The sequence below is a fragment of the Euzebyales bacterium genome, assembly GCA_035461305.1.
Taxonomy (GTDB): domain Bacteria; phylum Actinomycetota; class Nitriliruptoria; order Euzebyales; family JAHELV01; genus JAHELV01.
Genome location: DATHVN010000163.1, coordinates 1 through 57,671, shown reverse-complemented (window position 1 = coordinate 57,671; position 57,671 = coordinate 1). Strand labels below are relative to the sequence as shown.

At 72.5% G+C, this 57,671-nt stretch carries 54 protein-coding genes (1 of these 54 running past the window's edge); 16 read left to right on the top strand and 38 right to left on the bottom strand.

Annotation, left to right across the window (positions count from 1 at the left end):
- A protein-coding gene (locus VK923_15500; GenBank protein ID HSJ46078.1) for a DUF5671 domain-containing protein crosses the window boundary here: on the top strand, window positions 1-1,461 show its 3' portion. 276 nt of this gene lie to the left of the window's left edge; 1,461 of the gene's 1,737 nt are visible here — the last part of the coding sequence; its start codon lies off the left edge, out of view; its stop codon occupies window positions 1,459-1,461.
- A 44-nt stretch (window positions 1,462-1,505) separates the two neighbouring features.
- Here the strand turns inward: VK923_15500 and VK923_15495 are convergent, their stop codons facing one another.
- The 5 genes from VK923_15495 to acsA form a co-directional block, all read right to left on the bottom strand.
- Window positions 1,506-1,757: a phosphopantetheine-binding protein gene (locus VK923_15495; GenBank protein HSJ46077.1), complete on the bottom strand. Its 252-nt coding sequence runs from the start codon at window positions 1,755-1,757 to the stop codon at window positions 1,506-1,508.
- Window positions 1,754-2,755 (bottom strand): 2-oxo acid dehydrogenase subunit E2, encoded by a 1,002-nt coding sequence (locus VK923_15490; GenBank protein HSJ46076.1) that lies wholly within the window; start codon window positions 2,753-2,755, stop codon window positions 1,754-1,756. Before VK923_15490 ends, VK923_15495 begins: the two co-directional genes overlap by 4 nt.
- A 398-nt stretch (window positions 2,756-3,153) precedes the next feature.
- Window positions 3,154-4,131, bottom strand: coding sequence for an alpha-ketoacid dehydrogenase subunit beta (locus tag VK923_15485; GenBank protein ID HSJ46075.1), 978 nt, complete (start codon window positions 4,129-4,131; stop codon window positions 3,154-3,156).
- Complete coding sequence (gene pdhA / locus VK923_15480) at window positions 4,128-5,138, bottom strand: pyruvate dehydrogenase (acetyl-transferring) E1 component subunit alpha (GenBank protein ID HSJ46074.1); 1,011 nt, start codon at window positions 5,136-5,138, stop codon at window positions 4,128-4,130. The genes VK923_15485 and pdhA overlap by 4 nt, the downstream gene beginning before the upstream one ends.
- Window positions 5,138-6,982: an acetate--CoA ligase gene (gene acsA, locus VK923_15475; GenBank protein ID HSJ46073.1), complete on the bottom strand. Its 1,845-nt coding sequence runs from the start codon at window positions 6,980-6,982 to the stop codon at window positions 5,138-5,140. Before acsA ends, pdhA begins: the two co-directional genes overlap by 1 nt.
- A 309-nt stretch (window positions 6,983-7,291) precedes the next feature.
- Between acsA and VK923_15470 the strand changes: the two genes are divergently transcribed.
- Both VK923_15470 and VK923_15465 read left to right on the top strand, forming a co-directional pair.
- Window positions 7,292-7,576, top strand: coding sequence for a DUF1876 domain-containing protein (locus tag VK923_15470; protein HSJ46072.1), 285 nt, complete (start codon window positions 7,292-7,294; stop codon window positions 7,574-7,576).
- Window positions 7,577-7,655: 79 nt separating this feature from the next.
- On the top strand, window positions 7,656-9,359 hold the full coding sequence (locus tag VK923_15465; protein HSJ46071.1) for a hypothetical protein: 1,704 nt from the start codon (window positions 7,656-7,658) through the stop codon (window positions 9,357-9,359).
- Window positions 9,360-9,389: 30 nt separating this feature from the next.
- Here the strand turns inward: VK923_15465 and VK923_15460 are convergent, their stop codons facing one another.
- Window positions 9,390-10,292 carry a universal stress protein gene (locus VK923_15460; GenBank protein HSJ46070.1) on the bottom strand — a complete coding sequence of 301 codons (903 nt, stop codon included), beginning with the start codon at window positions 10,290-10,292 and terminating at the stop codon, window positions 9,390-9,392.
- 391 nt (window positions 10,293-10,683) lie between these two features.
- On the opposite strand from VK923_15460, the gene VK923_15455 reads away from it, so the two are divergent.
- Together VK923_15455 and VK923_15450 are read left to right on the top strand one after the other, a co-directional pair.
- Window positions 10,684-10,884: a hypothetical protein gene (locus tag VK923_15455; GenBank protein HSJ46069.1), complete on the top strand. Its 201-nt coding sequence runs from the start codon at window positions 10,684-10,686 to the stop codon at window positions 10,882-10,884.
- Between the two features lie 124 nt (window positions 10,885-11,008).
- Window positions 11,009-12,712 (top strand): GAF domain-containing protein, encoded by a 1,704-nt coding sequence (locus VK923_15450; protein HSJ46068.1) that lies wholly within the window; start codon window positions 11,009-11,011, stop codon window positions 12,710-12,712.
- A 286-nt stretch (window positions 12,713-12,998) separates the two neighbouring features.
- Here VK923_15450 and VK923_15445 read toward each other — a convergent pair whose 3' ends face one another.
- From VK923_15445 to VK923_15405, 9 genes are all read right to left on the bottom strand, one after another.
- A complete protein-coding gene (locus VK923_15445; GenBank protein ID HSJ46067.1) occupies window positions 12,999-13,445 on the bottom strand; it encodes a hypothetical protein in 447 nt (148 codons plus the stop codon).
- A gap of 13 nt (window positions 13,446-13,458) precedes the next feature.
- Window positions 13,459-13,947 (bottom strand): hypothetical protein, encoded by a 489-nt coding sequence (locus VK923_15440; protein HSJ46066.1) that lies wholly within the window; start codon window positions 13,945-13,947, stop codon window positions 13,459-13,461.
- A gap of 17 nt (window positions 13,948-13,964) precedes the next feature.
- Window positions 13,965-14,360, bottom strand: a complete 396-nt coding sequence (locus VK923_15435; protein HSJ46065.1) for a hypothetical protein — start codon at window positions 14,358-14,360, stop codon at window positions 13,965-13,967.
- A 74-nt stretch (window positions 14,361-14,434) separates the two neighbouring features.
- Window positions 14,435-14,638: a hypothetical protein gene (locus VK923_15430; protein ID HSJ46064.1), complete on the bottom strand. Its 204-nt coding sequence runs from the start codon at window positions 14,636-14,638 to the stop codon at window positions 14,435-14,437.
- 355 nt (window positions 14,639-14,993) lie between these two features.
- A complete protein-coding gene (locus VK923_15425) occupies window positions 14,994-15,203 on the bottom strand; it encodes a hypothetical protein (GenBank protein ID HSJ46063.1) in 210 nt (69 codons plus the stop codon).
- 715 nt (window positions 15,204-15,918) lie between these two features.
- The gene (locus VK923_15420) at window positions 15,919-16,224 is read right to left on the bottom strand and encodes a hypothetical protein (GenBank protein ID HSJ46062.1); all 306 of its coding nucleotides are present in this window, start codon (window positions 16,222-16,224) and stop codon (window positions 15,919-15,921) included.
- Between the two features lie 40 nt (window positions 16,225-16,264).
- Complete coding sequence (locus VK923_15415; GenBank protein ID HSJ46061.1) at window positions 16,265-16,591, bottom strand: hypothetical protein; 327 nt, start codon at window positions 16,589-16,591, stop codon at window positions 16,265-16,267.
- Between the two features lie 55 nt (window positions 16,592-16,646).
- Window positions 16,647-17,978 (bottom strand): cyclic 2,3-diphosphoglycerate synthase, encoded by a 1,332-nt coding sequence (locus VK923_15410; GenBank protein HSJ46060.1) that lies wholly within the window; start codon window positions 17,976-17,978, stop codon window positions 16,647-16,649.
- Between the two features lie 61 nt (window positions 17,979-18,039).
- A complete protein-coding gene (locus VK923_15405) occupies window positions 18,040-18,195 on the bottom strand; it encodes a hypothetical protein (GenBank protein ID HSJ46059.1) in 156 nt (51 codons plus the stop codon).
- Between the two features lie 312 nt (window positions 18,196-18,507).
- On the opposite strand from VK923_15405, the gene VK923_15400 reads away from it, so the two are divergent.
- The 3 genes from VK923_15400 (at window position 18,508) to VK923_15390 (ending at window position 22,114) form a co-directional block, all read left to right on the top strand.
- Window positions 18,508-18,717 (top strand): DUF1918 domain-containing protein, encoded by a 210-nt coding sequence (locus VK923_15400; GenBank protein HSJ46058.1) that lies wholly within the window; start codon window positions 18,508-18,510, stop codon window positions 18,715-18,717.
- Between the two features lie 110 nt (window positions 18,718-18,827).
- Complete coding sequence (locus tag VK923_15395; protein ID HSJ46057.1) at window positions 18,828-21,359, top strand: glycosyl hydrolase family 65 protein; 2,532 nt, start codon at window positions 18,828-18,830, stop codon at window positions 21,357-21,359.
- Window positions 21,356-22,114, top strand: a complete 759-nt coding sequence (locus VK923_15390) for a universal stress protein (GenBank protein HSJ46056.1) — start codon at window positions 21,356-21,358, stop codon at window positions 22,112-22,114. Before VK923_15395 ends, VK923_15390 begins: the two co-directional genes overlap by 4 nt.
- Window positions 22,115-22,136: 22 nt before the next feature.
- Here VK923_15390 and VK923_15385 read toward each other — a convergent pair whose 3' ends face one another.
- The gene (locus VK923_15385; GenBank protein HSJ46055.1) at window positions 22,137-22,304 is read right to left on the bottom strand and encodes a universal stress protein; all 168 of its coding nucleotides are present in this window, start codon (window positions 22,302-22,304) and stop codon (window positions 22,137-22,139) included.
- 264 nt (window positions 22,305-22,568) lie between these two features.
- Here VK923_15385 and VK923_15380 point away from each other — a divergent pair, with 264 nt between their 5' ends.
- The gene (locus VK923_15380) at window positions 22,569-23,663 is read left to right on the top strand and encodes a site-2 protease family protein (GenBank protein ID HSJ46054.1); all 1,095 of its coding nucleotides are present in this window, start codon (window positions 22,569-22,571) and stop codon (window positions 23,661-23,663) included.
- A 149-nt stretch (window positions 23,664-23,812) separates the two neighbouring features.
- A complete protein-coding gene (locus VK923_15375) occupies window positions 23,813-24,955 on the top strand; it encodes an acyltransferase (protein HSJ46053.1) in 1,143 nt (380 codons plus the stop codon).
- Between the two features lie 119 nt (window positions 24,956-25,074).
- Here VK923_15375 and VK923_15370 read toward each other — a convergent pair whose 3' ends face one another.
- From VK923_15370 to VK923_15360, 3 genes are all read right to left on the bottom strand, one after another.
- A complete protein-coding gene (locus VK923_15370; GenBank protein ID HSJ46052.1) occupies window positions 25,075-26,163 on the bottom strand; it encodes a glycosyltransferase family 4 protein in 1,089 nt (362 codons plus the stop codon).
- Between the two features lie 114 nt (window positions 26,164-26,277).
- The gene (locus VK923_15365; protein ID HSJ46051.1) at window positions 26,278-28,392 is read right to left on the bottom strand and encodes a glycogen debranching N-terminal domain-containing protein; all 2,115 of its coding nucleotides are present in this window, start codon (window positions 28,390-28,392) and stop codon (window positions 26,278-26,280) included.
- A complete protein-coding gene (locus VK923_15360; GenBank protein ID HSJ46050.1) occupies window positions 28,392-29,294 on the bottom strand; it encodes a DUF6544 family protein in 903 nt (300 codons plus the stop codon). The genes VK923_15365 and VK923_15360 overlap by 1 nt, the downstream gene beginning before the upstream one ends.
- A gap of 446 nt (window positions 29,295-29,740) precedes the next feature.
- On the opposite strand from VK923_15360, the gene VK923_15355 reads away from it, so the two are divergent.
- The gene (locus VK923_15355; protein HSJ46049.1) at window positions 29,741-30,643 is read left to right on the top strand and encodes a hypothetical protein; all 903 of its coding nucleotides are present in this window, start codon (window positions 29,741-29,743) and stop codon (window positions 30,641-30,643) included.
- A 367-nt stretch (window positions 30,644-31,010) separates the two neighbouring features.
- Here the strand turns inward: VK923_15355 and VK923_15350 are convergent, their stop codons facing one another.
- Window positions 31,011-31,316 carry a DUF333 domain-containing protein gene (locus VK923_15350; GenBank protein HSJ46048.1) on the bottom strand — a complete coding sequence of 102 codons (306 nt, stop codon included), beginning with the start codon at window positions 31,314-31,316 and terminating at the stop codon, window positions 31,011-31,013.
- Between the two features lie 224 nt (window positions 31,317-31,540).
- On the opposite strand from VK923_15350, the gene VK923_15345 reads away from it, so the two are divergent.
- The gene (locus VK923_15345; GenBank protein HSJ46047.1) at window positions 31,541-32,011 is read left to right on the top strand and encodes a proteasome activator; all 471 of its coding nucleotides are present in this window, start codon (window positions 31,541-31,543) and stop codon (window positions 32,009-32,011) included.
- 11 nt (window positions 32,012-32,022) lie between these two features.
- On the opposite strand, the gene VK923_15340 is transcribed toward VK923_15345, so the two are convergent.
- The 5 genes from VK923_15340 to VK923_15320 form a co-directional block, all read right to left on the bottom strand.
- A complete protein-coding gene (locus VK923_15340) occupies window positions 32,023-32,370 on the bottom strand; it encodes a hypothetical protein (GenBank protein ID HSJ46046.1) in 348 nt (115 codons plus the stop codon).
- Between the two features lie 179 nt (window positions 32,371-32,549).
- Complete coding sequence (locus VK923_15335) at window positions 32,550-33,518, bottom strand: CorA family divalent cation transporter (protein HSJ46045.1); 969 nt, start codon at window positions 33,516-33,518, stop codon at window positions 32,550-32,552.
- Between the two features lie 681 nt (window positions 33,519-34,199).
- Window positions 34,200-35,150 carry a flotillin-like protein FloA gene (gene floA / locus VK923_15330; GenBank protein HSJ46044.1) on the bottom strand — a complete coding sequence of 317 codons (951 nt, stop codon included), beginning with the start codon at window positions 35,148-35,150 and terminating at the stop codon, window positions 34,200-34,202.
- An 89-nt stretch (window positions 35,151-35,239) separates the two neighbouring features.
- On the bottom strand, window positions 35,240-36,700 hold the full coding sequence (locus VK923_15325) for an NfeD family protein (GenBank protein HSJ46043.1): 1,461 nt from the start codon (window positions 36,698-36,700) through the stop codon (window positions 35,240-35,242).
- A gap of 138 nt (window positions 36,701-36,838) precedes the next feature.
- Window positions 36,839-39,178 carry a heavy metal translocating P-type ATPase gene (locus VK923_15320; GenBank protein ID HSJ46042.1) on the bottom strand — a complete coding sequence of 780 codons (2,340 nt, stop codon included), beginning with the start codon at window positions 39,176-39,178 and terminating at the stop codon, window positions 36,839-36,841.
- Between the two features lie 350 nt (window positions 39,179-39,528).
- Here VK923_15320 and VK923_15315 point away from each other — a divergent pair, with 350 nt between their 5' ends.
- Complete coding sequence (locus tag VK923_15315) at window positions 39,529-40,923, top strand: phosphoribosyltransferase family protein (GenBank protein HSJ46041.1); 1,395 nt, start codon at window positions 39,529-39,531, stop codon at window positions 40,921-40,923.
- 89 nt (window positions 40,924-41,012) lie between these two features.
- The gene (locus VK923_15310) at window positions 41,013-41,231 is read left to right on the top strand and encodes a hypothetical protein (GenBank protein HSJ46040.1); all 219 of its coding nucleotides are present in this window, start codon (window positions 41,013-41,015) and stop codon (window positions 41,229-41,231) included.
- A gap of 13 nt (window positions 41,232-41,244) precedes the next feature.
- Here the strand turns inward: VK923_15310 and VK923_15305 are convergent, their stop codons facing one another.
- Genes VK923_15305 through VK923_15280 form a run of 6 tightly spaced genes read right to left on the bottom strand, consistent with a single transcriptional unit; the run spans window position 41,245 to window position 46,236 of the window.
- On the bottom strand, window positions 41,245-41,703 hold the full coding sequence (locus VK923_15305) for a hydrogenase maturation protease (GenBank protein HSJ46039.1): 459 nt from the start codon (window positions 41,701-41,703) through the stop codon (window positions 41,245-41,247).
- Window positions 41,700-43,004 (bottom strand): nickel-dependent hydrogenase large subunit, encoded by a 1,305-nt coding sequence (locus VK923_15300; GenBank protein HSJ46038.1) that lies wholly within the window; start codon window positions 43,002-43,004, stop codon window positions 41,700-41,702. Before VK923_15300 ends, VK923_15305 begins: the two co-directional genes overlap by 4 nt.
- Window positions 43,001-43,792 (bottom strand): hypothetical protein, encoded by a 792-nt coding sequence (locus tag VK923_15295; GenBank protein ID HSJ46037.1) that lies wholly within the window; start codon window positions 43,790-43,792, stop codon window positions 43,001-43,003. Before VK923_15295 ends, VK923_15300 begins: the two co-directional genes overlap by 4 nt.
- Window positions 43,789-44,655, bottom strand: a complete 867-nt coding sequence (locus VK923_15290; protein ID HSJ46036.1) for an FAD/NAD(P)-binding protein — start codon at window positions 44,653-44,655, stop codon at window positions 43,789-43,791. The genes VK923_15295 and VK923_15290 overlap by 4 nt, the downstream gene beginning before the upstream one ends.
- On the bottom strand, window positions 44,639-45,106 hold the full coding sequence (locus VK923_15285; protein HSJ46035.1) for a cyclic nucleotide-binding domain-containing protein: 468 nt from the start codon (window positions 45,104-45,106) through the stop codon (window positions 44,639-44,641). Before VK923_15285 ends, VK923_15290 begins: the two co-directional genes overlap by 17 nt.
- A complete protein-coding gene (locus VK923_15280) occupies window positions 45,103-46,236 on the bottom strand; it encodes a 4Fe-4S dicluster domain-containing protein (protein ID HSJ46034.1) in 1,134 nt (377 codons plus the stop codon). Before VK923_15280 ends, VK923_15285 begins: the two co-directional genes overlap by 4 nt.
- Window positions 46,237-46,398: 162 nt before the next feature.
- Here VK923_15280 and VK923_15275 point away from each other — a divergent pair, with 162 nt between their 5' ends.
- Window positions 46,399-48,963 carry a cation-transporting P-type ATPase gene (locus VK923_15275; GenBank protein HSJ46033.1) on the top strand — a complete coding sequence of 855 codons (2,565 nt, stop codon included), beginning with the start codon at window positions 46,399-46,401 and terminating at the stop codon, window positions 48,961-48,963.
- Window positions 48,964-48,995: 32 nt separating this feature from the next.
- Here the strand turns inward: VK923_15275 and VK923_15270 are convergent, their stop codons facing one another.
- A complete protein-coding gene (locus VK923_15270; GenBank protein HSJ46032.1) occupies window positions 48,996-50,141 on the bottom strand; it encodes a CBS domain-containing protein in 1,146 nt (381 codons plus the stop codon).
- A gap of 221 nt (window positions 50,142-50,362) precedes the next feature.
- Between VK923_15270 and VK923_15265 the strand changes: the two genes are divergently transcribed.
- The gene (locus tag VK923_15265; protein HSJ46031.1) at window positions 50,363-51,265 is read left to right on the top strand and encodes a universal stress protein; all 903 of its coding nucleotides are present in this window, start codon (window positions 50,363-50,365) and stop codon (window positions 51,263-51,265) included.
- Window positions 51,266-51,275: 10 nt separating this feature from the next.
- On the opposite strand, the gene VK923_15260 is transcribed toward VK923_15265, so the two are convergent.
- The 6 genes from VK923_15260 to VK923_15235 form a co-directional block, all read right to left on the bottom strand.
- A complete protein-coding gene (locus tag VK923_15260) occupies window positions 51,276-52,142 on the bottom strand; it encodes a universal stress protein (GenBank protein ID HSJ46030.1) in 867 nt (288 codons plus the stop codon).
- Between the two features lie 13 nt (window positions 52,143-52,155).
- Window positions 52,156-53,637, bottom strand: coding sequence for an AAA family ATPase (locus VK923_15255; protein ID HSJ46029.1), 1,482 nt, complete (start codon window positions 53,635-53,637; stop codon window positions 52,156-52,158).
- A 147-nt stretch (window positions 53,638-53,784) separates the two neighbouring features.
- Entirely contained in the window at window positions 53,785-54,984 is a 1,200-nt protein-coding gene (gene fahA / locus VK923_15250; GenBank protein ID HSJ46028.1) for a fumarylacetoacetase, read from the bottom strand.
- Complete coding sequence (locus VK923_15245) at window positions 54,981-55,826, bottom strand: hypothetical protein (protein HSJ46027.1); 846 nt, start codon at window positions 55,824-55,826, stop codon at window positions 54,981-54,983. The genes fahA and VK923_15245 overlap by 4 nt, the downstream gene beginning before the upstream one ends.
- Window positions 55,827-55,922: 96 nt before the next feature.
- Window positions 55,923-57,026, bottom strand: a complete 1,104-nt coding sequence (locus VK923_15240; protein HSJ46026.1) for a hypothetical protein — start codon at window positions 57,024-57,026, stop codon at window positions 55,923-55,925.
- Between the two features lie 64 nt (window positions 57,027-57,090).
- Window positions 57,091-57,671 (bottom strand): substrate-binding domain-containing protein (locus tag VK923_15235; GenBank protein ID HSJ46025.1); only part of this gene is annotated, 581 nt, incomplete at its 5' end.

The following is a 57,671-nucleotide window of genomic DNA, read 5'->3' as shown; positions in this document are numbered from 1 at the left end:
GTCGCCGTGCCGCTGTGGCTGGTCCTGTGGCGCGCCGTGCGCCGTCGCCTGGCCCGCGACGTCGACGAACGATCGTCCACGGCCTGGGCGGTGTACGTCACAATCGCGGCGACGGTCACGCTGGTCGTCGCCCTCGTCAACGTGATCCGCGTCGGGACCGGCCTGGTGACGACGGACGCCGTGGTTCCGCAGGCGGTGGGGGCGGCGGTGGTGTGGGGTCCTGTCTGGGGGTTGCACGCGTGGTTCCTGGAGCGGTCGCCGCTGGCTCCCGCCGGCCCACGCCGGCACCTTGTGGCGCTCGTCGGATCGGCGGTCGGCCTCGTCACGCTGGCCGCCGGCGCGGTCGGCGTGCTGTCGTTCGGGACGGGGCAGGCCTACCGGGCGATCGCCGGCGCCGCGCTGATCGAGGGTTGGTCCACGGAGGCACTGCGTCGCAGCCTGGTGAGCGCAACCCTCGGGGCGCTGGTCTGGTGGTTCCACTGGCTGCACCACGCGATCTCCGCACGACGGGACACGCTCTGGCACCTCTACGTGCTCGTCGTCGGCGTGCTGGGCGGCCTGCTGACGACCACCGTGTCCGCCGGCGTGACGCTGTACGCGCTGCTCGCATGGGCCATCGGCAGCCCCGGGACGGGGGCGGCGGTCCACTTCGCGGCCACGCCGCGCGCGGTGGCGGTCACCGCGGTCGGCCTCTGGGTGTGGCGGTACCACGCGGCCGTGCTCCGCATCGCGGGTCGTGAGCGGTCGGAGCCGGACCGTGCCTACGAGCACCTCGTGGCAGCGGTGGGGCTCGTCGCCGCGACGTGCGGGCTGACGATGGCGCTCGCGGCGCTGATCGAGGCCGTGGCGCCGGTGCCGCTCGCCGGGTCCGGGGTACGTGGCGGCGACACGGTGGCCCTCGCGCTGACGCTGCTGATCGTCGGCACGCCGCTGTGGGCGCTGTTCTGGCGCAGGCTGCAGGGCCGGGTGCGGACCGGTCCCCCGGTCGAACGGCGGTCGCCGTCACGCCGGACGTACGTGCTGGTGATCTTCGGCGTGAGCGGCCTGACGGCTGCGATCAGCGCGGTCGCCACCCTGTTCGTCGTCTTCCGCGACCTGCTCGAGGGTCGGCTCGCAGCGACCGTCCTGTACGACATGCGTGTCGCCATCGCCCTGGTCGTCGCCGCCGGTGCGGTGTCCGCGTACCACTGGGCGGTGCTCCAGGAGGACCGGGCGGCGGCGCCGTCGCAGCCACCGCGCCGTCACGTGCTGCTCGTCAGCGCCGACGGCGAGGAGATGGCGGCGGCGCTGGCGCGACGCACCGGTGCGAGCGTACGGAGGCTGCACCGGCTCGACGTGGACGCGGCGGACGTCGACACCGACGCCGTGGCGGCGGCGATCATGGCCTCGCCGCACACGCGCCTGCTCGTGACGATCGATGCCGACGGCACGATCCACGCCATCCCGTACGACCGTACCTAGAAGGACGCGGATCGTTCAGCGCCGTCGCGTCCGACCAGGTGTCGTCAGGCCGCCGTGCGCGCCTCGATGTACGCGATGCAGTCGTCGAGCGTCGACACCTTGGCGTAGTCGCCCTCGGGGATGTCGACGCCGGTGCGCGCGGAGAGCTCGACGAGCACGTTGAGGAAGTCGAACGAGTCGAGATCGAGGTGGTCCCGCATGTCGGTGTGCGGGCCGAGGCCCTCGACGTCGGCGTCGGGCGCGATGGTGCGCACGACGTCCAGGATCGTGTCGCGCAGGTCGTCGGTCGTGGTCATAGCTGTGCTGGCTCCTGCAGGAGGCGGTCCACGGTGGCCAGGTAGCGGCCGCCGCGGTGGCCGTCGCTGACCCGGTGGTCGCCGGCGAGCGTTCCGATGACGCCGGTACGCGCCGTGACGGTGCCGTCCACCACCCACGGGCGAGCGGCGATGCGGCCGAAGCCGACCAGTGCGACCTGCGGCGGGTAGATCACGCCGTGGACGACGTCCGCGCCCCGGTCGCCGAGGTTGGTGACGGTGATCGTCGGCTCGACCATGTGCGAGCTGCGCAGCGTGCCGGCACGCGCGCCGGCGATCAGCTCCCGCAGGGCCGCCATGAGGTCGTCGACGGACAGCGCATCGGCACCAGGGATGGCGGGTGCGATCAGCCCTCCACCGCGCTGCGAGATCGCGACGCCCAGCCGTACCTCGTCGGCGGGCCGGAAGGCACCGTCGACCCAGTGCCCGTTCATGTCCGGCGCCTGCGCCGCGGCGACGGCGGCGGCCTTGAGCAGCAAGGCGGACGGTAGCACGCGCTCGGTGATCAGCTGGCCCTCGTTGCGGTCCGCCAGCCACGTCGTCGCGCGCGTCAGGTCGATGTCGGTGCGCAGGTAGTAGTGCGGGATCTGCTGCTTCGACCTGGCCATCAGCGCTGCGGTCACGCGCTGCTGCGCCGACCGCCGGTCGGCTCTGCCCGGCGCCTCCGGGCCGGCGGGCGCCGGCGCCGCCGGACCGGACAGCGCGACGACGTCGCGCGCGACGATCATGCCATGCGGTCCGGTGCCACGGATCCGGGTCGCGTCGACCCCGGTGCCGGCGAGCAGCCGGCGCGCATACGGCGAGATGCGCGGTCGTCCGGCACGCGCGACCGCCTGCTCGACGTCGGCTCGCGTGACCTCCCCGGCGGGCCCGGTGCCGATCACCGTGGCGAGGTCGATCCCGTGCATCCGCGCCAGGCGGCGCACCAGCGGGGAGTGGGCGGGTGCGGCCGCACCTTCCTCGGAGGGGGCTGGTCCCACCCGGGCCTGGACTGGCGCAGGTTCCACATGGGCCGACACCGGGGCAGGTGGCTCCAACGGGGCCGGTGGCACCGGCGCGGGTGCTTTCAGCGGAGACCGTCGGCCGCGTCACGCCCGCAGGCTCGGCCGCGGTCGAGGGTGCCGCGACCTCGGCTGCGGGCACGCCGTCGACCGGCGCGCGGATGCGGGCGAGCGGCGTGCCGACCGGCACGTGCGCGCCCTCGTCGACGAGCAACTCGTCGACGACGCCGCTGTCAAACACCTCGACCTCGATCGCCGACTTGTCGGTGTCGACGACGGCCACGATGTCCCCGCGATGGACGACATCGCCGGGGCCCACGCGCCACTCGACCAGGGTGCCGGCATCCATGTCGGCACCGAGCGAGGGCATGCGGAATTCAGGCATCGCCCGTCACCGCAGTGTGTGCGGCCGCGACGATGGCTGCCGGCTGCGGCAGTGCGGCCTGCTCCAGGTGTGCGGGATACGGCATCGGCACCTCCGCGGCGCAGACCCGCAGGATCGGCGCGTCGAGCTCGTGCAGGGCGTGCTCGGCGATGGTCGCGCTGATCTCAGCGGAGATGCTGCCGCTGCGCCAACCCTCGTCGACGATGACGACGCGGTGGGTCCGCGCCACCGACACCAGGAACGCGTCGGCGTCGAGGGGTCGCAGCGACCTGAGGTCGATGACCTCGGCACTGATGCCCTCACCGGAGAGCTGCTCGGCGGCGGCGAGCGTCTTCGGCAGGCTGCCACCGTAGGTGACCATCGTCACATGCCGGCCGGAGCGGCGGATCACCGCACGGTCGATGTCGACCGGGCCGGACTCCGTCGCGTCGCCCTCCACCCCGTAGAGGCTGCCGTGCTCGAAGATGAGGACCGGATCGGGGTCCTCCAGCGCGGTCCACAGCATCCAGCGCGCGTCCGCGACCGTCGCCGGCGCGAGCACCTTGATGCCGGGAATGTGCCCGTACCAGCCCTCCAGGCTGTGGGAGTGCTGTGCAGCCAGCTGGCGGCCTGCCCCCGTGGTCATGCGGATCACCAACGGCACGTTGAACTGGCCTCCGGACATGTGCAGGATCGTGGCGGCGTTGTTCATGATCTGGTCGAGCGCCAGCAGGCTGAAGTTGACCGTCATGATCTCGACGATCGGTCGCATGCCACCGAGTGCGGCGCCGATGCCCGCGCCCACGAACGCCGACTCCGACAGCGGGGTGTCACGGACGCGTTCGGGGCCGAACTCCTCGAACAGCCCGAGGCTGACCGCGAAGCACCCACCGTACGCACCCACGTCCTCCCCCATCAGGAACACACGGTCGTCCCGGGCAAGCGCGTCGCGCAGTGCCTCGCGCATGGCCTCGCGGTAGGTGAGCTTCACGCCTCCTCCTCCGCCGAGTCGCTGTAGACGAACCGGGTCAGCTCGGCGACGGGCTCGAGCGTGCCCGCCTCGGCGAACGCGACCGCGTCGTCGATCTCGCGGGTCACGTCCTGCTCGATCCGACCGACATCCTGGTCGTCGAGCAGGCCGGCCGCGCGCAGCCGCTCGTCGAACTGCGCGATCGGATCGTGGTGCGTCCGCTCATACTCGACCTCCTCCGACGACCGGTAGCGCTGCGGGTCGAACATCGAGTGCGCGCGGAAGCGGTAGGTCCGCAGCTCCAGGAAGTGCGGGCCACCACCACCGCGGATCGCACGGACCGCGTTGGCCGCCGCGTCCTCGACCGCGAGGACGTCCATGCCGTCGACGGGCCAGGCTGGCATCTCGTAGGCCGCGGCTTTCAGCGACAGATCGATTTCGGACTCCGAGCGCCGCAGTGCGGTGCCCATGGCGTACCGGTTGTTCTCGCAACAGAACAGCACCGGCAGGTCCCACAGCGCCGCCAGGTTGAGCGACTCGTGGAACTCGCCCTCAGCGACGGCACCCTCGCCGAAGAAGCACGCAGTGACACGCCTCCTCCCCGCGAGCTTGTCCGCCAGCGCCAACCCGACGGCCAGCGGCAGGCCACCGCCGACGATCGCGTTGCCGCCGTAGAAGCGGGTGGCCGCATCAAACAGGTGCATCGACCCGCCGCGGCCGCGGCTGCAACCCTCCACCTTGCCGAACATCTCCGCCATCACCGCGCGGGCCGACACGCCGCGCAGCAGCGCGTGCCCGTGCTCGCGGTAGGTGGCCACGACCGCGTCGTCGGCGTCGAGTACGCCGAGCGCACCAGCGGCGACCGCCTCCTGCCCGATGTAGAGGTGCAGGAAGCCGCGGATCTTCGTCTCGCTGTACAGCTCGGCGCAGCGCTCCTCGAAGCGCCGGACCAGCAGCATGCGCCGCAGCAGGACATGTGCATGCTCCCGGTCGGTGGCGGGCGATGGTGCGGGTGCGGGCGTGGTCATCACAGGCGCTCCAGCGTCGACGTGTCCCCCTCGGGCAGGCCCAGCTCGCGGGCCTTCAGCAGCCTGCGCATGATCTTGCCGCTGCGCGTCTTCGGAAGGTCGGTGGAGAACTCGATCACCCGCGGCGCGACGGCCGCACCGAGGCGACGCCGCGCATGGCCGAGCAACTCCAGCTGCAGCTGCCTGCCGGGCTCGTGGCCCGGGTTGAGCGCGACGAACGCCTTGACGATCTCACCTGCCAGCGGATCGGGCGTGCCGATCACCCCCACCTCCGCCACGGCGGGGTGCTCAAGCAGTACGCTCTCTACCTCGAACGGACCGATGAGGTGCCCGGCGGACTTGATCACGTCGTCGGCGCGGCCGACGAACCAGAACCAGCCGTCGGCGTCCCGGCGTGCCAGGTCGCCCGACAGGTACCAGTCCCCGGCGAAGGTCCTGGCGTAGCGCCCGGGCTCGTGCAGGTAGCCGCGGAACATCGACGGCCACCCGACCCGAAGCGCCAGCATGCCCTCGACGTCGGAGGCGTCGATGAGCTCAGGGACACCGTCCGTGATGACCGGTCGCATGTCCCGGTCGACCCGCACGACCGCCGCGTCGATGCCGGGCACGGGGCGTCCCATCGAGCCGGGCCTGATCGGGCTAGCGGCGAAGTTGGCGATCATGATCGCGCCGGTCTCGGTCTGCCACCAGTTGTCGTGGATCGGCCGGCCGAGCACCGACGCACCCCACACCACCGCCTCCGGGTTGAGCGGTTCACCGACGCTGGCGACGAACCGGAGGCGGCTGAGGTCGAACTCGGCGGCGAGATCGGCACCCGCCCGCATCAGCCGGCGGATGGCCGTGGGTGCCGTGTACCACACCGTGACCCCCAGCCGCTCGACGATCCTGTACCAGCGCGCCGCGTCGAACTCGCCCGTGTCGACGATGCTGGTGACCCCGTGCGCGAGCGGTGCGACGATGCCGTACGACGTGCCGGTCACCCAGCCGGGGTCCGCCGTGCACCAGTAGACGTCGTCGCTATGGAGGTCGAGGGCGTACCTGGCCGTCGCGTGGTGGGCGACGACCGCTCCGTGCACGTGCATCGCACCCTTCGGTGTGCCGGTCGTCCCGCTCGTGAAGTGCAGCAGCGCCAGATCATCGGGGGCGGTCGCGCGCCGCCGGTGCGCCGGCGACGCGTTTGCCAGCGGGCGGTCGAGGTCCACGGTGCCTTCCGGAGGCGCGGCGTCGCCGACGTCGGCGACCAGCACGTGACGCAGCGTGGGCACGGCCTCGCGGATGCCGGTGACCTTGCGCTCGTACAGCCGCGGCGTGGTCACCAGCGCCACGCCGTCACCGATCGCCAGCCGCTGGCGGATCGGCTCCGGCCCGAACGCCGAGAACAGCGGACAGAACACGCTGCCGTGCTTGAGGGTGCCGAGTGCGGCGATGTAGAGCGCGGGGATCCGCCCGACGAGCGCGAAGACGCGTTCGCCGGACCGGACGCCGAGGTCGTCCAGCATGTTCGCGAACCGGTCGGTCGCGTCGGCGAGCTGGGTGTACGTCAGATCGACGACGTCCAGGTCCGTCCCGACGAACCGCAGGGCGACCACGTCCCGCCGTGGTCCCGCAGCGTGGCGGTCGACCGTCTCGTGTGCGATGTTGAGCCCGCCTCCGGGCAGGCCGTCGAGCTCCCGCGCCGCGTCCTCCCACGAGAACGTAACCCTGATCCGGTCGTAGTCGTCAAGGTTCGGGCGGACCGGCCTGGTCCCCGGCGCCTTGGCGATGACTGGCCACGGGGCGGCGGCCGGGGCGCTGACGCCGACCTCCGCTGTGGTACCGGGCGACCGCAGGTCGCGTGACGTCATCCGACCGCCTCCTGCAGGTTGCTGCAGACGGTAGGTGCCCGACGCAGGCGGAGCATGGGCACTCCGCCCCCTCCCACACGGGTCTTCCGTCACGCGCCGGAACGTCAGGCCGAGCTGTTGCGGCTCACGTGCGACGACGGAGGGTGACAGGTCGGACACCGGGCTACGAGCCCGCCAGCGCTGGCCGTCCGCGTCACCCGATCGGGGGACGCCCGTTGGCCTGCCGCAACCGGGACGTTGGTCTCTCGCACCGCCCATCGCTCGACGCAATGCTTCAGCTGCACGGCACCGTCCACCGCGGGAGGCATAATGCAGATCGCCAAGCAATGGAGCGTCGACATCTACCTCACCGAGCTTTCCGACGCGGCCGGCGTCCGAACCCACGCCGAGGCGCGACTGCACACGCAGGACGCCACCGACCTGCGAGGCCGTGGCGACGCGCGCAAGCACCCCGCTGACAGGGACGTGCCCGAGATCGGCGACGAGCTTGCGGCCGCCCGAGCGCTGTCGGACCTCGCGCACCAGCTCCTGCACGCGGCCGCGGAGGACATCGAGGGTGTGACGGGAACGCCCGTCACGAAGCTCGACGCCTGATCGGCGTCGGAGCCCGGGGGACGTCATGACAGACAGCCGAGCCGACCACCCATCGCAACGCCGCGCCGGTCGATGGCGTATGTTCGCCACCGTCGCGACACTGGCCGTCGCGTGCGCGGTGGTCACCGCTCCGGTGCCGGCCACAGCCGCCGTGGCGCCGGTGCCGTCGACGGAGGTCACGTCACCGGCCGTGACCGGGCTGGAGCCGGGCCGCGTCGACCTGTTCTGGCGGACCACGTCGGGACGCCTGGCACACCGCTACCGCCCGGCCGGCGGATCCTGGACCCGCCAGCTCGGCCTTGGCGGCACGCTGGCGTCCCAGCCCGCCGCCGTGTCGTGGGCGCCGGGCCGCATCGACGTGTTCGCGCGCGGTACGGACAACACGCTGGTGCACGGCTGGTACCGCAACGGCTCCTGGTCCGGATGGGAGTCGCTCGGCGGTACGCTCGCGTCGGCACCCGCGGTCGCGTCGTGGGAACCCGGCCGGCTCGATGTGTTCATCCGTGCGACCAACGGTGCGCTACGCCAGCGGACCTATGTGTCGGGACAGGGCTGGTCCGGCTGGGGCAAGCGGGGAGGCGCGCTGACCTCGAGCCCGGCCGCGACGTCATGGGGTCCCGGCCGCATCGACGTCGTCGCCCGCGGCGCCGGCAGCGCACTGCTGCACCGGTCGTTCAGGGAGGGCGCCGGCTGGTCGGCGTGGCGGACGCTGTCGGGTGGGTTGATCTCCCAGCCCGCGGTCGCCGCGCCCGTCCCCGGCAGGCTGGATGTGTTCGCCCGCCGCACCGGCACCGCGATGTGGACCCGCCGGCAGGTGAACGGCACCTGGAGCGGCTGGACGTCGCTGGGTGACACGCCCGCGTCGGGCCCGTCGGCCACCGCGGCCGGCGACACGGTCCGCGTAGCCGCCAAGCGGACCGGCGGCCGCTACGCCACCGCGACCCGGTCCGCTCCGACCGCCGCATGGGGTCGCTGGTCCAGCGTCGATGCCCTGCTGCCGTTCCGCCGTCTGTCGACCTGGGTCGACGTGTTCGACTACGCGAGCCTCGACCCGGAGACCGCCGTCGCCCACATGGCCACGCGCGACGTACGGACACTGTTCCTGGCGACCGCGCGGTTCACCAGCACCAACGACTTCCACAACGCCGCGGAGGCCGGGGCCTGGCTCGACGCCGCCCACGCGGCCGGCATCCGCGTGGTCGGCTGGTACCTGCCGGCCTACGGCAACATGGACCGCGACGTCCGACGCACCGTTGCGATCGCGACCTTCACCAGTCCTGGTGGACAGCGCTTCGACGGTGTCGGTGTCGACATCGAGCGCCTCGACGAGGTCACCCGCGCCCAGTTCAACACGCGGCTCGTCGACCACCTCGCACGGGTGCGCGCCGCGACGGACACCATGACCGCCGCGATCGTGCCGTCGCCGTACGCGACCGATCCAGGTAGCAACTGGGTGGGCTTCCCCTGGGCGGCTGTCGGCGCGCGCAGCGACGTGGTCGTCCCGATGGCGCTGTGGTCGAAGCGCGACGCGTTCACGGCCGACCAGGTCTACACGTGGGTCCGAAGCCAGACCGTGCGCGCACGCGCGCTCAGCGGGCGGCCCGTCACGGTGGAGGGCGGCGTCGATGATCCCGGCACCGAGAACACGCCGGTGACCACCGCCCGCGTGTCCCGCTTCGTCGATGCGGTGATCGACGGCGGCGCCATCGGTGGCTCCCACTACGACTACGCCACCACCCCCGCCGCGCTGTGGCCGATCCTCGGCAGGCTCAACGACCTCTGACGCGCCGGCTACGGCGGGCGGCGCGACACGTCAGCCGTGGACGACCACCACGGGCAGCGCGCCGTGGTGCAGGCACTGCATGCTGACCGAGCCGAGCAGCAGGCCGGGGAAGCCTCCCCGGCCTCGGCTGCCCACGACCAGTAGGCCGTCGTGCCCGGCGGCGTACTCGAGCAGGCGGTGGGCGGGCGCGCTGCCGGAGATCGCGACGGCGTCGACGGTCACCTCGACCCCCGCCGTGGCCTTGGCCACCAGGTCCTCGAGCGCCTGCTGCGCCTCGGCGTGGCCGTGGGTCCAGAGCCTGTCGACCGCGGCGTGCTCGACGCCACTGGCGATGCCGGCCGTCAACGTCGCGGGCACGGGCGGATGCACGTACACCGCCGTGACCGGGCGGACGTGCACCGCCGCATGGTCGACGGCCCACCGCAACGCCGCGGCCGCGTGCGACGAGCCGTCGACGCCGACCACGACCGATCGCGGGAGCGCGATGCTGGCGCCGCCAGGCGCCGCGGGGCCGGGGATGACCGCGACCGGGACGTTGGCGTGGGCGGCGACCTGCTGGCTGACGCTGCCCAGCAGCAGCCCTGCGAACCCGCCCAGGCCCCTGGCGCCGACGACGACGAGGTCGGCGTGTCGGCTGCGCCCTAGCAGCACGTTGGCCGGGGTGCGGTGGTCCGTCGTCGCAACCACCTCGACGTCGACCGGCACGGCCGCGGCGCGCCGGCCCGACCGCGCGACCATGCGGTCGACGTGCTCGCGAGCCCTCGCGTGCTCGTCGTCGAGCGGCACCTCCCGATCCAGGGGACCACGGAGGCTGGGGACGTCGAAGGCGTGGACGACGGACACGTCGGCGTTTCGTGCCCTGGCCTCGCGCAGGGCCCAGCGCAGCGCGCGCTCCGACCGTACGGAGCCGTCCACGCCCACAAGGATCCTCATCTCGACTCGATCCTCGTCACTCGAACCGTGCGCACACTCTGCAGCACGCGCGCGCGGCGGTCGCGGTGCAAAGGTCCCTCCTCGGCAAGGGAGAAGTCCCCGGAGGCCTGCTCCCGGTCCCGGCACACTGGTCGCCAAGGCCAGGCACCGCGGGATGCGATCACCGGACGCCGCATCCCGCTGCACAGAGCGAGGAGTGACGTCACGACGGACGGACCGACCGCGGTCGTCGCCTTCGGCCGGTGTGACCACGGTGACGACGCGGCAGGACTGATCTCGCGGACATCCTCGAACAGCACGGTCCGGGCGGGCTGACGGTCGTCAGGGCTCCCGCACTGACCGTCTGCCCACCTCCTACCCCCACGGTGGCCAGCAGGTCAGCCTCGTCGACGTGATCGACGCCGCCGGGAGCGATCGCACCGACCTCGTCGTCGAGCTCTTCTGCATTGAGGGACGGTGGTTCACGCCGCAGGCGGGTGTCTCACCCGAGGTGGTCGCAGCCGTGCACGACCTCGCCGACAGGGTCCTCGGCGCGCTCGCCGGCGGACGGGGCGGGTCGTGGAACGGCACGTCGCAGGGCGTCGCGGACTGACGACCCGGCACGCCGGGACGCATTGACCGCAGCGGAGCCGTTTCCTACCATGAACGCCTCAGCAGCGCGGCCCGCCGAGGCGTGCTGTGTGTGAGCGCCGTGACAGCGCTGGTCAGGAGGGTCGGTGGAGCGGCGCACGGACCCCCTGCGAGCGCCCAAGCACGCGCGGCTGACCCTCGACGACCTGCTCGGTGAGCTCCTACGCCAGACCCAGGAGATCGTCGGGGTCCGTGACGGGCTGTGGCGCCTGATCGAGGCCATCGTGAGGGTCGCCTCGGCGGAGCTGTCCCTCGCGAGCGTGCTCGACCGCATCGTCGAGGTGGCCGCCGACATGGTCGACGCCGAGTATGCGGCCCTGGGTGTGATCGGCGAGGACGGCCGACTCCGCGAGTTCGTGCACACCGGCATGCCCGACGACACGGTCGAACAGATCGGCCACCTCCCCGAAGGGCACGGGATCCTTGGGCTGCTGATCACCGAGCCCAGGGAGCTGCGGCTCGACGACCTCTCCACGCACCCGGCGTCGGTCGGCTTCCCCGAGCACCACCCGCCGATGCACTCCTTCCTCGGGGCGCCGATCGCGGTCCGGGACGAGATCTACGGCAACCTGTACCTGACGAACCGGCGAGGCGGCCACGGGTTCACCGACGACGACCTCGAGCTCGTGAAGACGCTGGCCGCGGCGGCCGGCGTGGTGATCGCCAACGCCCGGCTGCACGGCGTGGCACTACGCCGTCAGCGCTGGCTGGAGGCGACACGCGACCTCACAGGAGCGCTGCTCCGGGGGTCCGACGAGGCGCAGGTGCAGCAGATGGTCGTCGCGCGCTTCCGGGAGCTGGCCGAGGCTGTGACCTGTCATCTGGCGATGGCCGTCGGCGACGACCTCGTCGTGGTCGCCTCCGACGGGCTCGACGCGGACGAACTGGTCGGGCTGCGGCTCTCGCGCGATGACTCGATCATGACACAGGCGTACGCGGAGGGCCATGCCCTCGCCGTCGACGACCTCTCGTCGCTCGAGCGCGCGGGAGATCCACTGCCGAGCACGAGGGCAGGGGGTCCGGCGATGGTCGTGCCCATGCGCGTACGGGACGAGCCACTGGGCGTGATCACGATCACCCGTCAGAAGGGCAACGGTCAGTTCAGCGCCGACGACCTGCGGGCGGCCGAGGATCTCGCCGCGCAGGCCGCGCTCGCGCTCGACTACGAACACGCGCAGGCGCAGCGGCGGCGGGCGGCGATCTTCACCGATCGCGATCGGATCAGCCACGACCTGCACGACCTCGTGATCCAGCGCCTGTTCGCGGCCGGCCTCGAGCTCGACAGCGTCACGGCGCGCACCGACGACCCGGTGGCCGCCGATCGCATCCGAGGCGCCGTCGACGAGATCGACGCGGCGATCACCGATCTGCGGTCGTCCATCTTCGGGCTGCACGCCCGGCGCAGCGGGGCGTCGACGGTCAGCCGGCAGCTCGCGGAGATCTGTCGGACGGGCGAGCAGTTGCTGGGCTTCGCCCCGGTGTGCGAGATCGACCCGGCGGTCGACATCGATGTCCCCGACGAGATCGTGGTCGACCTGCTCGCCGCGGCCCGCGAGCTTGTGAGCAACATCGGCCGCCACGCGCAGGCGTCGCACGTGACCCTCCGCCTGCAGATCGTCGAGGAGAGCGTGCACCTGGAGGTGTCCGACGACGGCCGCGGCATACCCGCCGGTGGTCGACGCAGTGGGTTGACCAACGTCGCCGCACGCGCCGAACGGTTCGGCGGCTCGATGCAGATCGACAGCGACCCGTCGGGCACGCGCATCCAGTGGCGGGCGCCTCTGCCCTGACCTGGATGTCGCGCGTCCTGCCGGTCGGACGCACGCCGTGCCGGTCTGGTCGCGGCCGTTCGGCCTGTCGGCAGCGGGCCCGTCGGAGGGGCAGGACCGCCAGGCCGTGACCCCGGGCTCGTCACCCGTCAGAGGTCGCCACGGGTGGGCTCCATAGCAGACCGCGGCAGTGCGAACGACGCGTGGTCGCGTTCCTCGACAGGGCGGCCGGACCGGTCCCGGTGCCGCCACACGTGCCCGTTCGGCACGATCCGGGCGAGATTTCACCGTGGCGATGCGGTGATCGTCACCCCCGCACGGTGACCAGCCGATCGTCTGCCGCTGATCGCACCCGCCGTCGTTGCGCACCCGCACCCGGCGGCCAGGCACGCCACAGCAGCAACGCGAGGAACCCGGCGAGCGTCACGAGCACCACCGACAGCCACGGCGACGGGAAACGGAACAGCACGAGGGTCGCCGCGGTCGTGAGCGCCACGACGTAGGTGACGCGACGTCCGAGCGGCGCTCGTGTGATGGTGATCGCCAGGATGGCCAGGCCTGTCAGCAGCAGGGCGCCGAACCACAGCGGCTCGCGCCAGGCCGGCGCAGCGTCGCGTCCGGCTGCCACCTCGGCGCGCTGCGCGATGCCCAGGATCGTCCGACGTTCCATCGCGAAGCCGATCGGGCCGACGACGCGGTCCCACACGACATCGCCGAGCGCGCCGACCGTGGCGTTGCGGTTCCGCACGATCAACCGCGTCCCGCCTTCACCGTCCGGACGGACGCCGAACGTCCAGGTCCACGGCGCTTTCCTCGGGCGCGGCGGGCCGGTCGGGCGTCGGCGACGCCAGCACCAGCGCCCGGCCGGGCTCCACGTCGGCGACCACCAGTCCGAGGTGGGCCGGGTACCCGGGCTGGGTGATCCAGATCTGATCCCCGACGCCGATGTCCTGCTCGCCCGGCAGGATCTCGTCGATCGACGTGATGTCCATGCCGAACACGCGCTCGAGCCAGTCGTAGCTGTACAACCCGCCGCGGCCCTGGCCGAACTGGGCGATCCACGGCCACACGAGCTGCGGCGAGGCGTCGACGGTGACGGCCCGGGTCGTCGCCATCGCGGGTTCCTCGATGAGGTCGTCGCCGGGCAACGTGCTGGTGACCTCACCATCGGTGGCGCCCCAGCGGTCGGACCAGCGCTCGACCCCCACGGCCCAGGTCACGCCCATGACGGCCAGGATCAACGCCGGCATGGCCATGGCGTCCTCCTTCCGGGTCACTGCCGCGCAGCGGGACCTCGTGCGAGCGCCTGCACCAGCCGGCCGGCCTCGACGACGAGCCCGATGCCGGTCCCGACGATCGCGAGGATCAGAACGGCACGCGCCACCGTGCCCCACGCCGGGTCGTAGTCCGAGAAGTCGAACGGGAAGACGTCGTACAGGCGGAGCACCACGGCCAGCGAGATGCCGGACAGCCCGAGCTGCATGACCGTTCGAAACGTCGGCTCGTCGTACGCCAGGTACACGACGTTGACCGCGATCGTCGCCAGCAGCGACAGCTCCAGCAGGGGCAGCACGCTGGCGAAGTCGTCGGTGAGGAACGTTAGGAGGTCCCACTCCAGGACGTTGTCGACGACGTACAGCACCATCGCGTTGATCACGATCGTGATCACGTAGCCCGTCCGTCGTGCCCCTGAACTCGCACGCGCACGTTCACGCCGACCGGTCCAGGTCATTGCGATCACCCCTATGGCTTCGTGCCAGTAGTTGCCGCGCGACGCGCCCGGCGCTGGGCCGCGCGCACGACGGCGTCGGCAACCTCGACGCCCTCCCGCCCGTAGCACCGGGTGGACTTGCCGGGCTCGAGCTGCTTGTAGACCGTGAAGGAAGTGCCGGATCTCGGCGAGGAGAACCGCGGGGCGTCGTCGACGTCCCCCGGACGTGCGCCCACCACGGATCGCGCGACGGGACGCACAGCAGCTTCGGGTCGGTCCCCGCTTCGTCGTGCATCCAGAATCCGCCGACCGCCCGGACGACGATCCAGCAGCCGGGGAAGGTCGGCTCCTGCAGCAGCGCCATCGTGTCGAGCGGATCGCCGTCCTCCGACGAGGTGTGCCGGATGAACCCGTAGTCGGCGGGGAACTGGGTCGCGGTGAAGAGCGTCCGGTCCAGCCGGATCACACCGTGGTCCGGGTCGAACTCGTACTTGTTGCGACAGCCCCGGGGGATCTCGATCACGGGTTCGAGCGCCGCAGCATCGCCGTGGTGCTCAGGCAGCCGACCACGAAGGCGACGCCGCACGATCGTCAGCGCCGGGTGACCGACCGCCGCGGCGCGTCCGGCAGTGGCCCTCCGAGCGGCGCCATCAACGCACGCAGCGCCTCCTCACGTTCGCGCAGTTCCTGCTTGTACCGTGAGTTGTCCGTGTCCGAGATCTCGTACCGCAGCTCACGCAACGCCGCGTCGAGCACCTCACGCAGGACCTCCGCGTGCTCGTCGGCGATCTGGTACTGCATGGTCCTCTCCTCCTCGACGACATCGGATGAACGACGACAACCGACCGGCGATCAGGTCGCGGCACTGGGCCGGTGGGCCTCGGCCACGAGCCGCTCGCCCCACTGGCGTGCGCGCTCCTCGTCATCGTCGACCAGTGGCCCGTCGTGTCCGTTACGTAGAAGGTCTCCGGCGGCGCCACCATGTGCAGCCCGAGCTTGCGCAGGCCCCGATGGGCGCCGCGTCCGGCCGAGGGCATCCACCGGATCCACCGCGGGCCGGCGAGCATCGTGTCGAACGTCGCCGCGGACGGCCTGGCGTCCCCGACGTCGACCGCAGCGAGCCACTCACGCAGCCCGATCCCCCGCGAGACCAGGGCATGCTCCGCCTGCTGCGCCGCAGACCGCCGCGTACCGGGCCGGCTCATCCCGAACGCGTGCGTCGGTCCCCCGAGCACCAGCAGGCTGACGTCGTCAGCGATCGCGGTCGGCGCGTCGCCGACCTCGACCAGGTCGACGTCAACGCCTCCGCCCACGCCGTCAGCGACCGCCCGCGCAATGGTCGCCGTGTTCCCGAACATCGACTCGAACACCACCAGTGCTCGTGTCATCGCGCCACCTCATCCGCCGGGACGGCTCGTGACCCCATTGGACATCGCGCGCACGACGTCGGGCAGGCCGGTGGGCCCTGCGCGCATGAGAACAACGGCCCGAGGCCCTGACGGAGGAGGCCACACCCTCACCGCGCCGGGTCGCGCGCGACGACGGTGCCGCGTTCGCCACGCACGATGGCTGCGGCGTCGGTCAGCAGCAGCAACGCTTGGGCCCGGGCCCGCCGGGCCAGCAACGCCGCGGCGACCTTGTCCACGACCGCCTCCACGCCCCTGAGCACACCGTCGTCCGACGTGACGGGGATCCCTCCGCCACCTGCACACACGACCAGCACGCCCGCGTGCACGAGAAGCGCGATGGTGCGGGCCTCGACGATCTCACCTGGCTCCGGGGACGCCACGACGCGGCGGAACCCGTCGCCGTCGGGTGCCACGCTCCAGCCATGCTCCGAGGCGAGGCGGCGTGCGTCGACCTCACTGTAGACGGGTCCGATGGGCTTGCTCGGCGCGCCGAACGCGGGGATCGCCCGGGTCGACGAGCGTCTGCGTCAGCACCGTCGCGACCTCCCGTCCCGGCAGGGCGTTGCAGAGCGCCTGGTCCAGCAGGTAGCCGATCAGCCCCTCGCTCTCGGCGTCGAGGACGTCCAGCGGCCTCGGTTCGGTTGACACCTGCGCCATGCTCTGCAATGCGAGCCGCCCGACCTGTGGACCGTTGCCGTGGGTGACGATGACGTCGTGCTCGGTGGCGAGCTCGGCGATCGCCGCCGCCGCGACGGCCACGTTGGTCCGCTGGACCGACACGTGCGGCGCTGGCCCCGCCGCAGCAGCGCGTTGCCTCCGAGTGCGGCGACGACCCTCACCGCCGCGAGGCGGCGAGGTTGTCCAGCAGTGGCTCGAGCGCGTCGGCCAGGGTGGGGCGCCCCGCGTCACGCAGCTCATAGGTCGCGTGCCGGATCGGGACCTCGACGTGCAGGATGCGTCGCAGGTCGATCGGCGTGCCGGTGACCACGACGTCGCACGGCGTCGCCGTGATCGTCGCCGCGAGCTCGTCGATCTGTTCCTTGCCGTAGCCCATGGCCGGCAGCAGCGGCCCGATGTGCGGGTAGCGCGCGAAGGTGCTGGCGATCGACCCGATCGCGTACGGACGCGGGTCCATCAGCTCGCGCGCGCCGGCGTGGCGCGCCGCGACCGTGCCGGCGCCCAGCGGCATGCCACCGTGGGTCAGCGTCGGGCCGTCCTCGACGACGAGCACCCGCTGCCCGGCGAGCGCCGGACCGGGTTCGAGCGTCACCGGCGAGGCCGCCTTCACGACGGTCGCAGCAGGGTTCGTCCGGGCGACCGTCTCGACGACCTCGGCGATCGCCGAGAGCGGGGCCGAATCCACCTTGTTGACGACCACGACGTCGGCCATGCGCAGGTTGACCTCGCCCGGGTGGTAGGACAGCTCGTCGCCGGGCCGCAGCGGGTCCGTGACCGTGATCATCAGGTCCGGCACGAAGAAGGGGAAGTCATTGTTGCCGCCGTCCCAGATGACCACGTCGGCTTCGGCCTCCGCCCGGCGCAGGATCGCCTCGTAGTCGACCCCGGCGTACATCACCATCCCCTGGCGCACCGGCTCCTCGTACTCCTCGAGCTCCTCGATCGTCGGGTTCGCCGCGTCGATGTCGGCCAGTGTGGCGAAGCGCTGTACGCGCATCGCCTCCAGGTCCCCGTACGGCATGGGGTGCCGCACGAGCGCCACTCGGTGGCCCGCATCGATCAGCAGGCGGCCGACGCGCCGGCTCGTCTGGCTCTTCCCCGCACCGGTCCGGGTCGCGCACACGGCGACGACCGGCCTGGTGCTGTGCAGCATCGTCGCGTCGGGTCCCAGGAGCCGGAAGTCCGCGCCCGCCGCCATGGCGATCGAGCCGCGATGCATGACCTCGACGTGAGGCAGGTCCGAGTAGGCGAACACGACCTCGTCGATGTCGTGGTCCCGCACGACCTCCGACAGCCGCTCCTCACCGACGATCGGGATGCCGTCCGGGTAACGCGGCCCGGCGAGGCTCGCGGGGTAGGTCCGGTCGGCGATCCCGGGGATCTGCGCCGCCGTGAAGGCCACGACGGTCGTGTCAGGATCGTCGCGGTACGCGACGTTGAAGTTGTGGAAGTCGCGGCCGCCGGCTCCCATGATCACCACGGTGCGCATGTCAATGTCCTCCGGGTGCGTCGTCGCTCATGAGACGGCCGTGGGCTGGGCGTAGGGCCGGTCAGGGCCCCGTCGACGGTTTCTCCTGCTCACGCCAGCGGATCCAGACGTACACGGGGATGCCGGCCAGGAGCATCAGGAACCCCTTGAACACCACCTCGTCGCCTGCACCGGCGATCGCCCACATCGCGTAGGCGAAGGCCAGTCCCGCGATCACGGCGTCCCGCCCGAGCCGGGCGCCCGATCATGTTGCCGATCACCAGTGCGGTCGTCATGCCCCATCCCCAGACGGGACGAGCCGGTGGACGTCGTGGAGGCCATGTGCCCACTCCCTCACGAGATCCTTCAGGATCGCCCTGGAGGCTCCGCAGCGCCCAGGGTCCAAGGGCCTTGTGCGCACGGCCGTACCGCCCGCTCGGACCGACCAGATGCGATGGTCCCGGCACGGGCGGGCGCAACGCCCTTCCATCCGCGAGGTGGAGGATGCACAGTGTGTGCATCGAGACCGCGACAGCAGGAGACGCGCACCATGAAAGACCTGCGCGCACGCGTCGGCGACCGCCTGGTGATCAGGCGGCACCACGTCGGTGAGCCGGACCGCGACGCCGAGATCCTGGAGATCCGGGGGGAGGACGGTCGCCCCCCGTACGTCGTGCGGTGGGCCGATGACGGCCGCGTCGGCTACTTCCTCCCGGGGTCGGACGCGTTCGTCCAGCACTTCGACGAGCCGGACGACTGACGCGCCAGCACGACCTCGCAACGGATCCAACCGCGTCGACGCCCGCCGACGCGCGCACCCACGAGGCGATCCTGTGCGTGTGGGAGGAGATCGCCGGCAGGGATCGGTCAGTGCTCCGCGACCGCATCCAGGCGGCGTGCCGCGCGGGCGTGCATGTCGGGATCTTCAGCGACGCGTCCGCGCGCGTGGTCGACGATGACCTGGCCACGCGTCCTGACGGACCCGGCACCCTGCATCTTCTCACGGACGGTGGGGTCGGCGTGCACGCGTGCGGCCCGGACGGCCTGCGCCGAAGCACCGTCGTACCGGAGGATCCAGGCGGGGCGGGAGGCGCCATGGCCGCCGCCGCACGCTGGATGGCCGCAGTGCTGGCTCACTGCGGCATCGGTGCCGGCCTCGTCCTGGTCGTCGGTGCCCGCCTCGCGTCCCTCGTGCGGCCCGACGCCGCCGGCGTGTGCGCGGTCCCCGAACTCGCCCGCGCCACCGTCGTCGCAGCCGATCCGGCGTGGCACCGGACCGGTGCGGTCGCTGGCCCGCCACAGCTGTGCGACCTGATCGACGGCCAGCTTCGGCGGCGGGCCGACGGCCGCGTACCCGACATCGATGCCGATCCGTCCTGGACACTCGCCCTGCGGGTCCCCGACCACCCCGCGGACGCGGCCGTCCAGGCGACGCTGCTGACACTCGCCGACGGAAGCTTCGGCAGTCGGGGGTGTCTGGAGGAGGACGCGCCCGGCTCCGGAGCGGTCGTCGCGGCCGGCGTCTACACCGACAGTGGTGACCGTCGGATCCTGCTCCCCGGGCCGGCATGGACGGCGTTCGACGGCGTGACCAGCCGCGCGGGCCGGCGCGTCCTCGACCTGCGCACCGGCGTCCTCCTGCGCGAGTCGGACGACGGGTTCAGGTCCATGCGGTTCGCGTCGGGCGTGCGTCCCGGAGTGATGGTGATGCGTGCCGAGGCGGCGGCCGGCTTGTCCCCCGGTGACGCGTTGCGGCCACGTGACGGAGGCTGGGCGGACGACTGCACCGCGACCGCGCGTGCGAACCGTGGCGGCGGTGTCGTCGCGGCCGCGCGCCAGACCCAGGCTGCCGGCGCCCTGACGCGCATCGAGCGGCTGGCCGGCTACGTGGCGCATCCGACCCGACGCCCACGCTCTGCCGACGCTCAGGAGGTCCTCGAGGACGCCGCCGCCGCGGGCTTCGACGTTTTGCTCGCCGAGCAGCGGGCGGCGTGGGCGAGGCGCTGGAGCGATGCGGCGATCACGATCGATGGCGACCCCGACGCGCAGCTCGCCGCTCGGTTCGCGCTGTTCCACCTGCTGTCGACGGTCGCCGACGGCGGCGAGGCGGCGGTCGGCGCCCGCGGCCTGAGCGGACCCGCCTATGACGGCCACGTGTTCTGGGACGCCGACGTGTTCGTGCTGCCCGTGCTCGCCGCGACCCACCCCTCCGCCGCACAGGCGATGCTGCGCTACCGGGTGGCGCGGCTCGACGCGAGCCGGCGGCGGGCTGCCGCTCTCGGCTTCGTGGGCGCGCTGTGGCCCTGGGAGTCCGCCGACGACGGCGACGACGTGACCCCGCGGGCCACCTTCGACCGGTCCGGGACGCTGGTGCCCATCCGCACCGGCGCGGCCGAGCAGCATGTCGTGGCCGACATCGCGTGGGCTGTGATGCACTACGCCGGATGGACCGGCGACGATGCGTTCCTCGAGGGGCCCGGCATGCCGCTGGTCACCGAGGGCGCGCGGTTCTGGGCGTCACGCGTGGACCACGACGACGACGGTCGGGCGCACGTCCGCGACGTCATCGGACCCGACGAGTACCACGAGCTCGTCGACGACAACGCGTTCACCAACGTCATGGCACGGTGGCATCTGCGTGCCGCGGCTGCGCTGGCCGAGCGGTACGGCGTCGCGTCTCCAGCGGAGGCCAGACGCTGGCGGGAGGTTGCCGACGCGCTCGTCGACAACCACGACCCGCGGACGGGGCGCTACGAGCAGTTCGCCGGCTTCTACGGCCTCACACCCCTGATCATCAGCGACATCGCCCATCCGCCGGTGGCTGCCGACCTGCTGCTGGGACGCGATGTCGTGCACGCGTCCCAGGTGGTCAAGCAGGCCGACGTCCTGATGCTGCACCACCTGCTGCCGGACGAGGTCGCACCGGGATCGCTCCGGCCGAACCTCGACTACTACGCCCCGCGCACGGCGCACGGCAGCTCGCTGTCGCCGGCCATCCATGCCGCCCTGTGGGCCCGAGCGGGCCGACCCGACCGCGCCCTCGACCTGCTGCGGGTCGCCCTGCGGCTGGATCTCGACGACATGACCGGCACGACGGCCGGTGGGCTGCACGTCGCCACGTTCGGCGGGGTCTGGCAGGCGCTGGTGTTCGGCTTCCTGGGGTTGCGTCCAGCCGGAGCAGCGCTCCTGCTCGATCCCGTTCTGCCGGCGACGTGGAACAGCCTCGAGGTCATGCTGCGCTTCCGTGGTGGACGCGTGGTCGTGCGTGCGCACCATCACCATGTCCACGTGGCGTGCGAGCGTCCGGTGTCCGTCCGCCTCGGGCCTGACCGTCACGGCGTGACCGTGGCGCCGCCTGGACGTGAACTGCCGCTGCCGGGGCGGACGGAGGGCATTGCATGAAGGTCATCGCGGCCCTCGACACGAGCACAGCAGCACCCGCTGTCATGGCGACGGCGCGGGTGGTGGCCGACCGCCTCGCCGCCGACATCGGTGCCATGCACGCACGCCGGGACGGGGAGCCGACGGCCACGAACCGCATCGCCGCCATCGCCGAGCGGCACGGAGCGGATCTCGTCGTGGTCGACCGTCGTGCCATCCCAGCCATCACCGATGCGGCGGCACGCGGCGACATGGTCGTCGTCATCGGCGCCCGCGGCACCTCCTCCGGGAAGCTGCCGGCGGGCCGCACGGCCCTCGCCGTCACGGCACGGACGCGGTGCCCCGTCGTCGTGACGCCGCCGACCGCGCCGATCACCGACGTGCGGAGGGTGCTCGTGCCCGTGGAGGGCACCGCCGACCCCGGCGACGCGACCGACCTGCTCGGGCGGCTCGCCGAGCACGGGGTCGAGATCGTGCCGCTCCACGTGTTCACGCCCTCCACCGTGCCGTCGTTCTGGGATCAGCCGCACCACGCGGCGCCCGCGTGGTCGGCCGACTTCGTGTCACGGTTCGGACCGCGAGACGCCGGGGACCTGTGGCTGCGATCAGGCGACGTGGCGGACGCCCTGCTCGACGTCGTCGACAGCGCGTCAATCGACCTCGTCGCGCTGACCTGGTCGCAGGACCTGAGCAGTGAGCACGCGCCGGTCGTGCGTGCCATGCTCGCCCGCTCGCCAGTGCCGGTCCTGCTCGCTCCGGCGCACCGAGGGTCCTGACCACGGCGTCCGACGGCGGGTGCTACGGGACGACCGCCACCGTCCCGGTCGCGTGATGCAGGCACTGGTGGGTCACCGATCCGACAAGCATCTGCCCGACCGCCCCGTGCCCCCGAGTGCCGACGACCAGCAGCGCGTCCGCACCGGCGTGCTCGAGCAGCAGACCGGCCGCGGGCCCGGTGCCGGCCATCCGGTCGACCTGGAGGCCGGAGGGCTACGGTCGACCGACGCCAGGCCGGTCGACCCGCCGGGACAGGGCCATCGTGCCCACGACCTCGCGAAGTGACGCGGTCGTGGGCCACACGAGGCCAACGCAGGCCGATGCCGGGCCGAACGGCCCGGACCGCGACACCGGTGCGAGCGACGCTGGGTGCGGCGCCTGATCCGGCGATGCCGCCCCAAGGGGTCCATGATGCACGAGCACGTTCGACTCGGTCGGATCGCAGGCGTCACCGTGGGATTCAACTGGAGCGTCCTCGTCATCTTCGCGCTCGTGACGCTCGGGCTGGCCGCGGGTCAGTTCCCGATGGTGTATCCCGGGAGGACCACCGCGGCCTACGCCCTTGCCGGGCTGATCGCCGGGATGCTGTTCTTCCTGTCGCTGCTGGCGCACGAGATCGCCCACGCGGTCGTCGCGCGCCACAACGGTGTCGAGGTCGACGGCATCACGCTGTGGATGCTCGGTGGGGTCGCACGGCTGCAGGGGGAGCCGGCGACACCATCCGCGGAGCTGAGGATCGCCGGCGTCGGACCGGCGGTGAGCCTGGCGCTCGCGGCCGGGTTCGCCCTGATCGGCGTAGGGTTGCGGGCCATCGGATCGGCGGGCCTGCCGACTGGCGTATGCATGTGGCTGGCCACGATCAACCTGGTGCTGGCGGTGTTCAACCTGATCCCGGCCGCGCCGCTGGACGGTGGCCGCCTCCTTCGTGCGCTGCTCTGGCGGCTGCGGGGCGACCGCGTGGGTGCCGCCGTCACAGCCTCCCGGGCGGGCAGACGGTTCGGCTGGCTGCTCGTGGCTCTCGGTCTCGTCCAGTTCGTCATGGCCGACCCGGGCGGGCTGTGGCTCATGCTGCTCGGCTGGTTCATCACCACGGCGGCGACGGCGGAGGAGCAGCAGGCCGAGGTCACTGGTGCACTCGCGGGCGTGCGGGTCGCGGACGTGATGTCGCCCGACCCGGTCACGGTGCCGGCGGAGATCACGGTCGCGCGGTTCCTCGATGCCTACGTCTTCGCACACCGTCACTCGACGTTCCCGGTGACCGATGATGGGCGGCTGACCGGCATGGTGACGCTGCAACGGGTCAAGCGGATCCCTGTCGGCCGGCGGGCCGCCACGCCCGTCGGCCAGGTCGCCTGCCCGCTGGCCGACGTTCCGGTCGCCCGATCTGACGATGCGCTGTCAGACCTGCTGCCCCGGATGACCACGGCCACGGACGGCCGCGCGCTGGTCGTCGACGGGGACCGCCTCGTCGGCCTGGTCTCGCCGAGCGACGTCGTTCGCCGACTCGAGATCGCAGCGTTGCGTCCCCGGCGCCCCGAACACACCTGAGACGACACCCGTTCGATCCAGGCAGGTCGTCGGACCGGCGAGGACCTTCGGCCCTTGTGCCAGGCAGGGGCGCACACGACGGTCAGGTCGTGACGATCACGGCTCCGGGTGCTGCTCGCGAGACGGGAGCAGGCGGACATGGCTCCGCGGTGCAACAGTGGGCGTCGACGCGGCACGTGTACGTCGACAACCTCAAGGTCGTCCTGATCGCGGCGATCATCGCGCTCCACGCGATCCTGGGCTACGCGGGAACGATCGAGGCGTGGTCGTACACAGGCGTGCGGGAGGTCACGCTGTCGCCGGTGACCGAGGGGGTGCTGCTGGTCGTCGTCACCCCGTTCGGGCTGTTCATGATCGCGCTGCTGTTCCTCGTCGCCGGCCTGCTCACCCCGCCATCGCTGGAACGCAAGGGCACTGCACGGTTCATGCGTGACCGGCTGCTGCGGCTGGGGGTTCCGTTCGCCCTATTCGTCGGGGTGGTGCAGCCCACGATGATGTACGCGCTCGAGCACCCACTGGGTGCCGCACCCGGCTCCTACTGGGACGCCTACCTCGGCCCCGAACGACAGCTCGACACCGGTGTCCTGTGGTTCGTCGGTGTGCTGCTGCTGTTCTCCCTCGCCTATGCGGCATGGGCACGCGTGTGGCCGCACCGCCCCGGCCGACGTGCACCCGCCCAGATCACCGCACGCCACCTGCTGCTCGTCGCTGCCGCCACCGCACCGGCGGCGTTCCTGGTCCGCCTGGCGTACCCGTACGCGAGCGAGAGCGGCTTCTGGGACCTGAACTACTGGGAGTGGCCCGCGTGCCTCGCGGTCTTCGCGCTGGGGATCACCGGCTCCCGGCGGGGCTGGCTGGCAGCCGTCCCCGCCCAGCTCCGCCGACGGTGCGGCGCCATCACGCTGTGGGCGGTCGCGGCCATGGCGGTTTTCCTGGCCGTCGCGAGCGTCCTCGACGTGATGGATGCCGCCATGGGGAGCTGGCACTGGTCGGCGGTCGTGTTCGCCGTCATCGAGACCGCGCTGACCGTGTTCGGATCGGTGTGGCTGCTCGGCGTCGCGCAGCGCCGTCTCGATCGTCGTATCCGGTGGGGTCCGGTGCTCGCCCGCAGAGCCTACGGTGCATTCATGGTGCAGGGCGTCGTCCTGATCGGACTCGCCGTCGCCCTGCGCGCCGCACCGCTGCCGGCCGAGGCCAAGGCGCTCATCGTGGCAGGGGGCGGCATCGCCGGCTCGTTCGCGCTCGCCTGGTTGCTCATCAGCCGCGTGCCGGTGGTGGCGCGCATCCTCTAGCGGCGTGTCCAGGCAAGGCGTCATGCGGCGTCGCAGAACCGTCGGCCTGCCGTTTCCGGGGCGGACGACCGTGTCGGACCGGCCACGAAGCTGGCCGCGCCGTACGCGCGGCACCCGTGTCAGCCGCGCACGCTCGACAGGACGCGCGAGGCGACCCTGAGGATCTGGGGGTGCGTTCTGCCGATCACGCGCTCGTACAGGGCCGTGTATCGGGAGACCATCGCCGAGGCCGAGAAGCGGTCGGCCACCCGGCGACGGCAGGCCGTCCGGGACAGGCCGGTGGCCTTCTCGACAGCCGTGCACAGGCCGTCCACGTCACCCGGCGCGACAAGGTAGCCGGTCTCGCCGTCGACGATGACCTCGCCGGCCGCGCCCCTGTCGTAGGCGACGACAGGGGTGCCGCAGGCCATCGACTCGGCCAGCGCGAGTCCGAACGGCTCGTCCCACGCCAGTGGCGCCAGCGTCGCGATCGCGCCGGCCAGGATCGCAGCCGACTGGGCCGCCGAGCCGTTGAGCACGAGATCGACGTCGACGTCGGTCAGCAGCGGTCGGAGCACCTCGTCGAGGTAGCGGCACTCGTTCGGCTCGTTGATCTTCAACGCCATGCGCAGCGGCCGGCCGAGGTGGCGCGCCACGCGGATCGCGACGTCCGGCCCCTTCTCCGGGTTTGCGCGACCCACGAAGGCCAGGTGACCCTGGCTGTCGGGCGTGCCGCGGAACGGGAACCGCGACAGGTCGATGCCGTTGTGGACGACCTCGACGTCCAGACCGCTCGGCGCCCGGCGCGCATGGTCCTCACTGATCGCGGCGATGTGCAGGCCCGGCGGCAACGCGCGGTAGGCCGCGGCGATGTGGGGCTCCCACGGCCCGTGCATCGTGTGCACGACGGGCGGCCCGCCCCCTACCGCCGCCAGCGCCGCGCCCACGATGGACGAGTGGTCGTGGATCATATCGAAGTCGTCCCGTGCCTCGTGCGCGCGCATCCAATGCGTGATCTCGTGCGCGGGACAGCCGAGCGCCCGCGACGGTGGCTCGTCGAAGACGGTCCACAGCCGCGCGGTCGTCCGTGAGCCACCCGACGCCAGCAGCGTCACGTCGTGTCCGCCAGCGACCAGGCCATCGGCCAGGTTCGCGACCACACGCTCGATGCCGCCGTAGCCGGTCGGCGGCACGGCAAACCACGGTGGCGCGATCTGCAGGATCCGCATGCCTCCCCTTTCCGCCGCTGGGCCCACCCAACACTGCCCTGCGCTGCGCACACAAACAGGGCCCAACGGCCCGGTATCCGTCGGCATCCCGTCCGTGTCGTCGCCGTACGGGTGTCAGACCGCGCGAGGCCCCGGCGGACGGGACAGGGTCGGCGCGCCGACCACCTCGACCCTCAGCTCCGCCGGCACCGCGTCGACCCACACGCCATCGGCATTGACGGCGACCGACAGGTCGCAGCCGCCGACCCCTAGTCCCGTCACCTCCAACCCCACGAACGGTGGTGGCCACACGGGACGAAGGCGTAGCGTGCCGTGCGGAACGTGCGGGTCGAGACCGAGCAGACAGCGCAACAGGAGCATCGACGATGCCGCGGACCACGCCTGCGGACGGCACGCCGCCGGATACGGCAGCGGTGGTAGGCCGTCGACGCGCTGCTCCCCACCGAACAGCTCCGGGAGCCTGCCACGGAAGGCCGAGGCCGCCTCCACGAGCCCGCCGGCGAGGCGCATCGCCGCGGCACCGTGGCCGGCGAGCGCGAGGTTCGCTGCGGCGATGACCGTGTCGTGTGGCCACACCGACCCCCCGTGGTACGACAGCGGGTTGAACCGCGGCGACGTCGCGGACAGCGTGCGCAGGCCCCAGCCGCTGGCCATGTCGGGCGCGGACAACCGCGCTGCGATGCAGGCGATCTCGCTGCGGTCGACGATGCCGGTGCCCGGCAGATGGCCCATGTTCGAGGCGACGGCGTCCACGCGGCGCTTCGCGCCGTCGAGGGCCAGGGCGGGGTACGCACCTGCGCCGTCATCGACCCAGTAGCTGGCACGGAAGCGCTCGCGGAGACCGCCGGCCCATGCGCGCCAGCGGTCGCCGCCCGACCGGTCGAAGTGGTCGAGCAGCTCGGCGCCGCGCACCGCCGCGTCGTGGGCGTACCCCTGCACCTCGCACAACGCGATCGGCGGCGACGCGAGGCCGCCGGCCGCGAACGGGATCGCGTCGTGCGAGTCCTTCCATCCCTGGTTCGCCAGGCCATCGGCGGACCCGGCGTACTCCAGGAACCCGTCGCCGTCGGGGTCGCCGTCGCGCGCCATCCACTCCAGTGCGCGTTCGCACGCGGGCAGCAGCGCCGCGACGTCGTCGTCAGGCAACCCCCATCGCCACGCATCCGACAGCAGGATGATCCACAGCGGCGTTGCGTCGACGCTGCCGTAGTAGCGTGCCGGCAGGTCGGCGCGCTCGACGAGCCCACCGTGGCGGACCTCGTGCAGGATCTTGCCCGGCGCCTCCTCGGTCCGCTCGTCGCGGCGCGCGCCTTGGCGACGCGCCAGCACGCGCAGCGTGTGGTGGGCCAGATCGACGGTGACCGGCAGCATCATGCGCGCAGCCCACAGCGCGTCCCGTCCGAACAGCGTCAGGAACCAGGGGCTTCCAGCAGCGAGGAACACGTCGGACGTGTCGAGCGGATCCTCCACGAGCAGCGATGCGAGGTCGGTCAGGGACCGCTCGATGAGCCGTGGGAGCCCGGGACCGGTGCACGTGATCGTCGGCGACGTCCACGGCGGGGCCGTCGGCTGCTCGGGGTGTTCGGTGGCGACGGCCCAGCTCCGCGTCGGCCACGTGACCCAGTCCGGACCGCTGAAGCCGACCGCAACGGTCAGGTCCCACGCCGCGCGGGCCGGGATCGTCACCGACCACAACAGCCGGCCGCTGTCGGGGTCGATGACGTCGGCGGGTGGCGTGGGACGCAGGATGACCTGCCGGTCGGCCTGGCGATCCGTGAACTGCAGGCCGCCGTCGGTGCCGGTGACGCGCGCAGGCGCCAGCCTGCGCCCGTGCTTGACGTCGAAGATGTAGGCGAAGTCCGACACGGCGAACAGCTCCACGATCACCTTGCGATCCGTCGTGCCGAAGTTGGTCAGGCGGATGTCGTCGACCATGGAATCCGCGACGACCCGCCGGCGATCGATGAACAGGGTCGGGTCGTCGGTCCGGTCGGCACCGAACGACGACGAGCAGAACCGGGCGGCGCCGCCGCCGACGAGCGTGCCGGTGAGCGCGGCCGGCTCACGGCCGTTGATCGCGACCTCGAACCTGCTGAGCACGCGGGTGTCCCGGATGAACAGGCCGTGATCGCCGCCGTCGACGACCTGCCCGGATGGGGCGGACAGGCAGAACGAGTCGCGTTCGACGCACACGATCTCGTCCATCGCTCCCGATGGGAACGTCGCCATCACGGCCCTCCGACACCGTCACTCCACGCGCCCGGGCGCGATCTCGACCGCGCGTGGCGTGCGACAGGATAGCGGAGCCGCCAGTCCGACCAGCCGTCGAACCTGCCCGGAGACGACGCGGTCACCCGGAACCGGATGTTCTCGCCGTCACGCCACCGCTCGGTGTCGATGAACCAGCCGGCACGTCCGGCGCTGGGGACCGTGAGGCCGTCGAACGTCGCCTGCTCGGTGAACACCGCGCCGAACGTGTGCCGGGTGCACCAGCCACTGCGCAGCGGGTCGCCCCACCTGTCCACGACGGCCGCCAGTGGGCGGCCGCCACCGTCGATGCGGAGCCGCAGCACGACCGGCTCACCGTGCACCCGCAGCTCCCCACGGATCAGGTGGTCGTCCTCGGCCGCCCACCGCGCACCGAACCTCGGGAGCAACGCCGTCGGCAGGACCAGCGCGCCGATCGCCGCCCGGCCCGCCGTGCTGCGTGACAGCTGCACGCCTGAGGCCCGTCGCAACGGCACCAGGCCCGCCAACCGCACGTGCTGTACCGCGACACCGGCGACATACTGCTCGACCCCGACGCCGAGCTCTGCCGCGTGCCCGAGCCCGACGAAGTCGAAGGTGCGCGTGAGCTCGTAGCGGGCGCGGAACGGCACCCAGCGACGGTGTCGGACGGTGCCGCGTACGTCGACGTGGACCGACCGATCCAGCGGGACTCCGGGCGTGATCGCCGCGGCGAAGTAGCGCCCAACCGGCTCAGGTAGCCCAGAGAACTCGATCTCGGTGAAGGTCCCGGGCCGCCTTGCAGCCCGCGACGCGCCCGATGCGGTGCGCGACGCGGTGCCCGCGACCAACGCCATGTCCTCTCCCACCGCCACCGCCGCCGCATGAGCGACGAATGCCGTCATCCCCCATGGTGACGCCTTCGTGGGGCCGGCGCGAGAGACGACCGGCCCTCATACCACACGGACCATGGACCGAGGTCGCAGCAGTGGCGGCATCCGACCCAGCCCGCCACCGCATGCAGCCACGACGAGCGAAACCACCGGCAGGCGACGATCCCGCGCGCCTGCGCCGACATGGTGCCTCCGAGCGTCGTCACGTCGGGGTCGACGCTGACAGCGAACCGGGCGGCCAGCCAGGGCCAAGGTCCCTGTGCCGGTGCGACGTCCGGGGACGCGAAGACCGTGCCGAACGCCGCGACCGGACAGGCCGTCGTCCTCTGGCACGACGACGGCTCGGCGGTCATCCTCGCCAACGGTGCGGAGCGCCCCGCGGTCTGCCCGTCGGGAGGGAGCGGTGCGGCCGCGCCATGCAGGGGACGGCTGCATTGACGCTTCGGAGGTGGTGGTCCATGGGACGGCTCCGCATCATCGCGGTCGCGCTGCTGACTGTGTTCGCCCTCATCGCGAGCACGGTCGGCGCAGGAGCGACCACAGGAACACAGGCACGGGGGGTGCCGACGCTGCGGGAGATCCGCGCCGCGCATCACAGCGGGTACGACCGGCTGGTGTTCGAGTTCTCGGGCAGGTTGCCCGATCGCACGAGGGTGCGCTGGGTCGAACGGATCGTCGCCGACCCGTCCGGCCTCCCCGTGCGCGTCGCCGGCGACGCGTTCCTCGAGGTCTCGACGTTCCCGGTGGTCGCACACAACGAGGACGGCACGACCACCTACGGGGCGCGCCGCCGCGCGTACGATCTTCCCAACACCGGCACGGTTGTCAACAGCGGCGACTTCGAGGCCGTCGTGTCGTTCGGCGTCGGCCTGATGAAGAAGACGTCGATCCTGCGCACCATGCGTCTGCGGCACCCGAGCCGCTACGTCATCGACATCCGTACCAACTTCGAGCGTACGCGCGTGAAGACGTGGTTCTTCGACGAGGACCGGTTCGTGGCCAACGCGCCGCCGTTCTTCCGTGCGGTCCGTCGCTCGGTGCCGGTGCCGGCGGTCGCCCGCGGAGCGCTGCACCGCGTGTACGCCGGGCCCACGCGTGCGGAGCGAAGGGACGGCCTCACGCTCCTGCGCTCGCAGTCGACGGGGTTCACGAACCTGTCGGTCAACAGGCGCAGGATCGCCAGGGTGCAGCTGACGGGCGGGTGCGACAGTGGCGGTTCCACGGTGACCGTGGCCGGTGAGATCATGCCGACGCTGCGGCAGTTCCCCACCGTGCGGTGGGTCAAGGTCTACGACCCCCAGGGCACGACCGAGATCCCGACCGGACGGTCCGACTCGATCCCCGCGTGCCTCGAGCCGTGAGGTGACGCGACGCTCGGTGCCGTGTCCGCATGGCACCGGGCGTCCACCTCATCACGACTGCTCACGTCGTGTCCGACCGGGAACCCCGCCTCGACCCTGAACCGTCCATCATCCAAGGTGGTGAAACCGTGTGAACGGCGGGCCGTCGACGACTTCGCCCCGCGCCCCGAGGACGCCGGCGATCGTCCCGTAGGTGTCGCGCTAGCCAGGGGCCGATGTCGGCCACGCTCAACGTGGCCCCGCCAACAGCCGTGGCTGCGGTGTGAGCGTGCGGGCACGGACGTCGTCGGTCGTCATGCCCCACGCTCCGTGACCTGTCAGCGCACACCAGAGTCCTCGGTCCCCACAGGGCGAGCGGTGTGGTACGTCAGGAGGGGTGGTCGCCAGGTGCGCAACGCCCATGGTAGAACGCCCACTCGTCGCACCGGGAGCTGTCGGGGAACACGCACTGTCCACGCTGCGAGCCATCCGGATCCTCGACGATCTCCACCCGGCCGCCATGCTCCTCACAGTGGACGCTGGCGGGATTGGGCAGGCGCGCCCGGTCCGTCTCCCCGTCGCTGGTACAGGCCGGTGGCAGCAGGACAGCCACCAGCAACAACACGCCAACTGTCCGCGCGCGGCCGCACACCACCCAGAGCCCTGACGCCGCGAACCGGCGGATCGCCGTCATGGCGCCCTCCATTCCCGTACCGTCACCGTTGATCGCGCCAGGTGCCCGACCCGCTGCGGCAGGGTCGCAGAGCGCCCCCCGCGGGCCCGCGTCTGGACCCCTCCGACCGTCGCCGCCCGGTGGGACCTTCGCCCCTGCTCCCGTCGGTCGGGTGCGCGCAGGCTGGGTCCTGACAGCTCGCGAGCGCGACAGCAGCTGCGCACGCCCGAACCTGGTGACGAGCCATGAACGAGACGTCCGACCACGTGATCGTGCCGCGCTCCGGCGTGCCGGAGGCGCAGCCCGAGGACGCACGCGGCGACGAGATCTCACCGTTCACGGCGCTGCGGCTGGCATGGATGGCCCGTATCCTGCTGCAGGAGCTGCACGGGACCGAGCTGGACGAGCGTGCCCGTGCCCGCTTCCGTGACATCTACGCGCGGTCGGTCGCCGTCCTGCGCGACGCCGTCGGCCCGCAGCTCGCCGACGAGCTTGGTGCCCTGCTGCCCGAGCTCGACACCGAGGTCCCCACCCAGGGGGAGCTGCGCGTCGCGCAGGCACAGCTGACGGGGTGGCTCGAGGGCCTGATGCAGGGGGTGCACGCGACGCTGTGGAGCCAGCAGCTCACGGCGCAGCATCAGCTCGAGGAGATGCGGCTGGCAACGCAGCGCGCCGACGACCGGTCGACGTCGCGTGCCACGCAGCCGTACCTGTGACGTGCGCGGCATCAGCGCCACGTCGCACGCGAGCCGGACGCGCCGCCGCCGAGCAGGACGCCGAACCCAAGGAAGAACCCGGCGTCGTACCAGTTGCCGCTGTTGTGGACCTCGTAGATCGTCACTTCGTCGGTGAACAGCGAGACCACGAACGTGATGGGCGCGATGACGCCGTGCCACAGACCCAGCCAGAACCCGGCGACGACGCCGTCCTGGGCGGCCGTCCCGATCTCCGGATTCGGACCTGGCGCGCAGGCGGTGACCAGCAGTAGCGCGCCCACCAGCAGCGCGCGCCGGGCCACGTGCGCTGTGCCCCGCCGGGCGCTCACGACGCGGGCGGCCTGGCTTTGGCCGCTCACCGACGCGGATGCGCGACTGAAACCGTCCACCGGGGTGCCAACGCGCGCGGGCGTGCTCGTCATCGCATCCCACCTCCCATGCAGTGCCAAGCCTGCAGGATCGACGGCGGGTCGGGCAGGGTCCAACGTCCCGGGTCCGGCGGACCGCCGCCGGGACCGGACCGGCGGCGAGCGACCGGTCACAGCCACCCGCGGGACTTGAACAGCGCGTACAACGCCACCGTGCTGGCCACGATAAGCGCGATGGCGAACGGGTAGCCGAACTCCCACCTGAGCTCGGGCATCGTAGGGAAGTTCATGCCGTAGACGCCTGTGATGAGGGTCGCGACGACGAGGATCGCCCCCCACGACGACGTCGCCTGCATGACCTCGTTCGCCCGGTTCGACGCCGCGACCACCTGGGTCTGCGACAGACCGTTGAGCAGCAGGAGCTGCGTGTCGATCTGTCCTCGCAGCTCGACGACAGCGTCGTGGCTCTGGCGCAGCTCGGCGACGTGCTCAACGTCGAGCGGGTGGAACCGCATGTCGATCAGGTCGGCCAGCACGCGACGAAGGGGACCGACAGCGCGGTGGAGCACCAGGATGTCGCGCCGGAGCGACTGCAGTGCCTCGTGCGGGGTCTCCGCGTCGTCCAGCGATGTGCGTTCGGCCGCCACCAGCCGGTCGTCGAGCTCGTCGCTGACGTCCCACAGAGCGTCGACCACCTCGTCGATGATCACCGCGAACGCGTCACCCGTCCGCACCCGGTCCAAGGCCGCCAGCCGCGAGCCGATGGCAGCGATGAGACCAGCTCGACCGGCACCGCCGGCGCGACTGCACGTCACGACCTCGGCCGGGCCGATCATGACCGCGAGCACGTCGGCGTGCAGGCCACGATCATCGGCCCGCATCGCCGGGACCAGCACCGTCCTGTGGGGGTCGCCACCGTGGACGCCAGGCCGGGTCGAGGCGAGCACCTTCGCGAGGGCCTCCCGAGCGATCCCCCCGGCCGCTGCCACGACGTCCAGTTCGTCACCCTCCGGGTGCTCGACGTCGATCCACGACGCCCCGACCCCAGGTGCGGTGTCGCCGAGCAGCCGCCGGGCCTCCTGCGGGCCGACGACCTCGTCGACCAGTCCTTCGTCGGGGCGCCATCGCACAGTCAGCATGCGTCCTCCGTTGTGCGCGTCGATCGGTGTCATCGCACATCATCGATGCATGCGCCCGCGGCGAAGCTGAGGCCCGTTTCACCAGGCCCGCGCGGACTCTGGGCACTCGGACACCCTGCTCGGACGGGCCCCCGCCGTTGCTGATCGGCTGGTCCTGGTGGCTGGGGCGACGCGCCGGCGGCCAGTTCGCGGGCGTGGCCGGCATCGGGCGGTCACCGGCGAGGGTGTTCGACGCCGAGCGGCCCGGAACGACGTTCGCAGATGTGGGCGGGTCTGGGCAGCGACGATCTCGCTACGGCCCAACGTGTGCTGGCGACGATCACGGAACGTGCCAACGTGCTCCTGGCCGCGTGGCGACCGGACCCAGGCGGACGGATTCCTGGCCATGCCCATGCTGTGGGAGCCACCACCCCCGGGCGTCACTGCGATCACCAGGTGCGCTGAGCGCGTCTCCGGCGAGCGCGCGGACGGACAGCCTCCGGTGGGTCGAGGATCTCCCGTGCCAGCAGCGCCTGCCGCAATCCCTCCGGGGTGTGAAGCAGGGCGCGCAGCCGGCGACGCCGCGCTGATGCCGAGGTCTGGTCGGCGCCGGCCGGTGGCGGCCGACTCCGTGAGGGTTGCGCGGGGGCCCCTGCTGATTCCTGCTCGTCGGCCACGTGCCTGCCGGTCGGAGCGGTCGACTCAGACACCAGCGTCGTCCCGGCCATCGGCCAGCGACGACCGCATCCTTGTGTCGGCCTCGACGTTCTGGAGCTGGCGATAGTCCATCACACCGAGGTTGCCCTGGCGGAACGCCTCGGCGATGGCCTGCGGCACCTGCGCCTCGGCCTCGACGACCTTGGCGCGCATCTCCTGCTCCTTCGCGACGGCCATCGCCCGGCGTTCCTCGGCCTTGGCCTGCGCGATCTTCTTGTCTGCCTCCGCCTGATTGGTCTGGAGCTCGGCACCGATGTTGCGGCCGACGTCGACATCGGCGATGTCGATCGACAGGATCTCGAACGCTGTGCCGGAGTCGAGCCCCCGTTCGAGCACGTACCGGGAGATGTTGTCGGGGTTCTCGAGCACCTTCTTGTGGGTCTCCGACGAGCCGATCGACGAGACCGTGCCCTCTCCGACCCGGGCGATGATCGTCTCCTCACCCGCGCCTCCGACGAGGCGGTCGATGTTGGCGCGCACCGTGACGCGTGCGACCGCCACGACCTGGATGCCGTCCTTGGCTACCGCTGCCACCCGGGGGGTCTCGATCACCTTGGGGGTCACACTCACCTGCACGGCCTCGAGCACGTTGCGTCCTGCGAGGTCGATCGCCGTCGCCCTTCGCCATGACAGCTCGATGTTGGCCCGGTCGGCTGAGATCAGCGCCTGCACGACGCGACCGACCTGGCCGCCGGCGAGATAGTGCGCCTCCATCTGGGGGATCTCAAGGTCGAGGCCAGCCTTGGCCGCACTGATGTACGGGCGGATGATCTGGCCCGGCACGACCTTGCGCAACCGCATGCCGACGAGCCGGCCAATGCTGATCCGCACGCCGGCGAACAGCGCGGTGATCCACAACCCGAGCGGGATCACGTACAGCACAGCGGCAACCAGGAGGATGCCGACCACGACGATGACGATCAGTATGACGTCCATTGGATGTCCCTTCGTCGCTGTGGCCACGCTACTGCGACGTTGATCGGACCGATTCCGCACATGTCGCGCCAACAGCGGGAGGCGGACGGCTACTCACCTGCCCGGAGGTGCGCCGGCGTCGTCGGAACACGCTCGACGACCCGGCGGTAGCCGTCGTCGCGTACGACCTCGATGGGATCACCGGCCGGGATGTAGCCACCGGAACTGACGACGTCAATGCGTTGGCCGTCGATCTCGGCGATCCCGGCCGGTCGCAGGCTGGACACCGCCACCCCGCGACGACCTCCCAGGTACACGGGCCGTCCGTGCCAGTCGTCCGTGGCGGTCCCACCCGCACCCTCGAGCACGAGCTCCTCGCCTCCGCCGAACCACCGCACCCATCCCCCGGTGGCCCGCTCGGTGACGAGCTCACCACTGCCGAGCTGGGTGTCGAGCACCAGTGCGTGCGGCGCACCGTACCGGGTCAACAGACGCACCGCGACGACCAGCCCGATGACGACGGCGGCGAAGGTCGCGCCGACGGTCACGGCCGCACGCCGGACCTCCGCTCCCGTCACGATGGGCCCACTGAGCTGCGCCATGAACATGCCGCCGAGCACCGCGGCGAGTCCGAGCAGGCCAGGAAGACCCACGCCGGGCACGACGAGCAGCTCCAACCCGATCAACACCAGCCCGATTGCGAGCAGGACGACCTCCTCCCACCCAGCGAGCCCCGCGAGCAGGTGGCCCCAGAGGAAGACCGCGAACGCCGCAACCGCGATGCCACTCGCGAGGCCGATCCCGCCGGTGGTGAGGTCGGCGATCAGCAGCCACATCGCCAGTGTCACCAGAAGCGAGGCGACCACCGGGTTGGTCAGGAACCGGACGATGGACTCGGCGGGGCTCGGCGCAGTCTCCACAACGTCGGCGACGGCTAGTCCGGCGGCGTCGAGCACGCCGGCGCGGTCCGCGATCAGGTCCTCGGCGTATCCGGTCGCGACAGCCTCGTCGGGACCGAGGGTCAACAACTCGCCGGTCTCGACGAGACCCTCGATCGCAACGTCGGGATCGACCATCGCCTCGGCGACTCTGGGATCACGACCGGTGGCATCGGCAGTGGCGGCGAACGTGGCGCGCACGGCCGACACCGTCTTCTCGTCCGCGGGTTCACCGGAGCCGCCGACCACGGGTGTCGCCGCTCCCAGCGTCGAGCCCGGGGCGACGTAGATCTCGTCGCTGGCGATCGTCACGAGGGCCCCGGCCGACAATGCCGTCCGATCCACGAACGCGATGGTCCGCACCGGGCTGCCGATCAGGGCATCCCGCATCCGAAGCACGGCGTCGAGTCGTCCACCGGGGGTGTCAACGTCGAGCAGGACCGCCGCGGCGTCGGCCTGGACGGCGTCCTGCAGTACGCGGTCGAGGTACGGTGCCAAGCCCAGATCGATCGGCCCACTGATCTCGACGACGTGCACGGTGGGGTCGTCTGACGCTGCCCGCGCGGTCGTGACGCCGGCGACCATCGCCAGCAGCGCGAGGCCGAGCAACGCCAGCCAGGGCAGAGGACGCACAGGCGCACGGTGATCGCGAACCAGGTACTCACTGGTCGTGCTGTTCGTGGACCTGTGCATCTGGCCCCACATGGTAGGCGTTGTGGCGCGCCCGAACCCATGTGCCGGGTCGGATCCTCGACGTCGCCCACACCGCACTCAGCGGCGGGCGGACGGTCGCGCGCCCGTGCTGTTCGCCGGCACGGCGACCGTCCCGTCGTCCAGGCCCAGGTACAGCTCCTCCTCCTGCGCGAAATGCAGGCGCAGGATCGCGTGCAACCCGTACAGCAGGCGGCGCAGCTCGAGGCGGTCGCCCGGTCCGGGACCGTCGGCGGGCAGGTTGGTGGCCAGGCGCTCGAACAGCGCGACGATCCGCTCGATCTCCCGGTGTGCGCCGATCAGCGGCTCCGTCGGATCCCTGCCATCGCTGACGGACGCCAGACGTGGGTAGAGCTGCCGCTCCTCGGCCTGCTCGTGCGGCAGCAGCCGGTCGGTGAGGAAGCAACGAACGTCGTCGAGGTCCCGCCGCGCGTGGTCGGCGGTCGTCCACTCGAGCCGGTCGGCGACGCCCTTGACGTCGTCGACCCCGGCCAGCAGGGTGCGGTGCTCGTTCCGGAACAGCGCGCTGGAGCGGCGGTCCGAGGCCGTCACGCGACTGGTGCCGGGCGGCCGCAACGCCCGCAGCGCGTTGAGGATGACCGCCACATCGATGACCTCCTGCAGGACGGCCCCGGCGAGTGGCGCGATGCTCCCCGCCGCCGCGAAGCCCATCGCCACCAGCGACAGCCCCATGCCAGCCACGACGCTCTGGGTGGCGATGTGCCGCGACCAGCGGGCGATCGCCATCCCCTCGGTGAGCCGATCGAGTCGGTCGACCGTGATCACGATGTCCGCCGCCTCCGACGAGGCGGACGCGCCACGAGCGCCCATGGCGACGCCGAGGTCGGCGCCGGCCAGGGCGGGAGCGTCATTGACACCGTCGCCGACCATCACCGTCAGCCCCCGCCCGCGGTCCTGGCCATCCTGGATCGCGACGATCTTGTCGCTCGGGCTCAGCTCGGGTCGGACGTCGTCGAGTCCGAGGGCGCTGGCGACCACCTCGGCGACAGCGCGATCATCACCGGTCAGCATGCCGACGTGGCCGACCCCCGCCGCCCGCAGCGAGCGCACGACGCGGCCGGACTCCGGACGGAGCGGATCGTCGAGGAGCAGCGCCCCCTGGGGCGTGTCGTCGACAGAGACCAGGACGGCCGACGAGCCCTCCAGCCGCGCCCGGCGCTGTGCGACCTCGACCGCCGCGGGCACCGCCGAGCCGCCCGCGACCCACGCCGCCGAACCGAGACGGACGCGGCCTCCGTCGACCTGCCCTGCGATCCCGACCCCGGGATCCTCGACGACCTCCACGGGGAAGGTGAGCCGGAGACCCCGGTCACGCGCGGCGTCGATGATCGCGTCAGCGAAGACGTGCGACGAGGCCTGCTCGACGCTCGCGGCGAGCCGCAGCACCTCGTCGCGATCCGTCCCGGGCACAGCGACGACCTCGGCGACCCGCGGGGCGCCGGCGGTCAGCGTGCCCGTCTTGTCGAACACCACGGACGTCGCTTCCGCCAGCTGCTCGAGCGCGGACGCGCCCTTGACGATGATCCCACGTCGCGCCGCGACCGAGACGCCGGAGACGAGCGCGATCGGTGCGGCGAGGATCAGCGGACAGGGTGTCGCCACGACCAGCACCGCGAGCGCCCGCACCGGGTCACCGGACACGATCCACGCCCCGGCCGCCACTACCAGTGTCGCGGGCACGAACGCAAGCGCGTAACGGTCGGCCATCCGCGTGAACGTCGTCCTGGCGTCCGCCGCCTCACGCACGAGCCGGACGATGCCCGCGTAGGTGCTGTCCGCTGCCGTGCTGACCGCGCGCACGCGGACAGGCCCACCGGCGTTGATCGCGCCGCTGCCGACGCGCGCGTGCTCGCGGCGCCGCACCGGGCGCGTCTCACCGGTCAGCGCGGACTCGTCGAACAACCCGATGGTGTCGACCACGACGGCGTCGACCGGGACGGCTTCGCCCGACCGCACCAGGAGCAGCTCTCCGCGTTCGACGGCATCGACCTCGACGGTCTCGACACGGTCGTCGAGCAGCCGGTGCGCCGCCCTGGGCGCACCTTCCAGCAGTGCGGCCAGCTCACGGCGCGCCCGGCCCGCGGCGTGCGCCTCCAGCGCCTGCCCCCCGGTCAGCATGACCGCGATCACGGCGCCGGCCAGGTACTGTCCCAGCGCCAGCGCACCCGCCATGGCCAGCAGCGCGATCACGTCCACGCCGGCGCGGCGACGCACCAGGTCCGCGATGATGTCGACGACGAGCTGGATGGCGACGGCGGCGGTCGCGCCCGCCCATACGAGATCGGCGACAGCACGGGCTCCCGCGAGCGCGGCGACGCCCCCCGCCACGACGGCGAGGAAGCTCACCACAAGCATCACGGTGTTGCGGGTCCCGGGCATGTCCGCCGACAAGGTCAGTGCATGCGCCCCAGCGTCACGTCACCGCCGGGCCATATGCAGTCCACTCGTCCTTGCACATGCGGCGGAAGGTCCCACGCGGGCTGCCGGCGCACGACCCACACGTGCAGGAAACGTGGACACCGGACGGGACGCATACCGGTCCAGAGGCCGCCCGCGGCAGGGCCGGTCGACCCGACGGAGCGCCAGCGACGACGGATGGCGCGAATCGGCGGGACGTTCGGCTCTGGCCCGGCATGCGCCGGACACGATCCTGGCAGGTGCTCATCCGGGCGCGGCGGCCGGGTGGACGGCGCGCCCCTGGGATACAGGTTGCGTTGGGAGCCGCCACCATGCGGAGACGATCGCCAGACACCAGACGGTTCGACGACAGGCGGGACGCCGGGCGTCAGCTCGCGGCCGCGCTGGCACGACGCGACTACGAGCATCCCGTCGTCATCGCCCTCCCACGTGGTGGCGTGCCCGTCGCCGCCGAGGTGGCCGCACGGCTCGACGCACCGCTCGACGTGCTCATCGTCCGCAAGCTCGGCTGGCCGCAGCACCCGGAGCTGGGGATCGGTGCCATCGCCCAAGGTGGGCTCGAGGTCCGCAACGATCCCCTGATCGCCAGCCTCGGCATCACCGAGGAGGAGTTGGCGCGCGTCACGGCCACCGAGCAGGCCGAGGTGGACCGGCGTGCCCGCCGCTACCGGGGAGACCGGCCGGCGGCGCCGGTCGAGGGCCGCACGGCCATCGTGGTCGACGACGGGTTGGCGACCGGCTTCACGGCGCGCGCCGCCCTCGACATCGTGCGCGCCCGCCACCCCGCCAAGGTCGTGCTGGCCGTGCCCGTGGCACCATCGGAGACCGTTGACGCCATGCGGGACCGCGCCGACGAGGTGGTCTGCCTGCGCACACCGACGCACTTCATGGCGATCGGCCGGTGGTACGCCGACTTCACGCAGGTCGGCGACGACGAGGTGGCGGCCCTGCTGGCCCGCCATGGCTCGGGCCACGCCGCAGCGGAGTCGTCCGGGACCCCGCGGCGGCACCAGACGCGTGACGTGCGCATCCCCGCTGACGGGACCCGGTTGCCCGGCACCCTGTCGGTCCCACCCGATCCGATCGGGATGGTGGTGTTCGCGCACGGTAGCGGCAGCAGCCGGCAGAGCCCACGCAACACCGCCGTCGCTCGGACGCTCAACGCCGCCGGTCTCGCGACCCTGCTGTTCGACCTGCTCGACGCCAACGAGGCGGCGGACCGCAACAACGTCTTCGACATCGGGTTGCTCGCGAACCGCCTCGACACTGCGACCCGGTGGCTCGAGTCGCAACCGGAGGCCGCGGGACTACCGGTCGGCTACTTCGGCGCGAGCACCGGCGCCGCTGCGGCACTGGTCGCGGCCGCCTGGCGTCCCGCGGTCGCGGCGGTCGTGTCGCGCGGTGGCCGTCCCGACCTGGCGCGGACGCTCGGTCAGGTGGAGGCGCCCACCCTCCTGATCGTGGGTGGTCGTGACGAACCGGTCCTCGACCTGAACACGAGCGCACTGACGCAGCTCGGGCACGGCAGCCGGCTCGAGGTCGTGCCCGGCGCCACCCACCTGTTCAGCGAACCCGGTGCGCTCGAACGTGTCGCCGAGCTGGCGAAAGACTGGTTCACCACCCACCTGTCGCCTGCCGACGGGACGGGCGATCCCGCGCGGTCCGAACCGGCGGTGTCCAACAGGCCGCCGGCCAGTGGGGCCTGATCGAGGAACGGGAGACCGATGCCGACCCGTGGTGCATCACCGGGCGCCGCGTCCGACGGTCGGCGGTCGACAGCGGCGACGACGTGAGCGTGACCGTGTTGTTCTCGGGCAATGAGCTGATGAACAACTCGCCGGAGTCCAGCGGTGGATCGCTCACCGCCGTCTTCGAAGGCATCGAACCGGACCTGCTGCGCGCGACCCCGCCGCGACGCTGCGCGTGCGCGCGCTTGGTCATGTTCGGCGGCATCGACATCAAGATCGCCCCGCGCCCCGCGGACACGCTCCCGGGGGACACGGCGGTCACCTGACGGCCCGGACCGGTCACCCGCGGCGCGGCACGACCTCACCCGCGATGCGCTCGCCCAGGGCCTGGGCGGCGTCCCGCACGGCCGGGGTCATCGCGTCACCGACGCCGAAGCTGGCGCCGTACACGCCGTAGACCACGAGGCCTGCCGGCAGCCGTCCGAGCGCACGCGCCAGCTCGATGGCGTCGATCAGCGACGCGTCGTGCGTGCCGCCCGTCGACCCCATCACCGGCAATTGACCCGCGAGGACGTCGAAGCGCCGGACCAGCCCCGGTGCTGTCGGGGCCCGCACGGCGTCGACGACGATCACGTCGTCGGCGTCGTCCCACGACGTCAGCAGCTCCAGTGGCGACCCCTCGAGCCGACGGACCTCCACCCCCAGGGGCGCCCGCCGCCGGACGTCGTCGGCGACCAGCAGCCCGACGGCGTCGTCACCACGGTCGGGGTGGCCGAGGCCGAACACCCGCGCGGTCACGTGCGCTCGATGGTGAGGTCCAGGAAGTGCGTCGCGCACGAGATGCACGGGTCGTAGTTGCGGATCGCCTGCTCGCACGCCCACTGCAGCGCGTCGTCGTCCATGTCCAGCCGTGCCTGCACGAACCGCGCGAGGTCCTCCTCGATCGACCGCTGGTTCTGCGAGGTCGGCGGCACGATCACGCCGTCGGTCAGCAGGCCGTCGTCCCCGATGGTGTAGCGGTGGTACAGGGTCCCGCGCGGCGCCTCGGTCGCGCCGTGGCCCGTCGCCGCCCGGGGCACGATCGGGACGAACGGACGCTCCGGCCGCTCGTAGCCGTCGATCAGGCGCAGCGCCTCGTCGATAGCGTAGAGCGTCTCGATGCTGCGCACGACGATGCTGCGGAACGGGTTGCGGCAGTCGGGGCCGATGTCGGCCAGAGCGGCGGCCTCCAGCGCGACCGGCGACAGCCGGTCGAAGTTCAGCGCGAACCGCGCCATGGGCCCGACCGCGAAGGTGGTCCCGCCGTCGAGCTCGGCGTGGAGCGCGTTCGAGTGGGCGACGTGGTGCTCGGTGACGTGCTCGCTGAACGCCGCGACCGGGGCGTCGAGCCCGGCGGTCGAGGCGAGCCGGCCGCGCTCGATCGCGTAGCGGTCCGGATCCGACAGCGCGACCAGCACCACGTCCTGGGTGAAGTCCGGGACGTCGAAGCCCGCGACCAGGCGGACGGTCTCGAACGCGTCGTCGCGGGCCTGCTCGAGCCGCGGACGCAGCGACGCCAGCTCGCGACGGGTCGGTGCCCGGTAGAAGCCGCCCACCCGGACGTTGACCGGGTGGCTCTCGCGACCACCCACCAGCGTGAGCAGGTCGGTGCCCGCCTTGCGCAGCCGCAGTCCGCGCTCGACCACGACCCGATGCTCGGCGGCCATCTCGATCGCGCTCTCGTACCCGAGGAAGTCGGGCGCGTGCAGCAGGTAGACGTGGAGGGCGTGGCTGGAGATCCACTCGCCGCAGTACAGCAGGCGCCGCAGATCCTGCAACGGTGCGTCGACGGTCACACCACACGCGTCCTCGAGGGCCTGGCAGGCGCTCATCTGGTACGCGATCGGGCAGATGCCGCAGATCCTCGCAGTGATGTCGGGCGGCTCGGTCCACGAGCGGCCGCGGAGAAGGGCCTCGAAGAACCGCGGGGGCTCGTAGATCCGCAGCTGCACATCGGTGACCTGCCCGTCGTGGACGCGGACGCGCATGGCGCCCTCACCCTCGACGCGGGCCAGCGCCTCGACAGACAGCGTCCGGCTCCAACCCTCCTGGTGGGTCATGTGGCATCCTCCTGCGCCGCGGCAGCCTCGCGAAACTCCGGCGCGTTGGCGTTGAACGTCCGCAGCATCCGGACCCGCTCGCCGGCGCCGACGCCCAACACGTCGCCCCACCAGTCCATCAGGGATGCGGTGTTCGCAGTCTCAGCTGGGCCGAAGCAGCCGTAGCAGCCGCGGTCGTAGGTCGGGCAGAGCGCGCCGCACCCGGCCTGGGTGATGGGTCCCAGGCACGGGGTGCCGTGCGCGACCATCACGCAGACGTTGCCACGGCGCTTGCACTCCCCGCACACGCTTGACGCGGCGACGGCGGGCCGCCGCCCGTCGAGCAGGGCCGCGACGACCTCCGCGAGCTGGGTGATCGAGATCGGGCACCCCCGCAGCTCGAAGTCGACGGCGACGTGATCGGCGATGCCCGTCGACGTCGCCAACGTGTCGACGTACTCGGGGTTGGCGTAGACGAGGGACGTCCAGTCGCTGACGTCGACGAGGTTGCGCAACGCCTGGATGCCGCCGGACGTCGCGCACGCGCCGATGGTGACCAGGTACCGGGACTGCGCGCGGATCTCCCTGATGCGCCGCGCGTCGTCCGGCGTGGTGATCGAGCCCTCGACCAGCGACACGTCGTAAGGGCCGGCGACCTGGCTCCGCGTGGCCTCCAGGAACATGGCGACGTCAACGCGCTCGGTCAGGGTGAGCAGGCGGTCGGCGAGGCTGAGGACCTGCAGCTGGCACCCGTCACATGACGCGAACTTCCACACGGCCAGCGTCGGACGATCGGTCACGGTGCTCACAGCTCCCTCACCACCAGCCACGGGCCGACGCGGCGCTGGGACATGACGGGACCGTCGACGCAGACGAAGAACGGGCCGAGCTGGCAGTGACCACACAGGCCGACGCCGCAGTCCATCGAGCGCTCCAGCGACACGTGGATCCTGTCACTGACGATGCCGTGGTCCGCGAGCGCGCGGACGGTGAAGCGCATCATGATCTCGGGACCGCAGACCAGGGCCGTCGTGCGGTCCGGATCGCCCATCGCCGGACGGATCAGCGTGGTCACCAGCCCGACGTGCCCCCGCCAGGGCGCGGTGGCCGTGGGTGGCGGGCTCGGGGCGTCGACCGTCACCGCCACGTCGACGTCGAAGCGACCGCGCCACTGGACCACCTCGTCGACGAACAGCATGTCGTCGGGCGTCCGCGCGCCGTACAGGATGGTGACGCGCCGGTAGCGGTCACGGTGCGCGAGCAGGTGGTGGATCGCGGGACGCAGCGGAGCCAACCCCAGGCCGCCGGCGACGACGAGCACGTCGGTGTTCACCGCGACGTCGACCGGCCACGGCGTGCCGTAGGGACCGCGCACGCCCAGGTGCGCACCCGGGCCGAGAGCGGTCAGGGCCCGCGTCACCGCACCCACCGCGCGGATCGTGTACTGGCGCATGACCCGGTCGTTGGGGTCGCCGCTGACCGAGATCGGCACCTCGCCGACGCCGAACGCGGTGAGCATGTCGAACTGGCCGGGCGCGAACGGCGACCACTCCGCGTCGAGCGCACGCACGTGGAGGGTGACGGTGTCGGCGGTCTCGCGGACGGTGCGCTCGAGCCGCGCGAGCTGCGGCGTGAGCGCCGGTGCGAGCAGCTGGTCAGATGCTGCGCGCATGGTGGTGTCCGTAGACGTCGAGCAGCCTGACCCGCGTGTGCTCCAGACGGTCGCCGACCACGGCCAGCAACTGCTGCGCCACGGCGGAGCCCAGCTGCGGGTCGTCGCGCATGAGCCCGCGGACGCACGCCGCGTCGAGGTGGATCGTGTCGACCTCGTCGACCGCCACCGCGTCGAAGCGCCAGCGGTGCGGTGCCACCAGCCACGACCAGCCGAGCACGTGCTCACCGACGAGCGTCTCGATGACCAGCGGTCCGTCCGGGGCGTGCAGCTGCAGCGCGACGTGGCCCGCCCGCACCAGGTAGCACGCGTCCGCGGGGTCGCCTTCGCGGAAGATCACGTCCCCCGGATCGAACCGCACCGGCGTCGCACATCCCGACAGCGCGACGAGCTGCTCGTTGCTCAGCCCGGCGACGAACGGGTGCAGAGCGAGCATGTGGGCGGTGTTCACGGCAGGTCCTCCGCGTCCTCGATGGGGTCGTCGGCCCGGATCGCCGCGACCTCCTCGGTGATGTCGATGCCGACCGGGCACCACGTGATGCAGCGCCCACAGCCGACGCAGCCCGATGTGCCGAACTGGTCGATCCAGGTCGCGAGCTTGTGCGTCATCCACTGCCGGTAGCGCGATCTGGTCGTGGAGCGGACCGACGTGCCGGCGGTCCACGTGAAGTCCAGCGTGAAGCACGAGTCCCAGTCACGATGCCGTTCGACGTGCTCGCCCGAAAGGTCGGTCACGTCGGTCACGCTCGTGCAGAAGCACGTGGGGCAGGCCATCGTGCAGTTGCCACACGCCAGGCAGCGGCTGGCGACGTCGTCCCATCGTGGGTGCTCGAGGTTGCCGTACAGCAGCTCCTTGATGGCGGTCGTGTCCATGACGCGTCCCATGCGCTGCGCCGCACGGTCGGTCACCGCGTGCGCCGCTGCGGCGTCGTCGGCAGTGGCCGGCCGGTGCGCGGCGGCGTCGAGCGCGGCCCTGCCGGCGTCGGTGCCGACCTCGACCACGAACCGGTGGCCGTCGTCGTCGAGCACCTCCGTCAGCGCCAGGTCGAAGCCACCGGTCGCACGCGGTCCGGTGCCCATCGACACGCAGAAGCAGGTGCCCGCGGGATCCCCGCAGTTCACCGCGATCAACAGCACCTCGTCACGCCGTCGTGCATACACGGTGTCGACCGCGGGGCCCTGGATGAACACGCGATCCTGGACGGCGATGGCCGCCAGCTCGCACGAGCGCACGCCCACGAAGGCGTAGCGCGGCGCCGGCGTCGGCTCGTCGAGGACCCGCAGACCGCCGTCGTCGGTCCGCTCGGCCGACCACACCGTGTGGGTCGACGGCAGCAGGTACCGCTTCCACGAGTGGGGACCGACCGCGTAGCCGAACAGCGCGTCATCGTCACGCTGCGCCAACCGGTAGTGCCCGGGTGCCTGTTCGTCGGTCCAGCCACGTGGCAGGTCGTCGACGGAGTCGAGCTCGTCGTAGACGATCGCGCCGTCCCCGACGGTGGGGCCGACGACCGTGTAGCCCTGCCGTCCGAGCCCGTCCAGCAGGTCCGCGAGTGCTGCCGCATCCATCACGTCGACCATCGCACGTCGCCTTCCCCGAGAGCGGTCGCCACACGGTGCCGCGCCGACGACGTCATGGCCACGGGCTGGCGGCCCGCAACCTGCGGGGCTTTCGGCCCTCGCCTCCGACGGGTCCGCGCCCACACTGGCGGCGGTCGCCTCTCGACGCTACACAGTGGTCGCATGCCCGCCGTCGACATGTCCCCGCCGTCAGGCCTGACCGAGGCCGAGGCCGGCGCGCTTCTGGCGGACCACGGACCCAACGTCCTGCCGCGGGCACCGGCGACGCCGGCCTGGCGGCGGCTGGTCGACCAGCTGATCCACTTCTTCGCCCTGATGCTGTGGATCGCCGCGGCGTTCGCGTTCGTGGCCGGCCTGCCACAGCTCGGGGTGGCAATCGTGATCGTCGTGGTCGTCAACGCCGTGTTCGCGTTCGTCGAGGAGCACCGGGCGGACCGCGCGGCCGAGCGGCTGCGGGAGCTGCTGCCCCGGCAGGTCACCGTCATCCGCGGCGGCAGGCGACGGCAGATCGATGCCGCCGAGCTCGTCCCGGACGACGTGGTCGTCCTCGAAGCCGGCGACCGGATCTCGGCGGACCTGGCCACGACCTCGGCACATGCGCTGTCGGTCGACACGTCGACCCTCACAGGAGAGAGCGTCCCCACACACGTCTCCGCCGGAGATCCGCTGTTCGCAGGGACGTTCGTGACGGAGGGCGAAGCCGAGGCGGTGGTGACCGCCACGGGCGGCGACACCCGGCTTGCGGAGATCGCCACGCTCACCCAGACCGGGCCCCGCCCGCCCAGCCCCCTGACGCGCGAGCTGCACCGCGTGGTGCGGACCATCGCGACCATCGCGGTCGGCGTCGGCGTCGCGTTCTTCCTCGTGTCAATGCTGGTCGGCACGGCTGCGACAGAGGCCGTCGTGTTTGCGATCGGGGTGACCGTCGCGCTCGTGCCGGAGGGGCTGCTGCCGACGGTGACGCTGTCGCTCGCGATCGGCGCCCAGCGCATGGCACGACGCAACGCGCTGGTCCGCCGCCTCGACGCCGTCGAGACCCTGGGGTCGACGACGTTCGTGTGCACCGACAAGACCGGCACGCTGACCCGCAACGAGATGCAGGTGGTGGAGGCATGGACGGCGGCCGGGGCGGCGCGCGTCAGCGGGGCCGGCTACGAGCCGACCGGCACCGTCGACACCGACTCTGACGCCGCCATGACGGCCGTGCGTGCGCTGGCCCTGGCGGGGGTCCGCTGCTCGTCGGGCCGGGTCGTGCGTGACGCCGACCGCTGGATCGCGCAGGGCGATCCGATGGAGGCGGCACTCGACGCCCTCGCGCGGCGGGTCTCCGGCGACGGCGCCGGGACGATCTCACCGCCGACCCGACGCTTCCCCTTCGATGCGCGACGTCGCCGGATGTCGGTGGTCGTCGACGGGACGCTGTACGTCAAGGGCGCGCCCGACGCGGTGCTGCCGCGCTGCGCTGGCGAGACCAGCGCGGCGGACGCCGCGCTCGCCCGCTTCACCACACGCGGCCTGCGCGTCCTGGCGATCGCCCGACGGCGCTGGGAGGACGACCGCGCCGCCACCGCCGACGAGGCCGAACGCCACCTCGAGCTGCTGGGCCTGGTCGGCCTCGAGGACCCGCCGAGGCCGGCAGCCGCTGCCGCCGTCGCTGCGTGCCGAAAGGCGGGCGTGAAGGTGGCGATGGTCACGGGCGACCACCCCGCCACAGCGCTGGCGATCGCGCGCGAAGTCGGCCTCGCGGACGCCGACGCGCCGGTGCTGACATCGGACGACCTGCCCTCCGACCTCGAGCACATCGGCGCACTGGTCGATCGCGACGGGGTCGTCGTCGCCCGGGTGGCGCCCGAGGACAAGCTGCACATCGCCGCGGCGCTCCAGCGGCGGGACCACGTGGTCGCCATGACCGGCGACGGCGTCAACGATGGTCCGGCGCTGCACGCGGCCGACATTGGCGTGGCGATGGGCCGGTCGGGCACCGACGTGGCCCGCGAGGCCGCCGACCTCGTGCTGCTCGACGACGACTTTGCGACGATCGTCGCCGCCATCGAGTACGGCCGGGCGACGTTCGCCAACATCCGGCGGTTCCTGGCCTACCACCTGTCCGACAACGTCGCGGAGCTGACGCCGTTCGTCGTGTGGGCACTGTCTGGTGGACGGTTCCCGCTGGCGCTCGGTGTCCTGCAGGTGCTCGCGCTCGACATCGGGACCGACACGCTGTCGGCCGTGGCCCTCGGGGCGGAGCCACCCACGCGGAACACGCTGCGGTCGGCGCCGGCGAGCGGGCGGCTGCTCGACGCGAGGGTCGCCCGCCGCGGCTTCGGCGTGCTCGGCCCGTCCGAGGCGTTGATGGGCATGTGCGCCTTCGTCGCCACCATGGTCGCCGCGGGCTGGCGGCCGGGCATGGCGTTCCCCGCGGGCGCCACGCAGCTCGCCGCGTCCGGCGCGACGTTCGCCGCGGTGGTCATCGGCCAGACCGCGAACGCCTTCGCCTGCCGCAGCGATACCCGCTGGGTCGGCGCGCTCGACTGGGGCGGCAACCGGCTGCTGCTCGTGGCGGTCGTGATCGAGCTGGCGATCACCGCCGTGTTCCTGTTCGTGCCGGTCGTGGCCGACGCGCTCGGCCACGCACCACCCGACGCAACCGGGTGGACGGTCGCGCTGCTCGCCGCGCCGGTGGTGGTCGCCGTCGACGCGCTGGACAAGCGGTGGCAGCGCAGTTGACCGGCACGGGCGCGGCGGCACGCCCGCGTCGGTCAGGGCAGGACGGGCGGGACCAGGTCGTCGATCTTCCAGTCGACCTGGGAGTCGACGTCGACGACGCCGTCGACCTCCCGCACCATCTGGGCCAGCCGGCGAGCGGTGCTGTGGTAGGTCACCACGCCCATGAGCGTGGCGACGCCCCACTCGACCTGGACGATCACGTCGTCGTCACGTGCGCGCAGCAGCTCGTCGAGGGCGGCCTGGGTCTCGGCGTCGTCGCGCAGCAGCGCACGCAGCACGTCGTGGCGGGACACGACGCCGACGACCTCCGCCCCGGACACGACGATCAGACGGCCGATGTCGGCGTCCCACAGCATCGCTGCCGCCTCGGAGACCGTCGCGTCGGGCGCGACGACGTGCGCGGGACGGCTGCAGGCCTCCCCGACGGTGCGGGCGCGGTGCCGGACGCGGCTGTCCTCCGCGCGCCCGCCGAGCCCCAGCCTCGGCGTGGCCTGCACGGCGAGCAGGTCCGACTCGCTGAGCACCCCGACCAGGCCGCCGTCGTCGGTGCGGACGGGCGCGCCTGCCACGTCGAAGTAGAACAGCAGCAGCGCGGCCGTGCGCACCGGCGTGTCGACGTGCAGGACGAGCGGATTGACGGTCATGATGTCGGCGACCGTCAGCTGTGCCGCTGGCCCGCCGGTCGCCGCTTTGGCCGCCGGCTCCTCCCGACCCTCGACCAGCGCTTCCGCGAGGCGGTCGGCCAGGTCCTGGGTGGTGCGCTCGGCGAGCGCTCCGAGGACGGTGGCTTCCGCGAGGCCGCCGACCGGCCCGAGCGGCGGCGTGACCGCACCGACGACGGTCAGCTGGGCCATCCGCGACGACATCGGCTCGAGCTCGATCGTGCCCGTGAACACGGGGAAGGCGTGCCGGCCCGGCTCGGCCTCCCACTGCAGCGGGATGCACGTGCGGGCTCCATGGTCCGACGCGACGCCGGTCCGCACCCTGACCTGCTTGTGCATGTCGACGCCGGCTACGTGGGCGGGCAGCTGCAGGAGCAACGATCCGTCGGGCTCGACCTGTCCGTCATCGCCGTCCATCGCGGTGCGCAGCATGTCGGCCACATCGGTGACCAGCCGCCGGCGCAGGGCGGCGGGGGCGCCTGGGACGTGGCGGTATGCGATGACCCAGTGCTTCATGATGCACACTCCTCGACACCGATCAGGTCCCCGAGGGTGACCGTAGTCCCGGCCGGCGCAGCGCGACCCTGCCAACGGCCCGCAACCGATGAGTCCTTCGGCCCGTGTCCCCGGCGGACCGGGACCATCGTCGGTGGGCGGCGGGGCCGTCGACCCGCGCACACGTCCGTGACCGCCGTAGCGTGCGCCTCGTCACCGTCGACGCTCGAGACGGGAGCGCCATGCAGGACGTCACGACCCCGATCGTCGTGGGCATCGACGGATCCGCGCACTCGGAGCGCGCGCTGCGCTGGGCCGTGCGCGAGGCACAGCTGCGCAACGTGACGCTCACCCTGGTGCACGGGTACGTCGACGACGGCGTCACGTCCGCGTCGACGTTCGCCGCCGAGGAGCTCGCGCGGCGGCTGGTGCACGACGTCGTCGCGCGGCACCGTGCGCTGCTCGAGCGGCTGCCGGACCACGACACTGTCGTGATCCGCGCGTCCCACGCCGCCGACGCCCTCCTCGACGCGGGCCGGCACAGCCAGCTGATCGTCGTCGGCACCCGTGGGCTCGGCGGGTTCAGCGAGCTGCTGCTGGGCTCGACGAGCCATCGCGTGCTGACCCATGCGGCCGTGCCGGTCGCGCTGATCCGCTCGACGACGTCCGAGCCGGCGTCGACCGGGGAGGAGCGGGACGGACGGCGACCCGTCGTGGTCGGTGTCGACGCATCGCCGGAGTCGGAGACCGCCCTGCGCTGGGCGGTCGACGAGGCGTGCCGCCGCGGCGTGGGTATGCTCGCCGTGCACGGGCTCGACCTGCCCGATCCCGCGACGCTGCGTGTGCTCGGCCTGCCGGTGGAGCTTGTCGCGGCACGGCTCGCCGAGGCCCGCGCCGCCGCGCGCGACGAGATCGACGCGCTGCTCCACCGGGCCGAGCCCGTCGGCGGCGACGCGCGCATGGACCGCGTCATCGACGACGGAGCGCCCGTGGCCGCGCTGCAACGCTACGCGACCGCCGAGCACCTGCTGGTCGTCGGAACTCGGGGACGCCGCGGCTTCGCAGAGCTCGGGCCCGGCTCGGTCAGCCACCAGTGCGCGCATCACGCCGCCGGCCCGATGGTCGCCGTGCCCCACCACCGGTAGGCGTGGACGCCTACCGCCCGACGAGCGTCGCCGGGGCGTACCGCACGACCTGGTCGCTGACCGAGCCGACCGCCGCGCGGTCGAGCGCGTCGAGGCCACGCGACCCGACGACGACCAGCGCCGCACCGACGTCGTCGACCTCGGCGAGCAACCGCTTCACGGGGTGGCCGAGCATCACTGCCGTCTCCGCGGCGAAGCCGCGCCCGCGCAGCAGCGCGGCCGCCCGGTCCGCGTGCTCCCGTGACGGTGCGAGCACCTCGGCCTCGATCTCGGGTGACGGCGCGACCGTGGCATAGCCCGTGTAGGGCGGCATGAGCGCGGGCGCCATCAGCTTTGCCGCGGACACCACCGTGACGGCGCAGCGCTCCGGGTCGAGGAACGCCGTCGCGACGTCGAGCGCCCTGGCCGCGTGGTCGGACCCGTCGACGCCGACGACCACCGGTCCGGGGACCCCGGACGGCGCGGTGTGCACGACGAGCACCGACGTCCGCGCCGTGTGCAGCAGGCCTGTGCTGACGCTTCCCAGGAGCCGGCCGCCGAACCACTTCATCCCCGAGCCGACGACGATCAGCTCGACGCCGTGCTCCGAGGCCAGCTCGAGGAGGGTGGCGGCGGGTCGGCCCTCCCGCACGACACCGTCGACGGTGATGTCCTGCGCGCCGAGTGTGGCAACCGCCTCGTCGACCGCATCCTTGGCGACCTGCCGGCGAGCATCGTCGGACTGGAACGCGGCGCTGAGGTGACGCAGCTCCGGCACGCCGGTCGCCACGACCGAGGCGGCCACGACCTCGGTCGCCTCCCGGTCGGCCAGGAGCTCGATCAGCCGTCCCGCGTCCCTCGCGGCGGGACCGCCGTCGGTCGCATACAGCACACGCATGTTGATCCTCGTTTCACTCGTCCGGGTGCGGTGGGAGGCCGATGGCCCGGTCCACCACGTCTGCGACCGCAGCCGGGGTGGCAGCGGTGGTGATCACGACCGCATCGTCCCACGGCGCGAACCTCGTGGCCATCTCGTCGTGCACGGCCGGCGTTGCGTCGGACGCGTCGTCCGACCGGCCGGCGAGCCGGGCGTGCGCGATCGCGGGGGCGACGTGGCAGCGCAGCTGCCACAGCTCGCTCGAGGTCCGGGCGGCCACGGCGGCGGCGTCCGCGCGGTGCCCGGCCGCGGACCACGAGCCGTCGAGGACGACCGACTCGCCCATCCCCAGCAGGCGCTCCGCGCGGCGCACCACCTCGGTGTAGGTGGCGGCGGTCACGTCCGGACGGTACGCGGTCGCACCGCCGGCCCGGCCGTGCGCGATTCCCACGAGATCCTTGCGCACCTCGTCGGTGCGCAGCAGCGCCCATCCGTGACGCCTCGACAGGTCGGCCGCGAGCGTCGACTTGCCAGTGCCCGGCAACCCACCGACCACCACCAGGCGGACCCGGCCACGCCGCAGGTGGTCGACGGCCAGTGTCGTGAGCAGGCTCGCCTGCTCGCCGGTGGCATCCGCATCGGCCGACAGGCAGGCGACCTTGGCCCGGACGCCCGCGCGGTATGCCACGTGGTGGTGGACGAGGCTGAGCGGGTGGCGGGCGTCGGTGAGCTCGCGATAGGTGTCGAGCAGCGCCCGCGCCAGATCCGGCCGGCCGAGCCGCTCGAGGTCCATCACGAGGAACGCGGTGTCGAGCAGCACGTCGCCGATGCGGTAGCGGTCGGAGAACTCGAGGCAGTCCAGCACCCGCGGTCCGTCGGGCAGGCAGAAGATGTCACCCGCCTGCAGGTCGCCGTGCCCATCGCGGACCATGCCGGCAGCGATCCGCGACCCGAACAGGGGCCGGCGGCCGTCGAGGTACCGCTCGACGTCGGCGGCGAGCGCCGCGACCTGCGGCGCGGGGATGGCGTCGCCGTGGGCCCGCAGCACCTCGAGGTTGTCCTCCCAGTTGGCCCGCAGTGCGGTGACGCCCGCGTAGCGCTCCGGGTGGGCGGCGGGCGGCTGTGCGGCATGGAACACCGCGATCTGCCGGGCGATGGACCGTACGCATCCGTCGACCTCCGCGCCGGCGGCCGCGAGCGTCGCCAGCCGGCGATCGTCGGGCAGGCGACGCATCTCGACCGCGACGTCGACGGTCGCGCCCGCGACGTCGTGCACGTCGACGACGCCCAGGTAGACGTCGGGTGCCAACCGGCGGTTGAGCTCGACCTCACGCTGCGACGCCGTTCGCCGCGCGGCCAGCGTCGTGAAGTCCAGGAACCCGAGCGCCACCGGCCGCTTCCGCTTGTAGACGCGGTCGGCGGTGAACCACAGCTCCGCGCAGTGGGTCCGGCCGACGTGGTCCGGCATGCGGCCGTCGATCCGCCCGTCGTCGGTCAACCATGCGCTGCCGGGCATGTTGGTCCTCCACGGGTGCGGCCGGGTGCGGGATCTGCGGCGCACGCCCGATCCACCGTCCAGGATGGACGCGGGGTCGACGCGCGGGCCGGGGCGAGGGACCCGCTGTGACGGGACGTTCGGCGTCCCCCCCGGGCGCGTGGCGGATCAGCGCGCGCCCCTCGCGGGGACGACCGTACCGGTGACCGCACCCAGGCTCACACGCGCGCCACCGACGCCCGGGGCGGTCGCCGAGATCGTGACCGTGTCGCCGTCCTCGAGGAACGTCCGGGTCGTGCCGTCGGGCAGGGTGAGCGGCTCGGTGGCGTTCCACGTCAGCTCGAGAAGCGACCCCCGCTGCGCGTGGTCGGGGCCCGACACCGTGCCCGAGGCGAACAGGTCACCGGTGCGCACGGTCGCCCCGTTGACCGTCATGTGCGCCAGCTGCTGCGCGGGGGTCCAGTACATCGTGGCGAACGGCGGGTGTGACACGACGTGGTCGTTGAGGCGCACCTCCAGCGTCAGGTCCAGGCCCCGGTCCGCCGCGCCACGCAGGTACGGCAGCGGCTTCGGGTCCCGTGGGGGAGGCGGCGCCCACGCCGCGTCGAGGGCCTCGAGCGGCACGACCCACGGGGAGATGCTCGTGGCGAACGACTTGCCGAGGAACGGGCCGAGCGGCACGTACTCCCACGCCTGGATGTCCCGCGCGCTCCAGTCGTTGACCAGCACCACCCCGAAGACGTGCGCGGCCAGGTCGTCGACGGCGAGCGGGTGCCCGAGCCTGCTGGGCGTCCCGACGACGAATCCGACCTCGGCCTCGATGTCCAGGCGCCGGCTCGGCCCGAACGACGGCGACGCCTCGCCCGGCACCCGGAACTGGCCCCGCGGCCGCACGATGGGGGTGCCCGACACCACGACGGTGCCCGCGCGGCCGTGGTAGCCCACCGGCAGGTGCCGCCAGTTCGGCTTGAGCGGAGTGTCATCGGGCCGGAACATGCGCCCGACGTTGGTGGCGTGGTCGAGTGACGCGTAGAAGTCGACGTAGTCGGCGACGTCGAACGGCAGGTGCAGCGCCACGTCCTCCACCGGCACCAGGGCGAAACGCACAGCGTCATCCGGGCGTGGGTCGGCGAGCACAGCGGCCAACCGCGACCGCACCGCGCGCCACCGCTGTGGCCCCTGCGCCATGAACGGGTTCAGCGACGGCGCCGCGAACACGGGGTCGTCCAGCGTCACCGCCAGGTCGAGCACGTTGTCGCCGATGCCGACACCGACCCTGGCCGGCGCGCCGTCGGAGGAGAACACGCAGTACGGCAGGTGGTCGAGCGGGAAGCCCGATCCCTCGGCCACCGACGCCCAGCTGGTCATCCGTCACTTCCGTCGTCGAGCAGGCCGAGCGCGTCGAGGTCCGCGATCGGCTCGCTGGTGCTGCACGAGCCGTACGCGGTCAGCGACCGCCTGGAGCGCGCGCCGACAGCGTCACCCGCGGCGCGGACCTCCGCGGCCAACGCCGGCCCGCTGTCGATCGCCAGGGCTTCGGCGACGTCGTCCTGCGTACCGCCATGCACGGCGCGGCTGACCGCCACCAGCAGGTTCAGGAAGCCATGGTGGTCGAACCCGGTCCGCCCGTCGCGGTACCGCACGGCGTGATGGAGCCCGGCCGTCGCCTTCCACGGCACACCCTCCGCCACGATGGCGCGCACCATCGTCGCGAGCTCCGCGGCTGAGGGAAACAGCGCCGCGTGCACACCTCCGCAGCGCACCTTCGTACCGACGCCCGCGAATGCCACGACCTCCAGTGCCGCGCGCCAGCCCCGAGCACGGGGCAGCTCGACGAAGACCGGAGCGCCGACCCCTGCGAGCGCTGGGACGTGCGTCCGTGCCGCGTCCGCGACGTCGGTCGCCGGCAGTGCGACCTCCACCGTCTCGAGCCGCACGCGGGGCTCGGAACGGACGGCCCGCACGGCCGCGTCGACTCCGGCCGGCCCGGTGTCGACGATCAGGCCCAGCCGCAGCACCTCGTCGGCGAGCTCGGCTCGTAGCTCCGCCAGGCTGCTCGCGGCGCACAGGAACCGGTGTGTGAGCACCGGGTGCGCGCTGGCCGCGTCTGCACGATGGCGTGCCATCGCGCGGTCCATCGGCAGCCGCTCGGGCGGGAACAGGCCGGCATCGTCGACCAGCGCCGCGAGCAGCGCGGGGACGCGTGTCACGTCGGCACCGGTCGCCGTCGACCGGGCAGGCTCACAGGGCTGCACCCCGTGATCGTACGTCATCGCGTTCGCGCCTCCGTCGTCCGTGACGCCAGGTCAGGGCACGCGCAGGACGGCGCCGACCGGACCGAGGCCACCCCAGGTCACCAGGTGAGGTCCGGCCGCGACCGCCGGCCGAGGGACGCGGTCGGCGGCCGGGGACGTCGGGATCCGGTCCCACCGCCCGGCGGCGATGTCGAGCACCACGCCGGCACCGGCACGGCGGTCCCACAGGACAGCACCGCGACCGACCGCCAGCAGGTCGTCGTCGGTGGTCACCGCGACCGGAGGCAGCGGGATGGGCCGCCACGTGTCCTGCAGGTCGCGGACGACGGCGTGGACGGCGTCGCCCGCCTGGTCGGCACCCACCAGGACGATGCGGTCGTCGACCACGGCGCCGAGCAGCCGGTCGAGGGGGCGGTCCGCGGCGGGTGGCGGAGCGACGGCTGCCCAGGCCGCGTCCGGGGCGGACGGATCGAGCTCCGCCGCGATGACGTGTGCCTGCGGCGACGCCGGACGCAGGGTGACGAGCCGCGTGGCGGTGGCCAGGACAACCCCACCGTCGGCCGGACCGGCCTGCGGGTCAGGAAGGCGGCGCCACCGCCGCGTGTCGCGGGACCAGACCAGTGCCCCCGGCCGCATCCGGCTTCCATCAACCGCCGGACGGGTGTGCGCGATGACCAGATCACCCATCGCGACGACGTGCTCGAGCACCTCGGCGTCACCCAGCGGCGGCGGCGGACCGTCACGCCAGATCCGTCGCACCGCGTCATAGGTCCGTGTCGCGGTCCGGGAGACGATCACGACGTCGTCACCCACCCACACGGCCTCCGCCGACGTGCCGCCGGCGCCGGCGGTGGGCAGGCGCGTCCAGTCGCCGGAACCGACGTCGAGGACCGCCCCGTCGTGCAGTGGCCGGCCACGGGCGTCGAAGCCACCCCACACCACCACACGGTCACCACGACCCGTGATGGCTTGGTCGATGCGGGACAGGACCGGCGCGGCGGGCAGGGGGACCCACAGGCCCGGCCGGGGCGGCGCCCACGCCGTATCGCCGGCGGTCGGGGTGGCGCGGGTGTCACCGATCTGCAGCGTGCCGGGCGCCCGCGCGGTCCACGCGGCCACCACGCCCGCGGCGACGAGGAGAGCGACGAGCAGCACGCGACGTGGCGCCCGCCGCCTCCGTGGCGCCTCCCATGCACCCGTCACGTGCGGGCGTGCAGCGTCACGGCCTGCCGTCGACCGTGCCGGACTCGAGGCGGGAGGCGGCGGCCTGACCGGTGCGGCCGCTGCGCCCGCCACCACGCGGCGGGCGGTCCCGTCCGGAGCTGTGACGCACCACGAGCGTGCAGGGCAGGACGGTGTCCGTCACCTCGGCGCCCGCCATCGCCGCCAGCAGGAGTGTGGCCGCTGTCTCGCCCATCTCGGTCACCGGCTGCGCCACGGTCGTCAGGCCGGCGTGCAGTGCGACGTCCCGACCGCCGAAGCCGACGATCGAAAGGTCGCCCGGCACCTCCAGGCCTGCCTCGACCGCCGCCCACCGCGCACCCGCCGCCATCTCGTCCGAGCCCGCAAGGACAGCGGTCGGTGGCAGCGGTTCACGGAGCATCGTTGCCATCGCGTCGATGCCGCCCGCGAAGCTCGCGTCCCGGCGGACGACGGCTGTGCCGCGGGGGGTGACGCCGATCTCGCGCAGCGCCTGCGAGGTGCCTGCGCGCAGGTGCTCGAGTGCGATCGTCGGCGCCGAGGCGCCGGGGTCACCGATCAGACCGATCCGCCGGTGACCGAGGCGGCGCAGGTGCCGCG

What these genes read in the sequence shown, in the direction of transcription:
- VK923_15495 (HSJ46077.1), bottom strand. Translation starts at nt 1,757, where the DNA reads ATGACCACGACCGACGACCTGCGCGACACGATCCTGGACGTCGTGCGC.
- pdhA (HSJ46074.1), bottom strand. Translation starts at nt 5,138, where the DNA reads ATGACCACGCCCGCACCCGCACCATCGCCCGCCACCGACCGGGAGCAT.
- acsA (HSJ46073.1), bottom strand. Translation starts at nt 6,982, where the DNA reads ATGACGTCACGCGACCTGCGGTCGCCCGGTACCACAGCGGAGGTCGGC.
- VK923_15470 (HSJ46072.1), top strand. Translation starts at nt 7,292, where the DNA reads ATGCAGATCGCCAAGCAATGGAGCGTCGACATCTACCTCACCGAGCTT.
- VK923_15465 (HSJ46071.1), top strand. Translation starts at nt 7,656, where the DNA reads ATGTTCGCCACCGTCGCGACACTGGCCGTCGCGTGCGCGGTGGTCACC.
- VK923_15460 (HSJ46070.1), bottom strand. Translation starts at nt 10,292, where the DNA reads ATGAGGATCCTTGTGGGCGTGGACGGCTCCGTACGGTCGGAGCGCGCG.
- VK923_15440 (HSJ46066.1), bottom strand. Translation starts at nt 13,947, where the DNA reads ATGGCCATGCCGGCGTTGATCCTGGCCGTCATGGGCGTGACCTGGGCC.
- VK923_15425 (HSJ46063.1), bottom strand. Translation starts at nt 15,203, where the DNA reads ATGCAGTACCAGATCGCCGACGAGCACGCGGAGGTCCTGCGTGAGGTG.
- VK923_15410 (HSJ46060.1), bottom strand. Translation starts at nt 17,978, where the DNA reads ATGCGCACCGTGGTGATCATGGGAGCCGGCGGCCGCGACTTCCACAAC.
- VK923_15400 (HSJ46058.1), top strand. Translation starts at nt 18,508, where the DNA reads ATGAAAGACCTGCGCGCACGCGTCGGCGACCGCCTGGTGATCAGGCGG.
- VK923_15390 (HSJ46056.1), top strand. Translation starts at nt 21,356, where the DNA reads ATGAAGGTCATCGCGGCCCTCGACACGAGCACAGCAGCACCCGCTGTC.
- VK923_15385 (HSJ46055.1), bottom strand. Translation starts at nt 22,304, where the DNA reads ATGGCCGGCACCGGGCCCGCGGCCGGTCTGCTGCTCGAGCACGCCGGT.
- VK923_15370 (HSJ46052.1), bottom strand. Translation starts at nt 26,163, where the DNA reads ATGCGGATCCTGCAGATCGCGCCACCGTGGTTTGCCGTGCCGCCGACC.
- VK923_15365 (HSJ46051.1), bottom strand. Translation starts at nt 28,392, where the DNA reads ATGGCGACGTTCCCATCGGGAGCGATGGACGAGATCGTGTGCGTCGAA.
- VK923_15360 (HSJ46050.1), bottom strand. Translation starts at nt 29,294, where the DNA reads ATGACGGCATTCGTCGCTCATGCGGCGGCGGTGGCGGTGGGAGAGGAC.
- VK923_15355 (HSJ46049.1), top strand. Translation starts at nt 29,741, where the DNA reads ATGGGACGGCTCCGCATCATCGCGGTCGCGCTGCTGACTGTGTTCGCC.
- VK923_15350 (HSJ46048.1), bottom strand. Translation starts at nt 31,316, where the DNA reads ATGACGGCGATCCGCCGGTTCGCGGCGTCAGGGCTCTGGGTGGTGTGC.
- VK923_15345 (HSJ46047.1), top strand. Translation starts at nt 31,541, where the DNA reads ATGAACGAGACGTCCGACCACGTGATCGTGCCGCGCTCCGGCGTGCCG.
- VK923_15335 (HSJ46045.1), bottom strand. Translation starts at nt 33,518, where the DNA reads ATGCTGACTGTGCGATGGCGCCCCGACGAAGGACTGGTCGACGAGGTC.
- floA (HSJ46044.1), bottom strand. Translation starts at nt 35,150, where the DNA reads ATGGACGTCATACTGATCGTCATCGTCGTGGTCGGCATCCTCCTGGTT.
- VK923_15320 (HSJ46042.1), bottom strand. Translation starts at nt 39,178, where the DNA reads ATGCCCGGGACCCGCAACACCGTGATGCTTGTGGTGAGCTTCCTCGCC.
- VK923_15315 (HSJ46041.1), top strand. Translation starts at nt 39,529, where the DNA reads ATGCGGAGACGATCGCCAGACACCAGACGGTTCGACGACAGGCGGGAC.
- VK923_15300 (HSJ46038.1), bottom strand. Translation starts at nt 43,004, where the DNA reads ATGACCCACCAGGAGGGTTGGAGCCGGACGCTGTCTGTCGAGGCGCTG.
- VK923_15290 (HSJ46036.1), bottom strand. Translation starts at nt 44,655, where the DNA reads ATGCGCGCAGCATCTGACCAGCTGCTCGCACCGGCGCTCACGCCGCAG.
- VK923_15280 (HSJ46034.1), bottom strand. Translation starts at nt 46,236, where the DNA reads ATGGTCGACGTGATGGATGCGGCAGCACTCGCGGACCTGCTGGACGGG.
- VK923_15275 (HSJ46033.1), top strand. Translation starts at nt 46,399, where the DNA reads ATGCCCGCCGTCGACATGTCCCCGCCGTCAGGCCTGACCGAGGCCGAG.
- VK923_15270 (HSJ46032.1), bottom strand. Translation starts at nt 50,141, where the DNA reads ATGAAGCACTGGGTCATCGCATACCGCCACGTCCCAGGCGCCCCCGCC.
- VK923_15265 (HSJ46031.1), top strand. Translation starts at nt 50,363, where the DNA reads ATGCAGGACGTCACGACCCCGATCGTCGTGGGCATCGACGGATCCGCG.
- VK923_15260 (HSJ46030.1), bottom strand. Translation starts at nt 52,142, where the DNA reads ATGCGTGTGCTGTATGCGACCGACGGCGGTCCCGCCGCGAGGGACGCG.
- VK923_15255 (HSJ46029.1), bottom strand. Translation starts at nt 53,637, where the DNA reads ATGCCCGGCAGCGCATGGTTGACCGACGACGGGCGGATCGACGGCCGC.
- fahA (HSJ46028.1), bottom strand. Translation starts at nt 54,984, where the DNA reads ATGACCAGCTGGGCGTCGGTGGCCGAGGGATCGGGCTTCCCGCTCGAC.